Annotated in this window: 49 protein-coding genes; 23 read left to right on the top strand and 26 right to left on the bottom strand. The window is 54.5% G+C overall.

Going from position 1 to position 57671, the window contains the following annotated elements:
* The 3 genes from IV04_RS25115 to IV04_RS07540 form a co-directional block, all read left to right on the top strand.
* Positions 1-229, top strand: a 229-nt coding sequence (locus IV04_RS25115) for an integrase core domain-containing protein (RefSeq protein ID WP_152562837.1), incomplete at its 5' end; no start/stop codon positions are given.
* A 53-nt stretch (positions 230-282) separates the two neighbouring features.
* Positions 283-2637, top strand: coding sequence for a fimbria/pilus outer membrane usher protein (locus tag IV04_RS07535; RefSeq protein ID WP_051916727.1), 2355 nt, complete (start codon positions 283-285; stop codon positions 2635-2637).
* A gap of 40 nt (positions 2638-2677) precedes the next feature.
* Positions 2678-3694, top strand: a complete 1017-nt coding sequence (locus tag IV04_RS07540) for a fimbrial protein (protein ID WP_156106842.1) — start codon at positions 2678-2680, stop codon at positions 3692-3694.
* 60 nt (positions 3695-3754) lie between these two features.
* On the opposite strand, the gene IV04_RS07545 is transcribed toward IV04_RS07540, so the two are convergent.
* The 5 genes from IV04_RS07545 to malT form a co-directional block, all read right to left on the bottom strand.
* Positions 3755-4513 (bottom strand): DeoR/GlpR family transcriptional regulator, encoded by a 759-nt coding sequence (locus IV04_RS07545; RefSeq protein WP_037402883.1) that lies wholly within the window; start codon positions 4511-4513, stop codon positions 3755-3757.
* A 75-nt stretch (positions 4514-4588) separates the two neighbouring features.
* On the bottom strand, positions 4589-5425 hold the full coding sequence (gene glpG / locus IV04_RS07550) for a rhomboid family intramembrane serine protease GlpG (RefSeq protein ID WP_037402880.1): 837 nt from the start codon (positions 5423-5425) through the stop codon (positions 4589-4591).
* Between the two features lie 134 nt (positions 5426-5559).
* Complete coding sequence (gene glpE / locus IV04_RS07555; protein WP_037402877.1) at positions 5560-5886, bottom strand: thiosulfate sulfurtransferase GlpE; 327 nt, start codon at positions 5884-5886, stop codon at positions 5560-5562.
* Between the two features lie 98 nt (positions 5887-5984).
* Positions 5985-6965 (bottom strand): autotransporter outer membrane beta-barrel domain-containing protein, encoded by a 981-nt coding sequence (locus IV04_RS07560; protein ID WP_037402875.1) that lies wholly within the window; start codon positions 6963-6965, stop codon positions 5985-5987.
* Positions 6966-7099: 134 nt separating this feature from the next.
* Positions 7100-9814 carry an HTH-type transcriptional regulator MalT gene (malT, locus tag IV04_RS07565; RefSeq protein WP_037402873.1) on the bottom strand — a complete coding sequence of 905 codons (2715 nt, stop codon included), beginning with the start codon at positions 9812-9814 and terminating at the stop codon, positions 7100-7102.
* 542 nt (positions 9815-10356) lie between these two features.
* Here malT and malP point away from each other — a divergent pair.
* Together malP and malQ are read left to right on the top strand one after the other, a co-directional pair.
* Complete coding sequence (gene malP, locus IV04_RS07570) at positions 10357-12762, top strand: maltodextrin phosphorylase (RefSeq protein ID WP_037402871.1); 2406 nt, start codon at positions 10357-10359, stop codon at positions 12760-12762.
* Positions 12763-12771: 9 nt separating this feature from the next.
* The gene (malQ, locus tag IV04_RS07575; RefSeq protein WP_037402868.1) at positions 12772-14853 is read left to right on the top strand and encodes a 4-alpha-glucanotransferase; all 2082 of its coding nucleotides are present in this window, start codon (positions 12772-12774) and stop codon (positions 14851-14853) included.
* 39 nt (positions 14854-14892) lie between these two features.
* Here the strand turns inward: malQ and nfuA are convergent, their stop codons facing one another.
* Positions 14893-15468, bottom strand: a complete 576-nt coding sequence (gene nfuA / locus IV04_RS07580) for a Fe-S biogenesis protein NfuA (RefSeq protein ID WP_037402865.1) — start codon at positions 15466-15468, stop codon at positions 14893-14895.
* 58 nt (positions 15469-15526) lie between these two features.
* Positions 15527-16210: a DNA utilization protein GntX gene (gene gntX / locus IV04_RS07585; RefSeq protein ID WP_037402862.1), complete on the bottom strand. Its 684-nt coding sequence runs from the start codon at positions 16208-16210 to the stop codon at positions 15527-15529.
* Between the two features lie 43 nt (positions 16211-16253).
* On the opposite strand from gntX, the gene bioH reads away from it, so the two are divergent.
* Complete coding sequence (gene bioH, locus IV04_RS07590; RefSeq protein ID WP_037402859.1) at positions 16254-17024, top strand: pimeloyl-ACP methyl ester esterase BioH; 771 nt, start codon at positions 16254-16256, stop codon at positions 17022-17024.
* A 12-nt stretch (positions 17025-17036) separates the two neighbouring features.
* Here bioH and IV04_RS07595 read toward each other — a convergent pair whose 3' ends face one another.
* The 5 genes from IV04_RS07595 to greB form a co-directional block, all read right to left on the bottom strand.
* The gene (locus IV04_RS07595; protein ID WP_037402851.1) at positions 17037-17270 is read right to left on the bottom strand and encodes a FeoC-like transcriptional regulator; all 234 of its coding nucleotides are present in this window, start codon (positions 17268-17270) and stop codon (positions 17037-17039) included.
* Positions 17270-19585 carry a Fe(2+) transporter permease subunit FeoB gene (gene feoB, locus IV04_RS07600; protein ID WP_037402848.1) on the bottom strand — a complete coding sequence of 772 codons (2316 nt, stop codon included), beginning with the start codon at positions 19583-19585 and terminating at the stop codon, positions 17270-17272. The genes IV04_RS07595 and feoB overlap by 1 nt, the downstream gene beginning before the upstream one ends.
* An 82-nt stretch (positions 19586-19667) precedes the next feature.
* Entirely contained in the window at positions 19668-19889 is a 222-nt protein-coding gene (gene feoA, locus IV04_RS07605; RefSeq protein WP_037402845.1) for a ferrous iron transporter A, read from the bottom strand.
* 255 nt (positions 19890-20144) lie between these two features.
* Positions 20145-22487, bottom strand: coding sequence for a Tex family protein (locus tag IV04_RS07610; protein ID WP_037402843.1), 2343 nt, complete (start codon positions 22485-22487; stop codon positions 20145-20147).
* A gap of 110 nt (positions 22488-22597) precedes the next feature.
* Positions 22598-23074 carry a transcription elongation factor GreB gene (greB, locus tag IV04_RS07615; protein ID WP_037402841.1) on the bottom strand — a complete coding sequence of 159 codons (477 nt, stop codon included), beginning with the start codon at positions 23072-23074 and terminating at the stop codon, positions 22598-22600.
* Between the two features lie 351 nt (positions 23075-23425).
* Between greB and ompR the strand changes: the two genes are divergently transcribed.
* Both ompR and envZ read left to right on the top strand, forming a co-directional pair.
* On the top strand, positions 23426-24145 hold the full coding sequence (gene ompR, locus IV04_RS07620) for a two-component system response regulator OmpR (RefSeq protein WP_037402839.1): 720 nt from the start codon (positions 23426-23428) through the stop codon (positions 24143-24145).
* Positions 24142-25512 (top strand): two-component system sensor histidine kinase EnvZ, encoded by a 1371-nt coding sequence (gene envZ / locus IV04_RS07625; protein ID WP_037402837.1) that lies wholly within the window; start codon positions 24142-24144, stop codon positions 25510-25512. The genes ompR and envZ overlap by 4 nt, the downstream gene beginning before the upstream one ends.
* A gap of 24 nt (positions 25513-25536) precedes the next feature.
* Here the strand turns inward: envZ and IV04_RS07630 are convergent, their stop codons facing one another.
* The 7 genes from IV04_RS07630 to IV04_RS07660 form a co-directional block, all read right to left on the bottom strand.
* Positions 25537-26016, bottom strand: coding sequence for a type II toxin-antitoxin system VapC family toxin (locus IV04_RS07630; RefSeq protein ID WP_037402835.1), 480 nt, complete (start codon positions 26014-26016; stop codon positions 25537-25539).
* The gene (locus IV04_RS07635) at positions 26013-26276 is read right to left on the bottom strand and encodes a plasmid stabilization protein (RefSeq protein WP_037402833.1); all 264 of its coding nucleotides are present in this window, start codon (positions 26274-26276) and stop codon (positions 26013-26015) included. Before IV04_RS07635 ends, IV04_RS07630 begins: the two co-directional genes overlap by 4 nt.
* Positions 26277-26434: 158 nt before the next feature.
* On the bottom strand, positions 26435-28054 hold the full coding sequence (pckA, locus tag IV04_RS07640; RefSeq protein WP_037402830.1) for a phosphoenolpyruvate carboxykinase (ATP): 1620 nt from the start codon (positions 28052-28054) through the stop codon (positions 26435-26437).
* Positions 28055-28251: 197 nt separating this feature from the next.
* Positions 28252-29130: an Hsp33 family molecular chaperone HslO gene (hslO, locus tag IV04_RS07645; RefSeq protein ID WP_037402828.1), complete on the bottom strand. Its 879-nt coding sequence runs from the start codon at positions 29128-29130 to the stop codon at positions 28252-28254.
* A 60-nt stretch (positions 29131-29190) separates the two neighbouring features.
* Positions 29191-29589 (bottom strand): ribosome-associated heat shock protein Hsp15, encoded by a 399-nt coding sequence (gene hslR / locus IV04_RS07650; protein WP_037402827.1) that lies wholly within the window; start codon positions 29587-29589, stop codon positions 29191-29193.
* Entirely contained in the window at positions 29589-30266 is a 678-nt protein-coding gene (yrfG, locus tag IV04_RS07655) for a GMP/IMP nucleotidase (RefSeq protein ID WP_037402825.1), read from the bottom strand. The genes hslR and yrfG overlap by 1 nt, the downstream gene beginning before the upstream one ends.
* A 99-nt stretch (positions 30267-30365) precedes the next feature.
* The gene (locus IV04_RS07660; protein ID WP_037402822.1) at positions 30366-32504 is read right to left on the bottom strand and encodes an intracellular growth attenuator family protein; all 2139 of its coding nucleotides are present in this window, start codon (positions 32502-32504) and stop codon (positions 30366-30368) included.
* A gap of 476 nt (positions 32505-32980) precedes the next feature.
* On the opposite strand from IV04_RS07660, the gene nudE reads away from it, so the two are divergent.
* The gene (gene nudE, locus IV04_RS07665) at positions 32981-33535 is read left to right on the top strand and encodes an ADP compounds hydrolase NudE (protein WP_037402819.1); all 555 of its coding nucleotides are present in this window, start codon (positions 32981-32983) and stop codon (positions 33533-33535) included.
* A gap of 221 nt (positions 33536-33756) precedes the next feature.
* Here the strand turns inward: nudE and mrcA are convergent, their stop codons facing one another.
* On the bottom strand, positions 33757-36315 hold the full coding sequence (gene mrcA / locus IV04_RS07670; RefSeq protein WP_037402817.1) for a peptidoglycan glycosyltransferase/peptidoglycan DD-transpeptidase MrcA: 2559 nt from the start codon (positions 36313-36315) through the stop codon (positions 33757-33759).
* Positions 36316-36436: 121 nt separating this feature from the next.
* On the opposite strand from mrcA, the gene pilM reads away from it, so the two are divergent.
* From pilM to trpS, 12 genes are all read left to right on the top strand, one after another.
* On the top strand, positions 36437-37279 hold the full coding sequence (gene pilM, locus IV04_RS07675) for a type IV pilus biogenesis protein PilM (RefSeq protein ID WP_037402815.1): 843 nt from the start codon (positions 36437-36439) through the stop codon (positions 37277-37279).
* On the top strand, positions 37279-37815 hold the full coding sequence (locus IV04_RS07680; protein ID WP_037402812.1) for a PilN domain-containing protein: 537 nt from the start codon (positions 37279-37281) through the stop codon (positions 37813-37815). The genes pilM and IV04_RS07680 overlap by 1 nt, the downstream gene beginning before the upstream one ends.
* Positions 37808-38311 carry a hypothetical protein gene (locus IV04_RS07685; RefSeq protein WP_051916728.1) on the top strand — a complete coding sequence of 168 codons (504 nt, stop codon included), beginning with the start codon at positions 37808-37810 and terminating at the stop codon, positions 38309-38311. Before IV04_RS07680 ends, IV04_RS07685 begins: the two co-directional genes overlap by 8 nt.
* The gene (locus IV04_RS07690) at positions 38308-38652 is read left to right on the top strand and encodes a DNA utilization family protein (RefSeq protein ID WP_037402810.1); all 345 of its coding nucleotides are present in this window, start codon (positions 38308-38310) and stop codon (positions 38650-38652) included. Before IV04_RS07685 ends, IV04_RS07690 begins: the two co-directional genes overlap by 4 nt.
* Positions 38653-38716: 64 nt before the next feature.
* A complete protein-coding gene (gene hofQ / locus IV04_RS07695) occupies positions 38717-39946 on the top strand; it encodes a DNA uptake porin HofQ (RefSeq protein WP_051916729.1) in 1230 nt (409 codons plus the stop codon).
* A gap of 473 nt (positions 39947-40419) precedes the next feature.
* Positions 40420-40941, top strand: coding sequence for a shikimate kinase AroK (gene aroK, locus IV04_RS07700; RefSeq protein WP_004391482.1), 522 nt, complete (start codon positions 40420-40422; stop codon positions 40939-40941).
* A 214-nt stretch (positions 40942-41155) separates the two neighbouring features.
* Positions 41156-42250 carry a 3-dehydroquinate synthase gene (gene aroB, locus IV04_RS07705; protein ID WP_037402806.1) on the top strand — a complete coding sequence of 365 codons (1095 nt, stop codon included), beginning with the start codon at positions 41156-41158 and terminating at the stop codon, positions 42248-42250.
* 161 nt (positions 42251-42411) lie between these two features.
* The gene (locus IV04_RS07710; RefSeq protein WP_037402804.1) at positions 42412-43413 is read left to right on the top strand and encodes an SPOR domain-containing protein; all 1002 of its coding nucleotides are present in this window, start codon (positions 42412-42414) and stop codon (positions 43411-43413) included.
* A gap of 84 nt (positions 43414-43497) precedes the next feature.
* Entirely contained in the window at positions 43498-44310 is an 813-nt protein-coding gene (gene dam, locus IV04_RS07715) for an adenine-specific DNA-methyltransferase (RefSeq protein WP_037402802.1), read from the top strand.
* A gap of 54 nt (positions 44311-44364) precedes the next feature.
* Positions 44365-45042 carry a ribulose-phosphate 3-epimerase gene (gene rpe, locus IV04_RS07720; RefSeq protein ID WP_037402800.1) on the top strand — a complete coding sequence of 226 codons (678 nt, stop codon included), beginning with the start codon at positions 44365-44367 and terminating at the stop codon, positions 45040-45042.
* Positions 45035-45742 (top strand): phosphoglycolate phosphatase, encoded by a 708-nt coding sequence (locus IV04_RS07725; protein WP_037402797.1) that lies wholly within the window; start codon positions 45035-45037, stop codon positions 45740-45742. The genes rpe and IV04_RS07725 overlap by 8 nt, the downstream gene beginning before the upstream one ends.
* The gene (gene trpS, locus IV04_RS07730) at positions 45735-46739 is read left to right on the top strand and encodes a tryptophan--tRNA ligase (RefSeq protein WP_037402796.1); all 1005 of its coding nucleotides are present in this window, start codon (positions 45735-45737) and stop codon (positions 46737-46739) included. Before IV04_RS07725 ends, trpS begins: the two co-directional genes overlap by 8 nt.
* 496 nt (positions 46740-47235) lie before the next feature.
* Here trpS and cysG read toward each other — a convergent pair whose 3' ends face one another.
* Genes cysG through nirB form a run of 4 tightly spaced genes read right to left on the bottom strand, consistent with a single transcriptional unit; the run spans position 47236 to position 52412 of the window.
* The gene (cysG, locus tag IV04_RS07735) at positions 47236-48639 is read right to left on the bottom strand and encodes a siroheme synthase CysG (protein ID WP_037402793.1); all 1404 of its coding nucleotides are present in this window, start codon (positions 48637-48639) and stop codon (positions 47236-47238) included.
* A 52-nt stretch (positions 48640-48691) separates the two neighbouring features.
* Positions 48692-49492, bottom strand: coding sequence for a nitrite transporter NirC (gene nirC / locus IV04_RS07740; protein WP_037402791.1), 801 nt, complete (start codon positions 49490-49492; stop codon positions 48692-48694).
* 38 nt (positions 49493-49530) lie between these two features.
* Positions 49531-49866 carry a nitrite reductase small subunit NirD gene (gene nirD / locus IV04_RS07745; protein WP_037402789.1) on the bottom strand — a complete coding sequence of 112 codons (336 nt, stop codon included), beginning with the start codon at positions 49864-49866 and terminating at the stop codon, positions 49531-49533.
* Positions 49863-52412, bottom strand: coding sequence for a nitrite reductase large subunit NirB (gene nirB, locus IV04_RS07750; RefSeq protein ID WP_037402786.1), 2550 nt, complete (start codon positions 52410-52412; stop codon positions 49863-49865). Before nirB ends, nirD begins: the two co-directional genes overlap by 4 nt.
* A gap of 315 nt (positions 52413-52727) precedes the next feature.
* Between nirB and codB the strand changes: the two genes are divergently transcribed.
* Entirely contained in the window at positions 52728-53981 is a 1254-nt protein-coding gene (gene codB / locus IV04_RS07755; RefSeq protein ID WP_037402784.1) for a cytosine permease, read from the top strand.
* Positions 53974-55251, top strand: coding sequence for a cytosine deaminase (locus IV04_RS07760; protein ID WP_369794883.1), 1278 nt, complete (start codon positions 53974-53976; stop codon positions 55249-55251). The genes codB and IV04_RS07760 overlap by 8 nt, the downstream gene beginning before the upstream one ends.
* Before the next feature lie 54 nt (positions 55252-55305).
* Here IV04_RS07760 and tsgA read toward each other — a convergent pair whose 3' ends face one another.
* Both tsgA and IV04_RS07770 read right to left on the bottom strand, forming a co-directional pair.
* The gene (gene tsgA / locus IV04_RS07765; RefSeq protein WP_037402782.1) at positions 55306-56490 is read right to left on the bottom strand and encodes an MFS transporter TsgA; all 1185 of its coding nucleotides are present in this window, start codon (positions 56488-56490) and stop codon (positions 55306-55308) included.
* A 195-nt stretch (positions 56491-56685) separates the two neighbouring features.
* The gene (locus IV04_RS07770; protein WP_037402781.1) at positions 56686-57669 is read right to left on the bottom strand and encodes a LacI family DNA-binding transcriptional regulator; all 984 of its coding nucleotides are present in this window, start codon (positions 57667-57669) and stop codon (positions 56686-56688) included.
* Positions 57670-57671: the final 2 nt, after the last annotated feature.

Below are 57671 nucleotides of genomic sequence, written 5' to 3' on the forward strand. Positions count from 1 at the left end.
GAGCCGCCGGGGTAACTGCCTGGATAACTCACCAATGGAAAGAGTGTTCCGAAGCCTGAAAAGTGAATGGCTGCCTGTAGGGGGTTATATGGATATCCATCATGCGGTACGAGATATCGGTGAATGGATACAAAGTTATTACAACGCAGTACGCCCCCATCGGCACAATGGTGGATTACCGCTCTGTGAATACGAAGAGCAGTGGACAAAGGCTACGAAGGTGTACTGATTTTGTGATCCACTACAGAAGAGGGTGTTTCACAAGCTCCTGGTACTTACCGGGTGGATATCTATATCAACGATCAGCAGCAGGACACGCGCAGCGTTGAGTTTCAGATGGGTAAAAATGCGCAAGGCCAAGACAGCCTGCAGCCTTGCCTGACGGTCGCTCAGTTGAATGCAATGGGGGTAAAAACCGAGTTATTCCCGGATATCGGCAATGCAGAGGTGCAGTGTGCCAACCTGAGCGCGATCCCGCAGGCCAATGCTGAATTCCGCTTTGATGCCAAACAGTTGTTGCTGAGTATCCCGCAGGCGGCCATGTCGCAACAGGCAAGGGGTGCGGTGCCGGAAAGCCAGTGGGATCAGGGCATCCCCTCTTTGTTACTGAACTACAGCCTGAGTGGCGCCAATACTTTTGCCCGTAGCGGTAATAGTGAAAGCAGTAGCAGTCAGTTTGCCAACCTGCGCCCCGGCATCAACGTTGGCCCATGGCGGGTGCGCAACTACACGACTTTGAATCGCGACGACCAAGGGCTGAGCGAATGGAATACGGTGTACACCTACGCGGCTCGTGACATTGCTTTTCTCAAAAGCCAATTGGTATTGGGTGACAGCACCTCACCAAGCGATGTGTTCGATAGCGTACCGTTCCGTGGAGCACAACTGGCGTCGGACGATGACATGATCCCAGACAGCCTGAAAGGCTATGCGCCCGTGGTGCGTGGTATTGCGCGCACCCATGCGCAGGTGGTGATCCGCCAGAACGGCTATGTGATCTACCAGAGTTTTGTGGCCCCTGGGGCGTTTGAAATTACCGACATGTTCCCGACCGGCGGCAGTGGGAATCTGTTTGTGACCATCCGCGAGTCTGACGGCAGCGAACAGCATCTGGTTGTGCCTTATGCATCACTCCCGCTGTTACAGCGGGAAGGCCGTCTGAAATATGCCATTACTGGTGGGCAATATCGTTCTTACGACAGCAGCGTGGACGAAACTCCCTTCGGCCAGGCCACGGCAATTTATGGCCTGCCGTATGGGTTGACCGCTTACGGCGGCGGGCAATTTGCCAGCGGGAATTATCAGTCTGTGGCGCTGGGGATGGGGACAAACCTGGGTGATTTTGGTGCGTTATCAACCGACGTAACCCAGGCGTGGTCGACCCTGCAAGGCCAACCGCAAGACAGCGGTCAATCCTGGCGTATCCGCTACAGCAAGAACTTTGTACAGACCGGCACCAACTTCGCCATCGCGGGTTATCGCTACTCGACCGATGGTTACTATAGCCTGCAGGAAGTGCTGGATACCCACCGGGAGCAAGGTAGTCAGCCACGGGATGAACGCCGCCGCAATCGCTCTGAGCTGACCATGAACCAGAATTTGTGGGAGGGGGCGGGGGCATTGTCACTGAGCTGGATCAGTGAAGACTACTGGAACAACAATCGCACCCTGCGCTCAATCGGGGCTGGGTACAGCAACAGTTGGAATGGCATCAGTTACGGGCTGAATTACAACTATAACGAGAACTCGACCGCCAGCGGCAGTAATGATGGTGGGCGCGTATACGAAAGGGACCAGTTGTTCTCGCTTAACCTGAGCGTACCGCTGGATCGCTGGATGAGAAACACCTACGCCAGCTACACGGTCAATAGCAGCAAGCAAGCAGGAAGTACCCACTCGGCAGGGCTGGGTGGAACGGCGCTGGCGGACAACAACCTGAACTGGAGTGCGCAGCAGGGTTACGGCACCAAAGGGGTAGGCAACAGCGGCAGCCTGAACGCCGATTATCGCGGCACGTATGGGCAGGTGAATGCCGGTTATGGCTACGATGGCAACAACCAGCGTCTGAACTATGGGGTTCAAGGTGGGATTGTTGCTCATGGAGAAGGCATCACGTTAGGCCAACCGCTGGGTGAAACCGTAACGCTGGTGAAAGCGCCTGGGGCCAAAGGAGTGGGCATCACGGGGCAGACCGGGGTGAAGACCGACTGGCGGGGCTACGCGATTGTGCCGTACAGCAGCCCGTATCGTAAGAATCAGGTGCAGTTGAACACCGAAACGCTACCAGATGATGTGGACCTGACTATCTCGAACCAGAGCGTGGTGCCAACGCGCGGTGCCGTGGTACGTGCTGATTTTGAAACTAATGTGGGCCAGCGCGTATTGATGAATCTGTTCAGAGTAGGCGGTGCGCCAGTGCCATTTGGCGCAACGGTGAGCAACCCTGCGCAGAAGACGACTCAGGGTTTTATCGTGGGTGACAATGGTCAGGTGTACCTGACCGGATTGGCAGACAGCGGTTTACTGAACGTGAAGTGGGGCAGCGGGGCTGCTCAGCAGTGCCAGGTGAACTATCGTCTGACGAAACAGACCACAGAAAATATTGGTGTTCCCACCCTGAACGGGCAGTGCCTGTAATTAACGTGTGCAGACACTGGCTAAAATTATTGAAGAGATCATGATGAAGCAAAGAACACTACTGTTTATTTTATTGCTGGCCGGTAGCTGGCTGGGGACGATGCGGCAAGCTGCGGCTGATGCCTGCACGGCGGTGAATAACACCTTTACTATGCCCAGTGCGCTGGTAATCCCACGGGATTTACCGGTAGGTGCGCCGATTAGTGATGAAATAATTACCGGAACCTTCACGGTATTTAGAAATTGCACTAAGACAACGACTGGCAGCCAGAACGTGGGGAGCGGCACCAATGCCACTTTTGTGCAAACTATCCCCGGTGCTCGTTTGTATGCCACCGGGATCCCCGGTGTCAGCTATTCGTTAGCTGTTACTCAGCCTGGCGGTTGTAGCGCAACCACTATAGTTGGTGGCAATGCGGGTTATCAAGGCAACCCGAATATGCGCAATCACTGTATCAACACTGGTAATTGGACTACTGTGACCTTTCAATATAAGTTGCGTTTTTATAAAACCGCTGCTGTTACCGGTTCTGGTAATGTGGATTCTTTAGCTGCGGCCTATGCCTTTGTGAGGTACGACGGTTCGGGTTTTATTACTCCATATTCTAACCTGACGGTGACCGGGATAACGGCAAAGACCACGACCTGTTCAGTGACCAACAGTAATATTAATATCAAACTGGATACCGCCAAAGGCAGGGATTTTAACGGGATAGGCAGCACGGCAGGCAGCACGGCGTTCAACATTGGCCTGAGCAACTGTGATGCGGACCTGAATGTCAGTATGACTCTCAGCCCAGGCAGTGGTGGCAGCAGCAATAAAAGCCTCGGCCTGTTAACGACCGATGATACTTCCAGCGCCAGCGGTCTGGCTTTGCAACTGATGTACAACAACGCGCCTGTTCAACTGGATACCGCTTTTAGGGTGTTGGGTGCGGCGACCACCGATGGGGGCACTTACCAGATTCCACTGGCGGTACGTTACTACCAAACCGCTACTGAGATCGTTAGTGGGACGGTTAATTCCAGCGCCACTTTTACCATGACCTATAACTGATCGGGTCTTAATCTCAAAGGAGCCTGTGTGGCTCCTTTGAGTTATTAAGCAAGGAAAGCATCAGCACAACTCCAGTTGCACGTCGTACTGTTCAATAATCTTCATCACGCTGGGCGGCGGAGCCTGGTCGGTAAACAGATAATCAATCAGGTTCATATTGCCCAGATTGACCATCGCGTTACGGCCAAACTTGGAGTGGTCGGTCACCAGCATCACGCAGCGCGAGTTTTCGATGATGGCGCGTTTGGTGCGCACTTCGTGGTAGTCGAATTCAAGCAGCGAGCCATCCATATCAATACCGCTGATACCGAGAATGCCGTAATCCAGGCGGAATTGGGAAATAAAATCCAGCGTGGCTTCACCCATAATGCCACCGTCGCGGGTTCGCACTTCGCCACCGGCCAGGATCAGGCGGAAATCTTCTTTGGCAGTGAGCAGGGTGGCAACGTTCAGGTTGTTGGTTACCACGCGCAGGTTTTTATGATTCATCAGCGCATGGGCCACCGCTTCTGGGGTGGTGCCGATATCGATAAACAGCGTTGCACCGTCGGGGATCTGGCTGGCAACGCGCTGAGCGATGCGTGCTTTCTCTGCCGACCACATCACTTTGCGATCGTGATAGGCGGCATTGACCGAGCTGGACGGGAGCGCCGCGCCACCGTGATGGCGCTGTATCTTGTTCTGATCGGCCAGGTCATTCAAATCACGGCGAATGGTTTGCGGGCTGACAGCAAAATGCTCGACCAGCTCTTCCGTACTGACGTAACCCTGCTGACGCACTAATTCGATGATGGCGTCATGACGCTGTGTCTGCTTCACGATAATCCCCTAAAACGTCCGGTGTCTTTCAGGCCACCAGCCAGTTTGGCAGTAGCCCGAAATCCGCAGAGTAAATTATTTTTCGTTATGCGTGCGATGACGCGTATCCCAAAATGCCATCAATAACCCTAACACTAAACCGGCTACGTGTGCCGCATTGGCGGTCGACATTCCTAAAATATCGAAATAACCGGCCACCAGCCACAGAACAGAAAACACCATTAATCCGCGTGGCAGATTGAGGCCGCACTCTGGATCGCGTTCACCGCTCAACCAGACGTAGCCCATCAGCGCGTAGACCACGCCAGAAAGCCCACCGAACAACGCACCGCTGAACAGGGATTGCGCCCAACCGCTGAAAAAGGCTGAAACCACCGCGATGACAAACAGTTTGCCAGTGCCGAGGCGTTTTTCTACCGGGCCGCCAAGATACCACCACCAGAGCAGGTTGAAGGTAATGTGCAGCAGTGAGAAGTGCAGGAAAGCGTGACTGAACCAGCGCCACAGTTGGCTATATTGCGAACGGTTCTGCGGCCACGAGAGCCAGTACATCACCGTGTCGTTCCCCAGAATCTGCATCAGGATATACACCAGAATGCACAGAGACATGACTGTGAGCGTCAGCGGCCCGGCTTTGCTGCGGATGATCTGCAGATAAGAGAAGTGCTGATAATGCAAATCGGTGCTGGTGTTGCCCGCCTGCCAACTGGCGGCCTGATAGCGGCTATTCAGGGGATCGAGCAGAAACTGCTGCAGCTCGTGTTGCACCTGTTCCAAATGGCCTTCATCCGCCAGCCAGATTTCTGCAGCATCGTGGGTAGTGCGGATCTCAAGCTGGATATGGTGCGTTGCCATGTAATCAACAAAGGCTTGCGCCAGACGAGGGTTGGATACGGCGATCACTCGAACCATGGATTTTCTGCCCAATTAGATAATTTTGTCCGCGAGCGTCACACTCGGCGGCATAGATGGCTGATTATAACGTTGAAATGGCGAATGCAGGGATAAAAACAGCGAAGCCGCCACAAGGGGCGGCGAGTGAAGAATCAAGCGGAGGTGACGACATCCTGTGGGAACTGACGCGCCCAGGCTTCAAAGCCGCCGTCAACGCTGTAAACCTCATCGAACCCCTGATGCAGCAGATACTGCGCGGCGCTGCGGCTGCTGTTGCCGTGGTAACAGATCACCATGACTGGGCGATCAAACTCATTTTGCTGCATGAAAAGCGGCAGAGTGGCATTGGTAAGATGAAAAGCCTCTGGTGCGTGCCCGGCGGCAAAACTTTGCGGATCGCGGATATCGACCAGCGTTGCACTGCCTTCTTTCCAGCGGATATGGGCCTGTTCAACGCCGATTGCTTCAAACTGTTCCATGACTTCAGACTGCCTCGTAATTAGGGGGATTCCATCAGTGTAACCAAATCCCCTTCATTTATGACCAGAATAACCCTGTGGTTTTTCTGGCCGGCAGATTACCAGCGGTAGCTCAGACCCAATGAAGCACCGTAATCCTGATAGCTATTTTTGCCCATGGTGCTGCCCCCTTCAAACCAAAGCTGGAATTGGCTGGACGCTGGCGTTTTGAGGCCGACTTTCACTTCAAACAAATCACTCAAAGAACTCGCTGCTATCCGTGATTGATTAAAATAGACCGTATTACTGCCGTTATTGTGCCACCAGTTGGTGGCCAGATAGGCGGTAATGTTGTCGTCCTGATCGCTATACCAACGGATGCCCGCACGTGAAGTAAAGTCTGGCGCATCACCCTGCCGAATAAATGTGTCTGCTGCATCACGATAATCATCAGTACTGAAGTCGTTATAAATAAGCTGTAACTGAGGTTCGATAACTAATTCCCACGTTGGCAGCGGTTGAAAAGCATAACCGGTTTCTAAAGAGAGGCTAAAGTTATTACTGTTATAATCCTCTTGGCTGGCGCGATTATTAAACCAGGAATATTGCAGCCATGAATCAATATAAGCACCGTTATGGTTTTTACTGTCTTGATACCAGGTGCTATAAAGACCAACCGAATAACCGTTAACTCGGCCATCAGAGGTCATATTGGCCGTATGTGATTCGGTGTCCGCGCGGCCATAGCCCGTCATCAGGCCTAAAGTCCACTCTTGGTTCTCTTGCTGTAGCGCGAAAATATCCCCGCCCAACTGGAATACCTGGCGATTCATATCGATTGGCAGATTGTCATCGGCGGCGTTCAGGTTTTTGGTGCTATAACCGGAGGCACGCAGCCATAATTGATCGCTACCGGGCGAGGTTTTGCGTTGGTGTAAGGTATGGGAAAATAATGAACGCGCGGCGATCTGGTTACCCAGATAAGTTCCTACATCTGCGCGGTAGCTATAATCTGGAACTGTGGTATCTGCGCTGGCTATTGCCGGGGAAATCGTTAATGAAAGACCTAGTGTAATTAGAAATATCTTATTTATTGTCATTATTCCAACTCCTTATGGAAATTATTAAGCAATATTACTTAGAGGGAGAGTTATTGTCATTGGGAGATTAAAAATAAAACTACATCCGCCGCTTTTAAGCGGCAGATGTACAATTTACGCGACTTTATGCTCCATTAAGCCCCATATCCCATCATTTTCAGTAACTGCTGGGCCTGTTGCACCGCTTCCTGTCGATGAGCAACGCCCAGTTTCTGGTACAGATTACGGATATGGGTTTTGATGGTGGTTGCTGCCACGTCCAGCTCACTGGCGATTTGCTCATTACTGTAACCAGAATAAATCAGGCCCAGTACTTGCCATTCACGCTGGGTCAGCGGGCTGGTGCGGATCAGTTCCGGTACTTGCGGGTGAGTCAGCAGTTTATCAACGAAGTTTTCATCGAAATGGGCGAATTTATGGCGATGATGCTGGTTGATGTCGCGCAAAATACGCTGCGCGCGGTGCTGCTCCAGTTCCGGCAAGGTGTTGAGCTGGATTAACTGACGCAACTGCTGCGCCATGGTTTCCCCTTCAATCACAAAGTGGCTGATAAAGCCGGTACGGTTCGCCAACGCCAGGGCTTCGATTAATACCCGCAGCGCGTCGGCTTTACGGTCCATTTGCCAGTAAAGCTGATTGCTGAGCAGCAGGTTGCGATTAAGATCGCTTACCAGCCGCAACCGGCGGGCGTTTTCATTTAATTCATCCAACACCACTTCGGCTTCTTCGAACTGGCCGAGCATGATCTGCACGCGGGCGATATTGCGCCACTGGCCCTGCATAAAGTGGTTATTAGCCATGCCCGGTTTTTCGGTGTGGCGCAACCAGTTGGCGGCGGCGGCGATATCTCCGGTCATCTGCCAATGGATCACCCGTGGTTTGTCGGCGTTGGTCAGCCAGTCGCGGTGATATTGCGAACCGTGCAGCAACACTTCGCAACGCTGCAAATGGGCATTGGCGTTATCCAGATCGCCCCGCGCCAGTGAACATTTCGCCAGCATCGCCAGGCATTGCAACTGCTGTTGTGGCTGATAGTTGGCCAGCACTTTCAGCCCTTCACGCGCAGCCTCCTCGGCTTCATCCAGCCGTGACCAGGACCAGAGCACCTGCGAGCGGATACGCAACAGGAACTCGTGCATCGGCAACTGTTCCAGATGTTGCTCGCGCACCAGCTCAAAGGCTTTATCCTGCGTTTCATAAGCGGCCTGCAAGAACCCTTGCGCGATCAGGATTTCGCTTTGCTGTAACAGGGCCCACAGCGCGTAATGATAAGCCTGATGGCGGCGAGCCATCTGCTCGGTCTGTTGCATCATCGGCAGTGCACGCGCCAGTTCACCTTTGCAGTGATGCACTTCGCCAGTCACCGAGGTGGCGACAATCCGGCTGTAATAGCTGGAAAGTGGCAGGAATTTCAGCGCCTCGGTGGCTAAACGTTCGGCTTCTTCCGGTTTGCCCGCGTTGATCGCGACCTGGGCGCGCAATGCGTCAAACTCGGCATGCAGCGTTGCGTCGATGGTGATTTTCTGGTCGCGCATCGCCTGTTCGGCCCGCTCCAACTGAGTATTGACCTCGCGGTAGCGGTGCTGGCTTTGCGCCAGCCAGGCTTGCAGCAGCGCCAGTTTCGGGCTTTGGATCAGCCGTTCATACGGCAAGGCGTTCAGGCACTCTTCCAGCAGCGCCAACTCACTGTGGTGGAACAGCGACCAGGCGTGTTGCAGCAGGATATCGCGCAACATGCTGACGTCGCTGGCCGCCAGCGCATGGTGGATAGCTTCTGCCGGGTAACCCAGTGCCAGCCAGCCTTCGGCGGCGGCGCGATGCAGGCCCGGCAACTCCAGCGCCAATTCCCACTGGCAACGCTGGCGCAGGAACGAGGCGAATAACGGGTGGAAGCAGAACCACTCGCCGGTATCGTCCATGCGGTGGATAAACAGCCCTTGGCGTTCAAGTTCTTCGAGCCGCTGCTGACCATTATCTTCGCCAGTCAGGCGCACGATCAGCGCATCGTTCATTGAACGCAATACCGAGCAACGCAGCAGGAAGGCGCGCGCATCGGCATCAACGCGATCCAGCACCTCGTCCACCAGATAATCGGAAAGGTGGCTGGCGTTCAGCCCGGCCAGGCGTTTGGCCGATTGCTGAGCGGAAGAGGCGGACTGGCGGGCAGAAAGTGCGATCAACTGCAGCGCGGTGGCCCAGCCTTCTACTTCGTCGCACAGGCGGCTGCTGTCATGCTGTTCAAGCGGTGAACTCAAGCGGTAGTCAAAGAACTGTTTGGCTTCCTGATGAGTAAAAGCCAACTGCTGTGTGTTCAACTCTAACAGTTGGTCGCGCACCCGCAGATTCGCGATCCCAAGAGCGGGCAGCGTGCGTGACAGCAGGATGAGCGTCAGGTTTTCCGGCTGGTGGCGCAGGAAGAAGCGCATGGCTTCGTGGATCACGTCATTAGTGATCAGATGATAATCGTCAATCACCAGATACAGGGGATGATGCCAGTCAGACAGCTCGATAAACAGTTGTGCGAACAGCGCAGACAGGCTGGCGTATTGGTGTTTTTGGCTTAACGCCTCGCTTTTCACGCAGTGCCCGCCAGTGGCTTGCTGTACGGCGGCGATCAGGTAACTGGCAAAGCGCTCCGGTTGGTTGTCGCTTTCATCCAGTGAATACCAACCCAGATCTGACTTGCCAGCCGCCCATTGGGCAACCAGCGTAGTTTTTCCATATCCTGCCGGGCAATTGACCAATGTCAGGCGATAATTTGCAGCGCTGGCGAGCTTCACCAGCAGGCGATCGCGTATCACGGTATTTTGCAGCCGTACCGGGCGGCTCAGTTTTGATGGGATCAGCATAATATTCCAGATGTAAAGTGCGGTTCCCGCCGCCGAAGGACTGCCCGAAGGCGTCGTTCGTCTGTTTGGTCGCGAATTCTTTTCGGAACCGGGTAGCGTTAATTATTTTGTAGCTCGTAATTAATCCCCCTCAATAACTTCGAGCATCGCCAAAAGTATTGCAACAAGCTTCCGCTTTGGCTTGGAGTTAAGTTGCTGTCGATCACACTTTTTTCTGCCCATCAGCAGGCTGATTTTCATCGTGACGCGTAATTGACCTCACTAACTGTAGCGGCAATCTTGCCGTATGACGAGGTAAGTACAAAACTTCAGCCACTAAAGTCATCATGCTAACGCCACCTCACCAAACCCGGTCGTTATTTGGTCCCCGATAATCGCTCTGCAGGGCCCAGCAGCGGGGAAAAAGTGCCCGAGATCACAATTCCAACTACGCCCCAACTCTCCTCCCTCGCTAATCCCCAGGCGGGATGATGCCGTTGTGCGTTCTCCCCGGCACGATAGCGAAAAATTTGGCCCATTTATCCGGATAGAGAGTTTTCCCTATGTCACAGCCTATGCTCAAAAAGGACGTTTTTCTGGCTGCGCTGACTCGTCAGTGGCAGCGTTTTGGCCTCAATTCTGCACAGCAGATGACCCAACATCAGTGGTGGGAAGCCGTCAGTGCTGCGCTGGCCGAACAGTTGGCGGCACAACCTGCACCCAAGAAAAGCAGCAAGTCGCTGCGCCACGTGAATTACATCTCGATGGAATTCCTGATTGGCCGCCTGACGGCCAATAACCTGATCAACCTCGGCTGGTATGAGACGGTGGAAAAGGTGCTGGCTGAACAGGATGTCAAATTGGCAGACTTGCTTGAGCAGGAAACCGATCCGGCATTGGGCAACGGCGGCCTGGGGCGTTTGGCGGCCTGCTTCCTCGATTCGATGGCGACGGTGGAACAACCGGCCACCGGCTACGGGCTGAACTACCAGTACGGGCTGTTCCGCCAATCGTTTAAAGAGGGGCACCAGCAGGAAGCGCCAGACAACTGGCAGCGCGAGAGCTATCCGTGGTTCCGCCATAATGCCGCGCTGGCGGTGGATGTTGGCATTGGCGGTAAAGTGGAAAAACTGGCCGATGGCCGTGAGCTGTGGCACCCGGCGTTCACCTTGCGCGGGGAAGCCTGGGATCTGCCCGTGCTGGGCTTCCGCAACGGAGTGACCCAACCGCTGCGCTTGTGGCAAGCGACGCACGAGCACCCGTTCGATCTGAACGATTTCAACGACGGCAAATTCCTGCAGGCAGAAAAACAGGGCGTAGAAGCAGCTAAGCTGACCAAAGTGCTCTATCCAAATGACAACCATCAGGCTGGCAAACGCCTGCGCCTGATGCAGCAGTATTTCCAGTGTGCCTGTTCGGTAGCGGATATCCTGCGTAAACACCACCAAGCGGGCCGCAAGATTGCCGATCTGCCGAAGTACGAAGTGATTCAACTGAACGATACTCACCCGACTATCGCTATTCCAGAAATGTTGCGTATCCTGCTGGATGAACACCAGATGGAGTGGGATGCGGCCTGGGCAATCACCAGCAAAACCTTTGCCTATACCAACCATACGCTGATGCCGGAAGCCCTGGAATGTTGGGATGAGAAGCTGGTGCGCAGCCTGTTGCCACGCCATTTCTCGATCATCAAACAGATCAACGCCAACTTCAAAAAGCTGGTGGATCAACACTGGCCGAGCGATGAAGCCGTTTGGGCCAAACTGGCGGTGCATCACAACAAGCAGGTACGCATGGCGAACCTGTGCGTAGTGAGTGGTTTTGCGGTTAACGGCGTAGCGCAACTGCACTCGGATCTGGTGGTGAAGGATCTGTTCCCGGAATATCACCAACTGTGGCCGAGCAAATTCCACAACGTCACCAATGGCATTACGCCGCGCCGCTGGCTGAAGCAGTGTAACCCGGCGCTATCTGGCCTGATTGATCAAACGCTGAAGGTGGAATGGGCTAACGATCTGGATGCGCTGAAAGGCTTGGAAAAGTATGCCGATGACGCCGCGTTCCGCCAGCAGTATCAGCAGATTAAGCGTGACAACAAGGTGGCATTAGCCAATTACGTGCATAGCGTGATGGGCCTGACGCTGAACCCGGATGCGATCTTCGACGTACAGATTAAGCGCCTGCATGAGTACAAGCGTCAGCACCTGAACTTGTTGCACATTCTGTCGCTGTATCGCCAACTGCGCGATAACCCGGAAATGGATATGGTGCCGCGTGTATTCCTGTTCGGTGCCAAGGCGGCTCCGGGTTATTACCTGGCAAAAAACATCATTTATGCGATCAATCAGGCGGCGGAAAAGATCAACAACGATCCGATCGTGAAAGATCGACTGAAGGTGGTGTTTATTCCTGACTACCGCGTTTCGGTCGCGGAACTGATGATCCCGGCTGCCGATGTCTCTGAACAGATCTCAACCGCCGGTAAAGAGGCTTCCGGTACCGGCAATATGAAGCTGGCGCTGAACGGTGCCCTGACCGTTGGGACACTGGACGGTGCCAACGTCGAGATTGCCGAGCAGGTGGGTGAAGACAATATCTTTATTTTCGGCAACACCGTGGAGCAAGTGAAGGCGTTGTTGAAGAAGGGTTACGATCCGCTGAGTTACCGTAAAAAAGACAAACATCTGAAAGCGATTTTGGATGAACTGGCCAGCGGTGCTTTTAGCCATGGTGATAAGCATGCCTTCGATCTGATGCTGCACAGCTTGCTGGAAGGCGGCGATCCGTATCTGGTGTTGGCAGATTTTGCTTCCTATTGTGAAGCTCAACGTCAGGTAGACAAACTGTATCGTGATCGGGACGAATGGACGCGCCGAACCATCCTTAACACGGCACGCGTGGGTATGTTCAGTTCCGATCGTTCGATCCGTGACTACCAGCAGCGCATCTGGCAAGCCAAGCGTTAAGGAGTACGAATGAGTAAAGGTATCGATAAGGCAGCCTCTCAGGCAGGGATTGCGGCTGATTACATCAATGCCCATGGCAAACAGCAGGCGATTTCGCCGGAAACCAAGCAGAAGTTGCTGGATGCAATGAGTAGCGCCTCGCTCCATCGGGAAGAGCGCCCATTACCGGTGGTGAAAGTGTTTCATCACGGCAGCCCGGTGGCATTGCCATTGGGCGGCAGCGGTGAGTACCACTGGGTGTTGCAGTGTGAAGACGGCAGCCAGCAACAGGGCCGTGCCAGTGCGCATAAAACGCTGACTCTGGCCGGGAAACTGCCACTGGGCTATCACCAACTCCAACTGATGCAGGGCGAACAGCAATGGCAGTGCCGGTTGATTGTCGCGCCAAAACGCTGTTATGAACCGAAAGCCCTGCTGACCGGGAAAAAGCTGTGGGGTGCCTGCGTGCAGCTCTACACGTTGCGCTCTGAGCGCAACTGGGGCATTGGCGATTTCGGCGATCTGCGCGTGATGGTTAATGAAGTGGGTGAACGTGGCGGGGCCTTTGTCGGGCTCAATCCGATCCATGCGCTGTATCCTGCCAGCCCGGAAAGTGCCAGCCCTTACAGCCCCTCGTCGCGGCGCTGGCTGAACGTGGTGTATATCGACGTCAATGCGGTGGAGGATTTCCAACACAGCGCGGCGGCGCAGAAATGGTGGCAGAAAGCGGCGACACAAAAACTGTTGGCGAAAGCGCGCAGCAGCGAGCAAGTGGATTACACCACGGCCACCCAACTGAAGTTGACGGCATTGAAGCTGGCTTTCCCGCAGTTTCAGGCCCGCAAGGCCAGCGATGCGCTGAAGCAGGATTTTACCCGTTTCGTTGATGAAGGTGGCAGTAGCCTGTATCAGCAGGCAGCCTTTGATGCGCTGCATGCACATCTTTCTGCCAACGATAGCAGCATGTGGGGTTGGCCGGCCTGGCCGGAAGAATATCGGCAGGGTGAAGGTGCTGCCGTAGCGGCGTTCTGCCAGCAGCATGCGGACGACGTGAACTTTTATCTGTGGCTGCAATGGTTGGCAGCCAGCCAGTTTGCCGAGTGTTTCGACCAGAGCCAGGCGCGGCAAATGCCAATCGGCCTGTATCGCGATCTGGCGGTTGGTGTGGCGGAAGGTGGCGCGGAAACCTGGTGTGAGCGCGAGCTGTACTGCCTGGGGGCCTCCGTTGGGGCGCCGCCGGATATTCTCGGCCCGCTCGGGCAAAATTGGGGCCTGCCGCCGATGGATCCCCATGTGATGGCGGCGCGCGGCTATCAGCCATTTATCGATTTGTTACGCGCCAATATGACCAGTTGCGGCGCTTTGCGTATCGACCACGTCATGGCGCTGTTGCGTTTATGGTGGATCCCTTACGGCGAAACCGCCGATCAGGGAGCTTATGTCAAATACCCGGTTGACGATCTGCTGGCGTTGCTGGCGCTGGAGAGTCAACGCCATCGTTGTATGGTGATCGGTGAAGATCTCGGTACTGTGCCGGTGGAGATCGTCGGCAAGCTGCGTGACAGCGGGGTTTACTCGTACAAAGTGCTGTATTTCGAGCGTGACAGCGAGAATCAGTTCCGTGCACCGCAGTCTTATCCGGTGCAGGCGATGGCGACCATTACCACGCACGATCTGCCCACCTTGCGCGGTTATTGGCAAAGCGGTGATTTGACGCTGGGCAAAACGCTGGGGTTATACCCGGATGCCGAGGTATTGAAAACGCTGTTTGCCGACCGTGAACGCGCCAAACAAGGGTTGCTGGATGGGTTGCACCGCTACGGTTGTGTGCCACAGAAGGTGGGCAAAAAGGCTTCTTTGCTGGCAATGAGCCCGCTGTTGAACCGTGGGTTGCAGCGCTATGTCGCCGACAGTGCCAGTGCGTTGCTGGGCTTGCAGCCGGAAGATTGGCTGGATATGGCCGATCCGGTCAATATCCCCGGTACCAGCGATCAATATCCAAACTGGCGGCGCAAGCTGAGCCATACGCTGGAAGAGATGTTCGCCGATCGGCAGGTGAATCGTTTACTGAAAGATTTGGATAAGCGGCGCAAAAAGGTGTCGGCTGGATAATGCTCTCAGTCAGGGCGCCGTATTGGCGCCCTGAAGGTATCAGTAATAAGAGTGTTCCCCACGCTGATGCTCGGTAAGATCGCGCACCCCTTTCAGTTCTGGGAATTTCTGCAGCAACTCTTTCTCGATCCCTTCTTTCAATGTGACATCAACCATTGAGCAACCGTTGCAACCGCCGCCAAACTGCAGAATAGCCAGCCCGTCTTCGGTGATTTCCATCAGCGAGACGCGGCCACCGTGGCCTGCCAACTGCGGGTTGATCTGCGATTGCAGCACATATTCCACACGTTCCATTAGCGGTGCATCGTCATCCACTTTGCGCATTTTGGCATTGGGCGCTTTCAGCGTGAGCTGGGAGCCGAGCTGATCGGTGACGAAGTCGATTTCGGCATCTTCCAGATAGGGCTTACTCAGTTCATCGACGTAAGCCGATAATTTGTCGAACTTCAGTTCGGTATCGGTCGCTTCCACCGCATCGGGTGGGCAATAAGAGACACCGCATTCAGCCGTTGGTGTACCCGGATTAATCACGAATACGCGGATTTGGGTGCCTTCCTCTTGGTTTGCCAACAGCTTGGCAAAATGTTCCTGTGCAGCATCTGTTATACGGATCATGGCATTGACTCAATAGTTGACTTCTATAGTAGGTTATAATACGCCCATTGCGGTGGTACTACAATGTGCGGCAGACGCACCAGATCTGCAATGATGCGACGCCCTGTTTCTGCAATAATTTAGCGATTTCTGCCACTGTGCTACCGGTAGTCACCACATCATCCAGCAGGGCGACATGCCTGCCTGCCAGGTTTTCATCACAACGGAATGCACCGCGCAGATTACGCCGCCGCGCGCGAGCGACTAATTGCTGTTGTGGCGATGTTGTCCTGATCCGGCGCAGTGCGGCAGGGCGATATTCACATCCCAGCCAGTGTGCCAATGGTCGGGCCAGCAGATCGCTCTGGTTATAGCCACGGCGCCAGCAGCGTTTATTCTGTAAGGGTACCGCTAAAAGGATTTCCGGTCTGTTCAGATGTTGCTCTCGGTGAGCCTGCAGCCAGTGCAGCAGGAGTAACCGGGCCAGCGTCGGGGCCAGTTCCGGCGTGCGTTGGAATTTGAAGCGTTTGATCAGGCCACTGAGTGGCGGGCAATAGTCGCTGGCAAAAACCAGCGCCTGCCAGGGTGGTGGCTGTTGCAGGCAGCGGCCACAAGGTTGGTGCGAATCACCGGCAGGTAAACCGCAGCGCGGGCAACTGGTGGGTTTGGCGGGCAGTCCACGCAGGCAATAACTGCAAATACCCTGTTGCGCCAGCTTTAATGGCTGTCGGCATAGCCAGCAGCGGCTGTAGATTGATAGCATAGCCGTCCTCCGTGACGGAACGAGTGCAGAAGGACAATAACTGATGACGGCGTTGTATTGGCAAACAATAGGCGAAGGCGATCGCGATCTTGTGCTACTGCACGGATGGGGGCTGAACGCAGAAGTATGGAGTTGCACATTGGAGCGATTGGCCCCGCATTTTCGTGTGCACCTGGTCGATCTGCCGGGTTATGGCCGCAGCCAGGGCTATGGCGCGCTATCGTTGCAACAGATGGCGGATATCCTGCTGGCAGTGGCCCCTGCGCGGGCGTATTGGCTGGGGTGGTCATTGGGTGGGCTGGTGGCCGGGCAGATTGCCCTGACGCAGCCTGAACGGGTAACAGGATTGATTACCGTCGCTTCTTCACCTTGCTTTGCTGCACAGCAGGATTGGCCGGGAATTCGGCCAGAGGTGCTGAGTGGTTTTCAGCAGCAACTCAGCCAAGACTTCAATCGAACCGTAGAACGTTTTCTGGCGTTACAAACGTTGGGGACCGAAAGCGCTCGCCAGGATGCGCGTTTGTTAAAAACCGTGGTGCTCAATCAGCCGATGCCGGGCGTGGCGGTGCTTAACAGCGGGCTTGATATGCTACGCACGGTCGATCAGCGGCAACTGCTGGCTGAGCCTGCGATGCCGGTGCTGCGTATTTATGGTTATCTGGATGGTTTGGTGCCGCGCAAGGTGGCAACGTTGTTAGATGAGTGGTGGCCGCAGTCATCTTCGGTAGTGATGCCAAAAGCGGCCCATGCCCCTTTTGTCTCTCATCCGGAAGCATTCACCGGCATCATCAAGCAGTTTGCGGCCAGCCGCTAAACGTGGCCGCTGTCAGCTTTTCAACCGATACACCACCGTACTGCATCTTTCCGGGCAGCTTTTGCAGCTGCCGCTCAGGCATTCGCCGTTGTCCTGTTCAAGACGCTCCACTTTACCCAGCGCGGTCAATCGCTCCAGCATGGCCTCAACCAACGGCAATGGCATGAGCAGTTGTTGGCTCAACTGTTGTGCCTGTGCGCTGCCCCGCAGGGCGAGCGCATCACGGAGTTGCAACAGGCTGGCCATCAGTGGCAATCGCCCTGTGGTTTTTGGCAGCAGGTGGCAGGCGTGGCGCTGCGCAGGCGGATGGTTACGCGGCTACGTGCCTTACGCAAAGCCAGCAACAGCAAGGCGTTGAAGAGCAACACTGACAGGATCGCCACCAGGCTATATTGCGGGTGCTGGCTAAAGGTCACCGTCTGATAGAACAAGGTAGCCAGCGAGTAGGCCACGTTCAGCCCCCACAGGATCGAGAAGGTCATCCAGCCACGGCTGGATTCACGGGCGATAGCCCCCATGACCGAAACGCAGGGCACGTACAACAGTACAAAGATCAGGTAGCTGTAGGCAGAAATCGAGGTGCCGAACTTGCTGCTCATCACGCCCATTGAGCCTGCACCCATTTCGCCATCGCCTTTGCTGGCTTCGATAGGGTTGAAAAGCACGCTGAGGCTGAAGGTGTTTTTCAAACCTTGCCAGGTTTCATCCAGCGCGGCGCTCAACTCATCCAGCAGGTTGAAATTGGCCGCATCGAAAGGCTGATTGGTGATGTGCTCAGCGGTATACAGCGTGTTGAGCGTGCCGACAACCACCTCTTTGGCCATCGCTCCGGTAATCAGGCCGACGGTCGCCTGCCAGTTGTCGTTGTGTATCCCGATGGGCTGCAACAGCGGGGTGAGCACTTTAGACACTGATGCCAAAGCGGAATCATTGATGCTGTCTACCGGCTTGCCGCTGAAAGAGAAGCTGTTCAAACCACCGATCAGGATACTGGCGACCACAATGACTTTCCCGGCGCGCAGGACAAAGCCTTTCAGGCGTTGCCAGGTTTGCAACAACAGGCTTTTCAGGTGTGGCACGTGATAAACCGGCAGCTCCATCACAAACGGTGAGGCTTCACCGCGCATGATGGTGTATTTCAGCACCAGGCCAGTCAGAATCGCGACCACAATACCCAGCATATACAGCGAGAACACCACGCCTGCGCCATCTTGGCCGAAGAAAGCGGCGGCAAAGACGGCGAATATTGCCAGCCGCGCTCCGCAAGACATAAAAGGCGCCATCATGATGGTGATCAGGCGTTCACGCTGGGCGTCCAGCGTGCGTGAGCCCATGATCGACGGTACGTTACAACCGAAGCCGACGATCAGCGGCACGAAAGATTTACCCGGCAGGCCCAGTGCCTGCATCAGGCGATCCATCACGAACGCGGCACGCGCCATGTAACCGGAGTCTTCTAAAAAGGACAGGAACAGGTACATCATGCCGATCTGCGGCACCAGCGGCAGCACGGTGTTGATACCGCCGCCAACGCCCTGTGCCAGGAAGATAGTCAGCCATTCAGGCAAATGCAGGGTGTAACCCACCCATTGGATCCCCTGAATAAAGATCGCCGCAGACCCGAGATCGAAGATCGGTTGCAGTGCACCGCCAATGTTGATCGCCAGCAGGAACATCAGGTACATCACCAGCAGGAAAATAGGCACGCCGAGCCAGCGGTTGAGGATCACTTTGTCCAACGCTTCGGTCAGGCGGTTTGGCAACGCCTGCTGGGCATTGCTGACAGCATCGCAAATAGCGGCGATCGACTGGTAACGGGCATCAGCGATCACCAAGGCCGGATCTTCCTGTTGCTGTTGTTGCAGCGCTTGCCGGGCCTGGGGGAGCAGTGCTATGGCCTCACCGGCCAACTGGTGGCTATAGATATCCCCTTCCAGCATTTGCAATGCCAGCCAGCGGCGTTGTTCGGTAGGCAGATTCTGCGGCATGGCTGCGGTCAGTGTGTTGACTTCGTGCAGGAGCTGCGTTGGATAATTCACCAGCGCTTTGAGCTGATTGAAGCGGTGGCTGTCAATCATCTGTTTCAGGACGCCAATCCCGTCGGCTTTGGTGGAGACTAACGGCACGACCGGGCAACCCAAACGTTCAGATAAGGCGGCGATATCAATCTCGATATGCTGGCTTCTGGCGATATCCAGCATATTCAGTGCCACGATGCAGGGAATGCCCAGCTCCAGCAGTTGCAGCGTCAGGTAAAGGTTGCGTTCCAGGTTTGAAGCATCCACCACGTTGATCAGCAAATCAGCGTCGCCACCCAGAATGTAATGGCAGGCAATCTGCTCGTCGAGCGAGGTTTGCTCGGAAATGGTGGTGAGCGAGTAGGTGCCGGGCAAATCCACCAGCGTGACCTGCGATTGCGCGGTGGCAAACTGGCCTTCCTTACGTTCAACCGTAACCCCGGCCCAGTTACCCACCCGCTGGCGTGCCCCGGTAAGCTGGTTGAACAGGGTGGTTTTCCCTGAATTCGGATTACCTATCAAGCCAATGGTGATTTTTTTCATAATCCAACGTGATATCAGTAAATTAAGTACCGGCCATGCACAACAGCATGGCAAAAGCCTGAGGCGGGGGAGCGGCGCGTGATTACTGGCCGTCGAGCAGGATCAGGTCTAAATCTTTTTTCCGCAGCACCAGGCTGACGCGACGGGTTTTTATTTCTATCGGATCGCCGAGCGGTGCAACACGTACCACTTCAAATAATGAGCCAGGCAGCATGCCGAGTGACAGCAGTTTTTGCCGATAGGCGGGGCTGATTGCGTTAGAGAAACCGGCAATTTTATAAGTCTGTTTTGGAAGAAGATGCATATTACCTTCTTGGTGTTCAAAGCGTTTCCGCCGGAATGTCGTTTGCAGAACCGTTCTGCCCAAGCTCCCTTGAACGGAAATGGGGCTGCAATGGCATACTAGACATGCGACATAATAATAGTGAGAACGATTATCGTAATCAATGCCAAAGGTGGCGGGCTGGTCGCTAATTATACTATTTCTTGCGATACATCAAAAAGAAGTGCAAATAAGGCACGGCTGGGAGCGGCGCGAACCCGCTCCCAGCCGCAATGCTTAGCGTTTTTTACCGAACGCGGCAGCCAGTGCATCACCCATGGCGCTGTTACCTGCCGGGGTGCTGCTGCGTGGCTTTGCAGCTTTGTTGGCAGGCGCGCGTGAAGGGTTATCACGTGCCGGAGTGCTATTGTTGTTGCCACCACCACCACGGCGTGCTGAACCTTCGCCCGGCTGCTCATCCAGGCGCATACTGAGCGCGATACGTTTGCGCTGCAGATCGACTTCCATCACCTTCACTTTGACGATATCACCGGCTTTCACCACGGTGTGCGGGTCTTCTACAAACTTGTCCGCCAACGAGGAGATATGCACCAGACCATCCTGATGGACGCCGATATCCACAAACGCGCCAAAGTTGGTGACGTTGGTGACCGAACCTTCCAGAATCATCCCCACTTGCAGGTCATTCAGCGTTTCTACGCCTTCGGCAAAAGTGGCGGTTTTGAATTCTGGGCGCGGATCGCGGCCTGGTTTTTCCAGCTCTTTCAGGATGTCGGTAACCGTAGGCACGCCGAATTTCTCATCGGTGAAGTCGCTGGCTTTCAGGTTGCGGATAGCGCTGGGGTTGCCCATCAGCTCCTGCAACGCTTGTTGGGTGGCGGCCAGAATACGTTCTACTACCGGATAGGTTTCCGGGTGCACGGTTGAGGCATCCAGCGGGTTATCACCGTGGTTGATACGCAGGAAGCCCGCGCACTGCTCAAAAGCTTTTGGCCCCAGGCGGCTGACTTTCAGCAGTTGTTCGCGGTTGCTGAAACGGCCATTCTCATCGCGCCAGGCGACGATGTTCTGCGCCATCATGCGCGTCAGACCGGCCACGCGGGTCAGCAGAGGGACGGAGGCGGTATTGAGATCAACACCCACGGCGTTTACGCAGTCTTCCACCACCGAATCCAGTTTCTTCGCCAATTGGCTTTGGCTGACGTCGTGCTGATATTGGCCGACGCCGATGGATTTAGGGTCGATCTTCACCAGTTCGGCCAGCGGATCCTGTAGGCGACGGGCGATGGAAACCGCACCGCGCAGCGAAACATCGAGGTTCGGGAACTCCAGCGCGGCCAGTTCGGAAGCGGAATACACCGAGGCACCGGCTTCGCTGACGATCACTTTCTGTGCTTTGACCTCTGGGTACTGCTGTTGCAGCTCGGCAAAGAAGCGCTCGGTCTCGCGGGAAGCGGTACCGTTACCGATCGCCACCAGCTCAACTTTATGCTTGAGGCACAACGCTGCAACCACCGCAGCGGCTTTGGCGGCCTGGCCGGTGTGCGGATAGACGGTGTCGGTCGCGACCAGTTTGCCGGTGGCATCCACCACCGCCACTTTGACCCCGGTACGCAGGCCCGGATCCAGCCCCATGGTGGCGCGCATACCGGCTGGAGCGGCCATCAGCAGATCGTGCATATTGCGGGCGAAAACGTTGATCGCTTCGTCTTCGGCACGTTCACGCAGGGTGCCCATCAGTTCGGTTTCCAGGTGCAACAGCACCTTGATGCGCCAGGTCCAGTTAACCACCGCTTTGCGCCAGGCATCGGCGGGCGCGTTGTTCAGGCGCAGGTTCAGGTGGTTGATGATGATCAGCTCGCCCTGGCTTTCGCGCGGCGCTTCTTCAAACTGCGGATCGGCATTCAGCGCCAGTTGCAGCACCCCTTCGTTACGGCCACGGAACATCGCCAGCGCACGGTGGGAAGGCACTTGTGAAATCGGTTCATGGTGATCGAAGTAGTCACGGAATTTCGCGCCTTCCTCTTCTTTGCCTTCGACGACCTTGGACACCAGATGGGCGTTTTTCCACAGGTAGTCACGCACTTTAGCCAGCAAGGTGGCATCTTCGGCGAAGCGTTCCATCAGGATGTAGCGCGCGCCGTCCAGCGCCGCTTTCACATCGGCAACGCCTTTGTCGGCATCAAGATAACGTTCGGCCACCTGTTCTGGCTGCTGCTGCGGATCTTGCCACAGTAAATCGGCCAGCGGTTCCAGACCCGCTTCAATGGCAATCTGCCCACGGGTGCGGCGCTTGGGTTTGTACGGCAGGTAGAGGTCTTCGAGTTCGGTTTTGCTCAGGGTGGCGTTAATCGCACCAGCCAGCTGTTCGGTCAGCTTACCTTGCTCGTCGATGGATTTGAGGATGGTCTGGCGGCGATCTTCCAGTTCACGCAGGTAACCCAGGCGGGTTTCCAACTGACGTAGTTGGGTGTCATCCAGGCCTCCGGTGACTTCCTTACGATAGCGTGCGATGAACGGCACGGTGTTACCTTCATCCAGCAGGCGGATGGCAGAGTCAACTTGCTCAGGCCGGGCCTGCAGTTCTGTTGCAATAATGCGGCTCAGTGGGTCATTCATAAGATCGGATATCTGCTCAGCACGATAATCAATAGGGGCATAGTTATACGGTTTGCAGGGATAAAATGCCAGCGTAGCGGGCGGTAGCGGTTTGCTGCTGGCTGAAATCCTCAGTCTGTCACATAGGTGATTTCATTGACTGACCAAAACGCTTCACCAGACGGTGTTTGCACTGTGGCGCTATCGCCCACTTCTTTTTTCAGCAATGCGCGGGCCATCGGCGAGTCGATGGAGATGTAATCTTTGCGGCCAAAAATCTCATCGTAACCGACGATGCGAAAGCGTTTGATATCACCATCATCGTTTTCGATCTCCACCCAGGCACCAAAGAACACGCGGCCTTCCTGCTGCGGTGAGTAATCGACAATTTTCAACTGCTCAAGGCATTTGGTGAGATAGCGCACCCGGCGATCGATTTCACGCAGCCGCTTTTTATTGTACTGGTAGTCGGCATTTTCACTTCTGTCGCCCAGGCTGGCAGCCCAGGTGACTTTCTTGGTGACTTCCGGGCGCTCTTCACGCCAAAGAAAGTCCAGCTCTTGCTTCAGCTTGTTGTAACCCTCGCGGGTAATCAGCAATGTTTTCATCGTTATCCACTTTGCAGGTAGCCGTTAATCTGAGGATTCTCGCATAAACGGGTCATCGAGTGCGTTTTTTATGGTTATCGCTGAGGTACACTGCCAACACCGCTTTTGTTGTCAACGTCAGCCACCGCAAGCCGGTTTTTTTGACCAGCGGTGGTGCTATCCTGCGTGAAAACAATTGATATTTGAGCAAAAGAATAAGCTTTGTAACAATTTCGGCTAGAATGTATACCATTAAATGCTGTCAGTAATGGTGGCGTTTTTTAACAATACGAGGCCGTTGCCAACGAGTTGCCAAGTATGGGTACGGGCCACAGCCTAGAATCAGGCAATACAGCCTTTGGGAGTAACACAATGCAAGAAAATCATAAGATCCTGGTCGTCGATGACGATATGCGTCTGCGTGCGCTTTTAGAACGTTATTTAACGGAACAGGGTTTTCAGGTGCGTAGCGTGGCTAACGCTGAGCAAATGGATCGCTTGCTGACGCGTGAATCTTTCCACCTGATGGTGCTGGATCTGATGCTGCCGGGCGAAGATGGGCTTTCTATCTGCCGCCGTTTGCGCAGCCAGAGCAACCCGATGCCGATCATCATGGTGACCGCCAAGGGCGAAGAGGTGGATCGCATCGTCGGGCTGGAAATCGGGGCCGATGACTATATCCCTAAACCATTCAACCCGCGTGAACTGTTAGCCCGTATCCGTGCGGTGTTACGCCGTCAGGCCAATGAGCTGCCTGGCGCGCCTTCACAGGAAGAAGCGGTTATCGCCTTCGGTAAATTCAAACTGAACCTGGGTACGCGCGAGATGTTCCGCGAAGATGAGCCGATGCCACTGACCAGCGGCGAGTTTGCCGTGTTGAAAGCGCTGGTCAGCCATCCGCGTGAACCGCTGTCACGCGATAAACTGATGAACCTGGCTCGTGGCCGCGAATACAGTGCGATGGAGCGCTCCATCGATGTGCAGATTTCTCGCCTGCGCCGTATGGTTGAGGAAGATCCGGCGCACCCTCGTTATATTCAGACCGTTTGGGGCCTGGGCTACGTTTTCGTACCGGACGGCACTAAGGCATGAAGCGATTGCGCTTTTCACCGCGTAGCTCGTTTGCCAGAACTCTGCTGTTGATTGTCACCTTGCTGTTCGTCAGCCTGGTGACAACCTATCTGGTGGTGCTCAATTTCGCCATCCTGCCCAGCTTGCAGCAGTTCAACAAGGTTCTGGCATACGAAGTCCGTATGCTGATGACCGATCGGCTGCAACTGGAGGATGGCACGCTGCTTGAAGTGCCACCGGCGTTCCGCCGAGAAATCTACCGTGAACTGGGCATTTCCCTGTATACCAACGCGGCGGCGGAGGAGAGCGGTTTGCGCTGGGCGCAGCACTACCAATTCCTTAGCCAGCAGATGGCGCAGCAACTGGGTGGGCCAACCGACGTTCGCGTCGAGGTGAACAAAAACTCGCCGGTAGTTTGGCTGAAAACCTGGTTGCAGCCAGACATCTGGGTGCGTGTGCCTCTGACCGAAATTCACCAGGGTGATTTCTCACCGCTGTTCCGTTACACCTTGGCGATCATGCTGTTGGCGATAGGCGGTGCCTGGTTGTTTATCCGCGTCCAGAATCGCCCACTGGTTGAGTTGGAACACGCGGCTTTGCAGGTGGGTAAAGGCATTATTCCCCCGCCGCTGCGCGAATATGGCGCTTCAGAGGTGCGTTCTGTAACCCGGGCTTTTAACCAGATGGCGGCTGGGGTGAAGCAACTGGCCGACGATCGCACGCTGCTGATGGCCGGTGTGAGCCATGACTTGCGTACGCCGCTGACGCGCATCCGGCTGGCGACGGAAATGATGAGCACCGAAGATGGCTATCTGGCGGAGTCGATCAATAAGGATATCGAAGAGTGTAACGCCATCATCGAGCAGTTTATTGATTATCTGCGTACCGGCCAGGAAATGCAGACCGAGATGAGCGATCTGAACGCCATTCTGGGGGAAGTGGTGGCGGCAGAAAGCGGCTACGAGCGGGTGATAGAAACCGACATGTTGCCGGGCGAATTGATGATGAATGTCCATCCGTTATCGATCAAACGCGCAGCAGTTAACATGGTGGTGAATGCGGCCCGTTACGGCAATGGCTGGATTAAGGTCAGCAGCGGGCGCGAGTTGCAACGCGGCTGGTTCCAGGTGGAGGACGATGGCCCCGGTATCAAACCGCATGAGCTTAAACACCTGCTCCAACCTTTTGTGCGGGGGGACAGCGCACGCAGCACCAGCGGTACGGGTCTGGGGTTGGCGATTGTGCAACGGATTATTGATGCTCATGCTGGGGCGCTGGAAATTGGCACCAGCGAACGCGGAGGGTTGCGTATTCGCGCCTATATTCCGCTACCGATAGAAAGACGGGAATTAGCCAACGGCCAGCAAGCGGCTAAAGACACTGCATAGTTTCCTGACCGGGCAGTGGCTCGGTCAGGGTTTTCTGCTCATCACGTAATATTCCGCTGCTTCTTCATGCAAACGCCTGCCGGTTATGGCCTGCCAAGGGTCGATTAACTCAATCCCGCAATGGAGAAAGTCTTTGGTATTACGTGTTGCCAGTGTTGCGCCATATTGCAGACAGGTGGCGGCAATTTGTGTGTCGGGAATACTCATTAACCTACCTTGCCGCTGATTTCTTCCCATTAACTGAGCGTATTGCAAAGCGCAAAGTGTATCAAATGGCAGAATCTGCTCATCGAATCTTATCTGTACTGCCTCGGACAGTTTATTCCTGAGCTCAAGCTGACGTTTGCCGTCAGGCATACAGGCAACCCCGCTAAACAACTCTGCAAGTACAATGACGCTCAGATAAAGTTCGTCGTTATCTTTTTCATTCAGCCAACTAATGACGTTGTAATGTGGATGAGGGCGCAAGGTTTCTGAAATGACATTGGTGTCGAGAATAATCATGCTGGGTCATCATCATCGTCAAAGGTGACAATACGCGGTGGCACGGCATCGCGGGGAGGGATCTCCAGCTCTACACCACCGAATTCGGCAAAATGCTGGTGCATCCAGGTGCCTAAACCGTAGCGCGGCGGTTTTTTCATCAGTGCCTGTTTCAAAATCATACGTGCTTCCTCCTCCATGGAATGGCCATTTTTAGCCGCTGAGATACGCAGCAATTCTTTTACTTCATCATCCAGATTCCTGACGGTGATAGTAGCCATTGAACCCCCTTTGCTAGCAATGATTGCATTGCATGATTATCCTATCGGGGTGATTAAAAAACAAGCAGATGAAACGAAAAAAGGCGCGGTGCGCGCCTTGGGGAGAAGTATAGGGGGCTGGGTGATAAAGACCGTTACAACGCCCCCTACAGAGGGTATTACAGCTTCGGCCCTACACTGACCAGCGCTGCACCAGCCGGTGTGTCGGTATATTTGTCAAAGTTGGTGATAAAGCGCTTCGCCAGATCCTGCGCTTTTTCTTCCCATTGCTCTACCTTGGCGTAGGTGGCGCGAGGATCGAGGATCGCCGGATCAACGCCTGGCAAGGTGGTTGGCATCGCCAGATCGAAGATCGGCAGCGTGATGGTTTCTGCTTTATCGATCTCACCGCTGAGGATGGCGTCGATAATGCCACGGGTATCTTTGATCGAAATACGTTTACCAGTGCCGTTCCAACCGGTATTCACCAGGTAAGCCTGTGCACCGGCAGCCTGCATACGCTTAACCAATACTTCGGCGTATTGGGTTGGGTGCAGTGACAGGAAAGCAGCACCGAAGCAGGCGGAGAAGGTTGGGGTTGGTTCGGTGACACCGCGCTCGGTACCGGCCAGCTTGGCAGTGAAACCAGACAGGAAGTGGTACTGGGTCTGGTTAGCCGTCAGGCGCGATACCGGCGGCAGTACGCCAAAGGCATCGGCGGTCAGGAAGATCACCTTGGTGGCATGGCCTGCTTTCGAAACCGGCTTAACAATGTTGTGGATGTGGTAGATCGGATAGGAAACGCGGGTGTTCTCGGTTTTCGAACCATCATTGAAATCCACGGTACCATCGGCCAAGACGGTCACGTTTTCCAGCAGCGCATCGCGCTTGATGGCGTGATAAATATCCGGTTCAGCTTCTTCGGAAAGTTTGATGGTTTTAGCGTAGCAACCACCTTCGAAGTTGAAGACACCGTCGTCATCCCAACCGTGCTCGTCGTCACCGATCAGTTGGCGTTTCGGATCGGTAGAAAGCGTGGTTTTACCGGTGCCGGACAGGCCAAAGAACACTGCCACATCGCCTTTCTCGCCCACGTTGGCCGAGCAGTGCATAGAGGCAATGCCTTTTAGCGGCAGCAGGTAGTTCATCATTGAGAACATCCCTTTCTTCATTTCGCCGCCGTACCAGGTTCCGCCGATCAACTGCATGCGTTCGGTCAGGTTGAACGCCACGAAGTTTTCCGAGTTCAGACCCTGTTGCTGCCAGTTCGGGTTGGTGCATTTAGCCCCGTTCATTACCACGAAGTCAGGTTCGAAGTCCTGCAGTTCTTCTTCGCTTGGGCGGATAAACATGTTTTTCACAAAGTGTGCCTGCCAGGCCACTTCGGTGATGAAGCGGACTTTCAGGCGCGAATCTGCGTTGGCACCGCAGAAAGTATCAACCACAAACAGACGTTTGCCAGAGAGTTGTTCGGTAACTAGCTGTTTCAGATCTGCCCAGACTGCCGGGCTGAGAGGTTTATTATCGTTTTTGCCTTTACCCTGATCGGCCCACCAGACGGTGTCCCGGGTGATATCGTCGCGAACGATGTATTTATCTTTTGGAGAACGACCAGTAAAGATACCGGTATCAACGGCAACGGCTCCCAAGCTGGTTACGACGCCACGCTCAAACCCTTTCAGTGAAGGATCGGTCTCTTCCTTAAACAGTAATTCATAACTCGGATTGTGAACGATTTCACCAACGTTATGAATACCATAAGCGGCAAGATCCTGGTGGGTTATACCTTTAACACGCATGTCACTGCTCCTTGATCACAGAATTTCTGGCAACAATTGTAGGGATTCAGCAGAGAGTAACCGCGATAGCTATCAAATATTTAACGTTTTAAACGTTTTTTAGCTACGTTATGAGATATAGCACACGGAAAAAAGCAAGTGTGCAAATGGAGGGGGTTGGCGAGCGACAAAGTGCGCTCGCCAGAGTGTGGTGCAACTTAGTGTAACTGTGGGTTGCTGTCGGTATTACCACTGTAAAGTGCGGCAATATCCACGGCATCGAAGACATAATGATTGCCACAATAGTCGCAATTCATGTCGATGTTGCCATCCTGTTCCAGCATATTGGTGACTTCTTCTACCGGCAGTGTCAGGAGCGCATCGGCGCAGCGCTGGCGTGAACAGGTGCAGCGGAACGTCACGTCCTGCGGTTCATAGAGCGTCACTTCTTCCTGATGGTACAAGCGGTAGAGCACCTCGTTGGCCGGTAAGCTGAACAGCTCTTCACTCTTGATGGTGGCAGTCAGTTGCACCAGATGGTCGAAATCATCAGCATTGCCGTCCTGTGCCGGTAAAACCTGCAGCAACATACCGCTCGCGGCGGGTTTCCCGGCAGATTCGCCGGTACGGATGAACAAGCGGGTCGGCAACTGTTCGGACTGGCGGAAATAGCCTTCCAGGCAGGCGGCCAGCGTGTCACCTTCCAACCCGACAACGCCCTGATAGCGCTCACCTTCTGTCGGGCTGATGGTAATAACCATAATACCGTTGCCGAGCATCTGGTGCAGCGTGTTGCCTTCGGTAATCGGGCCTTCCACACGGGCCACGCCGCGCATTTCCTGGCGGTTGTTACCGTTGATCACTGCCAGTTTAAGCGGGCCATCACCTTGTAACTGCACGGTGATATCACCGTCAAATTTCAGCGTGGCGGTCAGCAGGCTGGTGGCAACCAGTAATTCACCGAGCAGCTTTTGTACCGGTGCCGGGTAGTCATGATTGGTCAGAATCTGCTGATAGGTTTCATTGACGGTAACCAGTTCACCGCGCACCGCGTAGTTTTCGAACAGGTAACGGTGTAATTGGTCATGATTGGACATAGTTTTCTCTCATTGAGGTGAGGGAGGATTCCGGCTCACCAAGCTATCTTATGTGCGGGCCTACTGGCTCTTGAATTTAATCAAATCGCGCCGCTCTTTTTTGTCTGGACGGCGATCCGGGTGTGGCATCGTCAGCGCGTTCATCTTGCGGGCCAGCGCCATTTTCTCACGGTTGGCGATGCTGGCCTCCGTTTCCTGATAGATCTGCTGGGCCTCGCTGGCTCCACGCCGTTGGCCAGTTACCGCCAGTACCACCACGGTACGTTCTTCATTGCCCTGGCGCAGTTTGATCTCGGCATTAATCTCAACGGTTTTGCTCGGCTTGCTGCGTTGCCCGTTGTAATGCACTTTGCCGCCGTCGATCATTTCACGTGCCAGCGCCCGGGTTTTATAAAAACGTGCGGCCCACAGCCATTTGTCCAGACGGACGGCGCTATCCTGTGTTTCCTTGGTTTTCATTATTCCCCCTGTTGCAGCGCTGGTATCAACTGGCGGTAGTCGCTCATTGATGGGTAGTGCTGAAAAGTTTTACTCACCGTGCTGGAGTCCGGGTTTTGCACCCCTAGGCAGTGGCGGATACCAAAGGTTTGGGCGGCGTCCAGAATAGGCTCGCTGTCATCAACAAACAGCGTGCGCTGTGGATCAAAGCCGGTTTGCTGCTGTACCGCCTGCCACAGACGCTGATCTTCTTTTGGATAACCAAATGTGTGGGTGGAAAGTAATAAATCAAGGTGTTGATCCAGCCCGGTGTGCTCAATTTTTACCGCCAGGCTATGCGGATGGGCATTGGTCAGCAGAATAGTCCGGCGGCCAGCCTGGCGCAAAGCCTGCAGAAACGGCGCAGTATCTGCGCGCAGCCGCGCGCGGTTACCCACTTCGCTGGTCATACGGTAGATATCCAGCCCCAGCCGATGGCTCCAATAATCAAAGCAATACCAGTTCATGGTGTGCTGCACTGCGAGATATTCGGCATGAATGATTTTACGGGCATCATCAAAAGGGATAGCCCGCAGTTCACTCAGCGCTCGTGGCACCAGCGTCAGCCAGAAATGGCTATCGAACTCCAGATCGAGCAGCGTGCCGTCCATATCCAGCAGCACGGTATCAATATCGCGCCAGTCGAACTCGGGAACCATGAAAAAACTCCGTAAGCAGGCCAACAAGGGTCAATAGTGTTAGCGTAGCATAAGCCGAGTCAGGGGAGTGCACGCGAGATGCCTGGGATAGGAAACGCCCTAAATGACCGGGCGTATGACGACTGGCGTGAGCTGGGGGTTGAAACAGCTTTCATAGTAGCGCTGGATGTCGGCAAGGCGATGTTGGTTCTTGCGCCAGCGTTGTACCAGCCGCCAGGCACTATAGCCAAGAGTGCCCACCAGGGCCAGCAGCAGCAGGCTGGTGCCGAGGTAACGCCACAGGGTGATGATATCCGGTTCGCTGTGCAAGGCGATATGGCGGGTGCCATTGGCATCAACGGAGATATTGGTAATGACGCCCTGAGCGCGGAACGGTGTGTTCAGCAGCAGTCTGGAGAGACGTTGCAGTTCGTTCCACTGTTCGAGAGCGCTATATTCGCTCAGCGATTGGGTTGGCAATGGATGATCAACCAACTGTTTGCCTTCGTCGCTGGAGATCAGGAAACCGCCCGGCGGTGGGCTATTGAGTGCGGACGCCGACTGGCGGATCTCGTTGGTGACAAACGACGAGGTAGCGGCGCTGCTCAGGCTGTCGAGGGATTCGGCACTGACTGGCCGTAAAAGGACGTTAACCCCCTTCAGGGTGCCGGATTTAGCGCGTTTTACCAAGCCAGCCCAGTTTTTGGCATTGCCCAGATTGACCAAGGCATTTTTCAGCCGGACACAGTCGTTTTCTGCATCGCAGAGATCTTGGGTTTTGAGCACAATATCCGAGAAATCATCCAGCAGGATCATACCGGATTTTTCAATCGCGCTTGCCAACTGGGGGTTAAGTTTCTGCTCAGCCCCGCTTGGATGCAGTTGCCGCTTAATCGTGGCCAACAGGGCGGAGGCTTTATCGATCACTTCTGATTCTGGTTGTGGCAAGGGTTCGGCATTGTTCCAGTAGATCTTGGAGCAATCGAAAGGCATAAAGTTGGGCTGCGTAATGGTGACGTTGCCTGATGGCACATAGCACATGCCATAGCCTTGAATTCTTAAGGTATCACCAATACGCAGTGGTGCAGCCTCCAGTGCTTGCACGCTGGTGACATCGGATTTCTGCGCCCCCTGTAGCCAGGCGCTGCTGAGTTTGAACGGCAGGCTGAGCGGGACATAGGTCAGCAACAAAAGCATAATCACCAGGGAGCTGGCGGTCAGTACGGCGTGCTTTACCCATGGCTGCAGAGGGAAATTTTTGACCTCGTCGTGCAGGGAGAGGTACTGCCCTTGGCGCACCACCTGGCGGTTGAGATAGATATCCACATTGGTGACTTTACCCAGATCCGCCGCGAGGTAAGGTTGCCAGTGTGCAGGGTAGGTCAAATCGATCGCTCCGAGAGAAATATTGCTGAGCTGCCCCTGATCGGATTCGCCGAATAATCCCCAGCGTTTTGGGGTGCCACGCAGGCAGTGGACTTCTTTCAGCTCGCTTTCCGTTGGGTGGCGGAGCAGGTTCCAGCAACCCCAGATAATCATCAGCACGGCAACACATATCATCCAGGGGATGATGATTACCGGGCTGATCAGGCTAAAGAATAACAGCAAGAGTGCGGCGGAAATGGTCGCCGCTTCTTTGATACCGTTCGGTCGATTGAGCGCGTGTTCCTGGGGCGTTTCTTTACGAATGTTTACCAGTTCAACATGTTCACTCTCTTCCTGACGGATCGACGCATTCTTTGCTGGCATTGCAGTAACCATTGGTGGTTGTGGGCGTTCGTGTATGTAGTCAAGCAACGAATAGCCATTAAGAGAGATAACCAGTGGCAGTGTCTGGGTTTTGATCACCTCAACATGATTATCGGCGCTAATGTATTGTTCCCAAAACGGTGGCAGATGTATTTCTTCAGAATCAAGATAATAGCGCCAGTTATTGGGCTCATCACTGGCCAGACCATAGCGGGTAATAGCATGAGTGATGGGGTAAACGTTATCGCTCTGTGGTGTGAGAGCTAACCTGACGGAGGGCAGTGCCGTCGAGGTGGGCAAAAATTTGTTATTGAGCTTATTTTGTTGGTTAAGATAATGCTCAACCGCCGCACGCTCATCCAGAGTCAGCTTGCGGTGCGTTGGTTTAATAAACGACAGGGCACTTAAGCCTACCAACGTTGGCCGTTTGTATAATTTGAACCAGAAGTAGAGGCCAGCAACGATCAGGCCAGCCAGCACCAAGGCCAATATTAACGCTATTGTGCTCATGCTGCCCTCATCGCGAACCCGAAAGACTTGCCAACCACACGCATAATTTTCTGCCTAATTATAGGGGGTTAGCTTCCAAGGGATACATACCCTTCCTGCCTGAAGCCGCTGGCAAGCGGCAACTTGGATATCGGGTAGAATCACCCATAATCAACGTTTACTGGTTTCACTAAGTTATCCCTTAGTGAGAGCCTACAGAATCCATGAATAACATGATGATAGCAATCCCTTCGTAAGCTCGATATCGGCTTTATCCTATTTTATTATTCAGTTTTTAGTGAGTTCTTTGGGAAAATAGCTCTGTACTGGCTACGCTTGTTAAAAAAAAGTAAATTAATGCTTGAGCTCGTTGCGACTGAGGCTCTCATTAACGCACAATGTGATCAAGATCGAGTTGTGTGCCCCAGTTTGGTGCAGCACGCCCATCATTATCCTGGTTATCCGCTTTCTGAGGGGATCACCCATTTGAGGCAATCATGCATAAACACCTGCAAAAACCTAGAATTCTGAAAGTAGAAACGGTCGCGCGTTCGCGTTTATTCAACGTTGAGTCGGTCGATCTGGAGTTCAGTAACGGTGTACGGCGGGTGTATGAGCGTATGCGGCCCTCAGAACGTGAAGCTGTGATGATTGTGCCGGTGATCGGTGACGATCTGCTGTTGATCCACGAGTATGCAGTGGGCACTGAATCTTATGAACTGGGGTTTCCGAAGGGGTTGATCGATCTTGGTGAAGGGGTGCTGGAAGCGGCAAACCGTGAATTGATGGAGGAAGTGGGCTTTGGTGCCAGACGCTTCGATTTCCTTGGCAAACTGACGATGGCCCCTTCTTATTTCTCCAGCCAGATGAACATCGTGTTAGCGCACGATCTTTATGCGCAAAGCCTGGAAGGGGACGAGCCGGAACCCTTGCCGCAGGTGCGCTGGCCGATTGCCAATATGATGGCATTATTGGAAGAGCCTGATTTCCGTGAGGCCCGTAACGTCAGCGCGCTGTTCCTGACAGAGGCTTTTCTGCGTAACTCGCGTTAACACTTCCAATCATGTTCAGTTAAAAAAATGGCCAGAGCGCTCTGGCCATTGGAGGTTGATGACCAAGTGGTCTTCTAGCCCGAGATATCCGGGTCTAGCGCACCGAGGGGCACTCCGACGGCTTACGCCGTTACGACCCCTTCGGCACGCTCCCCCTAATAACCGGCTTTGTCAGCCGTCCGAAATGGCCAGATCGCTCTGGCCATTGTCGTTTTTAGCATTTAGAACAGTTCATGGCTTTCACCGCCAGGATCCGTCAAGGTTGTGCCTGCGTCATGCACCGAGAATCCTGTCGGCTGGGTGCCATCGATAAAGAACTCAGGGCGGCTGCCGCTCCCTCCGTTGGAGAGCTTACCGGTGCTCTTATCAATAGTAACGCTGACAATGCCCGGCGGTGGCGTCACTTTCTGCTCAGGAATGCCTTCCAGAGCCACTTTCATAAAATCATCCCACGCTGGTTGCGCACTTTTCGCCCCCCCTTCACCACCGGAAATCTGATCCTCAATCGCGCCTGAAGCCGTTGCACGCCCCAGATCGCGGCGATGATCGTCGAAACCGATCCACACCGACGTTACGGTATCCGGGCCATAGCCAGAGAACCAGGCATCTTTTGAACTGTTGGTGGTGCCGGTTTTGCCGCCGATATCACGGCGTTTCAGGTCGCGCCCGGCGCGCCAGCCGGTCCCCATCCAGCCCGGTTCACCAAAGACATTACTATTCAGCGCATCCCGCATCAGGAACGCCAACGGTGAACTGATGACGTGTGGTGCATATTGCTGCTCGTTATCCTGCTGCACCTGAGTCGGCGTGACCTGCTCCAACTGCGGCATTGGCACACTGGCATTGCTGCTTTCCTGTGACACCGCGACGTTCTCAACGTTATCGTCAGACAGCATAGCGGCCCGCTGAGTATCACCGTAGATAACGGGCAGACTACAGCTGTCACACACCACTTTCGGCTTGGCTTCAAACAGGGCCTTGCCACTGTCATCTTCAATCTTGGTGATGAAGTACGGGTCAACCAGATAACCGCCATTGGACAGTACCGCATAGCCACGCACCACTTGCAGCGGTGTGAATGAGGCGGAACCTAACGCCAGCGATTCCGAATGGACGATGTTCTGTGCCGGGAAACCGAAACGCTGCAGATATTCTGCTGCGTAATCAACGCCCATCGCACGCATCGCACGCACCATGACGACGTTTTTCGATTGCCCCAGGCCCTGACGCAAACGGATGGGGCCATCATAAGTAGGCGGAGAGTTTTTGGGCCGCCAGTCGGTACCGGCACCGGCATCCCAACGCGCAATCGGCAGATCGTTGAGGATGGTGGCTAACGTCAGGCCTTTATCCATCGCAGCCGTGTACAGGAACGGTTTGATGTTGGAGCCAACCTGACGCAGAGCCTGAGTAACGCGATTGAACTTGCTCTGGTTGAAATCGAAACCGCCGACCAGCGCTTTAATGGCACCGTTGTTGGGATCGATAGAAACCAGCGCCGAGTTGACGTCCGGCACCTGAGACAGCCACCAGTTATCATTCACTTTGCGTACCCATACCTGTTGGCCAGCCTGAACCACGTCGGTAACGCGCTTCGGTATCGGGCCCTGTTGGGTATCTGTTTTGAACGGACGAGCCCAGCGCATACCGGACATCGGCAACGCAATGCTGCTGCCATCGGCCAAGAGCGCTGCGGCCTGATTGGCATCGGCCTGGGTGATGACCGCAGGAGCCAGCGGGCCATAACTCGGCAGGCTTTTCAGCGAATCAACAATCTGCTTCTGATCCCAGGCTGCTTCACCCACTTTCCACAGCACGTTCGACGGGCCGCGGTAACCGTGGCGCATGTCATAGTCCAGAACGTTGTTGCGCACAGCTTCCTGTGCCGCCTGTTGCAGCTTTTTGGTGATGGTGGTGTACACCTTGTAACCATCGGTATAGGCATTCTCGCCATAACGCGTGATCATCTCCTGGCGCACCATTTCAGCAAGATAAGGTGCAGAGAAGCTGATTTCTGGCGCATGGTAGTGGGCAACCAGTTCTTCACTGCGCGCCTGTTCGTATTGTGCCTGCGTAATGTAATGCTCATCCAACATACGCGACAACACCACGTTACGGCGCGCTACGGCACGATCGTGCGAGTACAGCGGGTTGAAGGTTGACGGTGCTTTCGGCAAGCCAGCGATGGTGGCCATTTCGCTGAGGCTGAGCTGGCTGACGTCTTTGCCAAAATAAACCTGCGCGGCTGCTCCGACGCCATAAGCACGGTAGCCCAGGTAGATTTTGTTCAGATACAGTTCAAGGATTTCGTCTTTGGACAGCATCTGTTCAATGCGTATCGCCAGGAAAACTTCCTTGATCTTGCGCATCAGGGTGCGTTCCGGGCTCAAGAAGAAGTTTCTTGCCAACTGTTGGGTGATGGTACTGGCACCCTGTGAGGCGCGACCAGAAACCATGGCCACAGAAGCGGCACGGAAGATACCGATCGGATCAACACCGTGGTGTTCATAGAAACGGCTGTCCTCGGTGGCGATGAAGGCGTGCGTCATCACCGGTGGAATTTGTTCCAGCTTAAGAGGAATACGACGTTTCTCACCGAATTGAGCGATCAGTTCGCCATCGGCGCTGTAAACCTGCATCGGGATTTGTAACCGCACATCTTTCAGTGTTGCGACGTCGGGCAGCTGTGGCTCGACATATTTGTACAAGCCAAAAATCGAGGCTGCTCCCAGCAAGATGCAACACACTGCAAGGATTAGAAAATACTTTACGAACTTCACCTGAGATTTCCCATTTCATGTCATTTGGGCAGTTTATAAACAACCGCGCGGTAGTATAAAGGCAAGCCTGCAACATGGATATGTTCTTTTATCATCAGACGAAACGGAAACGGGGTGAAATATGTTCTCTCAGACGTGGCAGGTAGGCCTGGATATTCAGAGCAACTGTGTACGTGCCTTGGCGGCACAGCCGCGCCGCAGTGGTTGGCAACTGCGGCATTGGTGGCAACAGGCACTGCCCATGCCGGTATTGCGCGACGGTTATCTTGAGAGCTCTGAAACGTTGATCACCCTGCTAAAGCAGTGGCGTATTCGGTTACCAAGACATATTTCCTTACGCATTGCTTTACCGGCGCAGCGGGTTTTACAGCATACCTTGCCGTTACCGGATGTTCGTTTACGTGAGCCGGTTCGCCATGACTACATCACTATGCAGGGGCTGAAACAATTCCCGCTCGATAGCCAAACCCTGGCGATGGATTACCGTATCGCTCCGTCAAATACCCACCAACTGCTGCTCACCGCCGCGCGCCAGCAAGAGCTGCAGCAGTGGTTAAACTGCCTGCAGGCAGCCGATCTTCAACCGCAGGTCATTGATATCAGCCCCAGCGTGTTATGTGCGATGGCCGCTTTTGCTGGGTTGAATCGCGATATGGGTTTGCTGCATCGTCTGGAACAAGAGTGGTTGTGGGTTGCACCGCGCAGTATGCCATTTGCCTACGGCGTATTGCCTGCTGGTGAGTTCGAGAGCGTACAACAGGCGTTGAGCGCCATGCGCATTGCTTGCCCGGCGCTGGGCGACCAGGAGATCTATTACAGCAGCGTGTTGGACGAACCCTTGCCTACTGGGGGTAGATCCTGGTCGCCTTTCACTGCCTTTAGCTATTTACAGCCGCCGTTGCCAGCTCAACCTATGGCTTTTGTGCTGGCTGGTGGGTTGGCACTGCGCCGCGAGGATCGCTGATGTATCAGGTCAATCTTTTGCCTTGGCGTCTCAGGGCGTTGCGGCAGCGTTATGGGTTTTGGCGGCGAATGTTTGGGGTTCAACTGGTGTTTGCTCTGGCATTGCCGGTTACGGTTTTCTTTCTGCTGAGCTATCAGCAGGAACAACAGCAGAGAACTGTGCAGAGATTGACGCAGCAAAGTCAGGTGCTGGCGGAGCGGCTCCAGCAAACACAGCAGGTAATGGCCACGCTGGCTCGCTTAACCGCAGAAGAGACTCGTCGCCAGCAGAACGCCAGGCATAACCTGCGTTACCTGGCTTTACTGCAACAACTTGCGGCAGTGATACCCGACGAGCTATGGCTGACGGCGTTAGAAGAGAATGCGCAGGGGATCTCTTTACGGGGTTTTAGCGGGCAGTACGCAGCAATTGCCCTGTTTGAACAGCGCTTGGCCGCCTTGCCTCTGTTGCAAGGTAACCGTTTAGCGGAAGTGACACAGCATAAAGATGGCGTCTTGGCTTTCACCCTGATGGCGCGCTGGGGGAAAGATGGATAAACCGCTTCCAGATTGGATAAGGTCTTGGCTCAATCGGCCTGGCTGGCAGTTGCTGGTGGCTCAATGGCTGCTTTTGGCGGGTCTGGTTGTGCTGAGTGGTGCATTCCTGGTGTATGGAGAATGGCAACAGCGCGAACATTTGCGTATGCAGCAACAGCGTTTGGAGCAGTTACTTGCCGAACATCGGCTGCAGTTGTCTCGCTTACCCGCACTGGAAGAGTTGCAACTGCGCTTGCAGCACCAGACATCGGTATTGCCCGTAGAGACCGAGAGCTTTGGCAGCAAACTCTATCGGGCCGGGGGCGTGCTGCTGCGCTGGCAACAACAACCCGCACAACAAGTCGTAAAATTGCAGTTGGATTACCCCGGGCTTTTGCATTTGCTGGAAGGGTTGTCACCCACGTCACGTGTTGGCCAAATGGCGGTCGAAAAGCAAGCGGGAGGGCTGATCACTCAGTTGACTCTGCTCACACCGGAAGAGGAGCGGAGCGAATGAAGTGGCAATATTGGCTGTGGCTGATGTTTGCCACCCCGGTTTTGGCGGTTCAAGACCGCGACCCATTCCAACCGCCTCTCGTCGTCCCTTGTGTGTCATCTGCCACTTCCCCTGCTGCTTGGCAACTGAAAGGCACTATCGGTGAACCTGGTTTACGGCATGGTTGGTTGCTGACGCCACAGGGGCAATGGTTGAGGCTGCAACCGCAGCAGACGCTGTTAGATGGGCTCTGGCAGGTGGCGCGTATCCAGGCGCGGCAGCTTGAGTTCAATGAGGTTGGTGTTGAGCGTCTTTGTCTGCCCGCCACCGCTCATATTGTTCTGACGTTGGGCAAACCATAAGGAAATGGAAATGAAAAGAGGTCATTGGCTGGTGGCGCTGTGGCTGGCGTTCCCTTGCCTAGCGATGGGCGTAGTACAGCAAGAAGTGCAACAAGAAGCACAGCAAGAAGTGCAGCAAGAAAAGCCAATCTCACTGGAGTTTCACGATACACCAGTAAGCCTGGTCTTACAGGCATTGGCGGAATACCAGCAACTGAATCTGGTTGCCGCCGAGGGTGTGGAGGGCAATCTGACATTGCGTTTGGATAATGTCCCGTGGCAGCAGGCGCTGGCGGTGGTGTTGCGTATGGGGAAACTGACGATGACTCTCGACGGCAATGTGATGCTGGTTTTCCCCGAGCCGGACGAACAGGAGCAACAGCGTCGACAGCAGGCGTTGGCGCAACAGTTACCTTTGGCGAACCTGACGATTTCGCTGCAACATGCCGACGCCGGAGAGATCGCCCAGAGTCTGGATAGCCAACGTGGCAAGTTGATGACCGAGCGCGGTAGCGTCGTCGTGGACAAGCGCACCAATGCCTTGTTACTCCGAGATACCGCCGCCGCACTGGCTCAGATGAAGGCCTGGATTGCCGATATGGACACCTCACTGGAACAGGTTCAACTGGCGGCACACATTGTCACGATCAGCAGTGAAAACCTGCGCGAACTCGGTGTGCGCTGGGGGCTGTTATCCGATGAAAAACCACCGCAGCCTTTACGGATAGATAACTTCAGCGTGGGGTTGCCGGTGGAAAACAGTGCGGTAACGGCGGGGTTTCATCTGGCGCGCATCAGCGGGCGTATTCTGGATCTGGAACTGTCGGCGCTGGAACAGGAAAATGAGGTGGAGATCATCGCCAGCCCGCGCCTGCTGACGGCGCATCAGCAGACGGCCAGTATTAAACAAGGCACAGAAATCCCTTACGAAGTTTCGAATGGTACCAGTGGCGTGACCTCCGTGGAGTTTAAAGAGGCGGTATTGGGGATGGAAGTGACGCCTAAAATCCTGCCCAATGGCCGTATTACGCTAACGCTGCAAATCAGCCAGAACACGCCTGGCCGATCGATAAAGCAGGGGGCAGGTGAGGCTTTGGCTATCGACAAGCAGGAAATCAAAACTCAAGTGACGGTAAAAAACGGTGAAACCATTGTATTAGGTGGTATATTTCAGCAGCAGAAGACGAGTGGCGCTAACAAAGTTCCGGGCGTGGCGGACGTGCCATGGCTGGGATCGTTGTTCAAGCACGACAGCAAACAGCATAAAAGGCGTGAGTTGGTGATATTTATTACTCCTACGCTGATTAAGGTCTGAGTTGCTGGGGTTGTCGTTAACGGAAAAGACAAAAGTTAATGGTCAGAGAGACTTTTTTCTTGCCATAGGGGCATCTGAGTTTGACGCTGCGACCGATTTAGCTTACAAGGGTTACCGAATTAGGCTCCGAGGCTGTTTTATTAATGCTATATCCGGCGTCTTTCAAGCTGCAGTGTTGCTGGCTGCACGAAGTCGCTCAGTCACTTGCTTTAGTAAGTTTCTGAAAGGGCTACGTTTGTGGCTTGGCTGTAATTTGAACTCCATAGGATATATAAGACGCCGTTAAAAACGTATGGTTTCCCTCCTGCGGCGTGGATAGCGATTTATTCGGTTGCCAAACTACCAAGAGTGTTGAGATAATTTCCCGTCTGATCTCGCACTATCGCTCATGAGGTTTCAGTTTAGGTCCCGCCGCTAATTTGATTGGCGGGGCGGGTTATCATTAACGAATTGTCTTAGTAATACCGAAAAACATGGCAGAGAAACGCAATATCTTTCTGGTTGGGCCTATGGGTGCCGGCAAAAGCACTATTGGCCGTCAGTTAGCTCAGCAACTCAATATGGAGTTTTTCGACTCCGATCAAGAAATTGAGCGACGTACCGGAGCTGACGTGGGCTGGGTATTCGACGTGGAAGGGGAAGAAGGCTTCCGCGATCGTGAAGAAAAAGTCATTAATGAACTGACAGAAAAGCAGGGGATTGTGCTGGCTACCGGCGGAGGCTCGGTTAAGTCGCGTGAAACGCGCAACCGCCTGTCGGCGCGTGGTGTTGTGGTCTATTTAGAAACCACTATCGAGAAGCAATTGGCCCGTACCCAGCGCGACAAAAAGCGTCCGCTGTTGCAGGTTGATTCTCCTCCGCGTGAAGTGCTGGAAGCGCTGGCGAAAGAGCGCAATCCGTTATACGAAGAAATCGCAGATGTCACTATCCGCACAGACGATCAAAGCGCTAAAGTGGTTGCCAACCAGATAATCAATATGCTGGAAAGCAACTGATAGACTCGTCATGCTTCAAGTCGCATGTGCGTTGGCTGTGTTTACTCGCCCCAGTCACATAGTTATCTATGCACCTGGGGGCTCAAGAGCCTGCTGCCTGCAACTCGAATGATTTAGAGTACAGCGGTTTCCGTGTTGGCTACGGGCAAATGCGGAAATTCTGATTGTGTTCCCCGCACTGCGGGGATAAACCACACCGAGAACTGAGCGCGACATGGAGAGAATTACCGTAACGCTTGGGGAGCGTAGCTACCCGATTACCATCGCTGCCGGATTGTTTAACGATCCGGCTTCTTTTATGCCGTTAAAGGCAGGTGAACAGGTCATGCTGGTCACTAATCAGACCCTGGCCCCGCTTTATCTGGAGCCGGTTCGCAAGGTTCTGGAGCAAAGCGGCGTTGTGGTGGATCAGGTGATACTGCCTGATGGTGAACAGTACAAATCTCTTACCGTACTCGAGCAAGTGTTCTCGGCGTTGCTGGAAAAGCCGCATGGTCGTGATACCACGCTTATTGCCCTCGGCGGTGGTGTGGTTGGCGATCTAACGGGTTTTGCTGCAGCGTGCTATCAACGCGGTGTGCGTTTTATTCAGGTGCCTACCACGCTGCTCTCGCAGGTGGATTCTTCTGTTGGTGGCAAAACTGCCGTCAATCACCCGCTCGGTAAAAACATGATCGGTGCCTTCTACCAACCAGCTGCGGTGGTGGTGGATCTCGACTGTTTGCGCACGTTACCGGCGCGTGAACTTTCTTCTGGTTTGGCGGAAGTGATCAAATACGGGATTATTCTCGATGGTGATTTCTTCGTCTGGCTGGAAAACAATATTGATGCGTTAGTAGCGTTGGATATGGATGCGCTGGCGTACTGCATCCGCCGCTGCTGCGAATTGAAGGCTGAAGTGGTGGCCGCCGATGAGCGCGAAAGCGGCCTGCGCGCACTGCTTAATCTTGGCCATACTTATGGTCATGCCATTGAAGCCGAGATGGGCTACGGTGTCTGGCTGCACGGCGAAGCCGTGGCGGCAGGTATGATGATGGCCGCGCATACGGCACAACGCTTGGGCCAATTATCTATCGCCGATATTGAACGTATCAAAGCCCTGTTGCTGCGTGCCGGATTGCCGGTGTGCGGGCCGCAGGAGATGGCACCTGACGCCTATCTGCCGCATATGATGCGCGACAAAAAAGTGTTGGCAGGGGAGCTGCGCCTGGTGTTACCGAAGGCAATCGGTGAGGCGGAAGTTCGTGGCGGTGTAGCACGTGATACAGTGCTGGCTGCGATTACGGATTGCCTGCCGTTGTCACAGTGAGTCAGTCGGAATAGCAGCCAGTGATTAGCTGCTGTTCGTCTCTGTGGATAATACGTGCGTAAAGCAATATGAGTATTGCTTTGCTATCATCGGGTTAATAGTCTCGAACCATGCTGGGTTCAGGGTGGTGGTTTTTTTTGCCTCTAGTTGGAGGGTTTCAGATGGACGAATTTAAACCAGAAGATGATCTTCTTAGACCTGATGTTAGCGATCGTCGTCCGACACGTTCGCGGCGGTCAGCAACGGGGCCGAGTTTTGCCCTATCGCGTCAGCATTTGATGATTGGTGTCGGTATTCTAGTTCTGTTGGTGTTGATTCTGGGTATCGGTTCTGCGTTAAAAGCACCAACCCAGCATGAAGCGGCGCAGCAAGGAGCCACCCGCGATATCAACCTGTCGGGCTCTTCATCGCTAGCCAACAGTAACGGCGGTGTCCCCGGTGGCACCACCGATAGCGGCGATAACAATGGTGTCGGGCAGGCTCAACCGCAGCAACCGCAAAATATCAGCGTTCCGCCCATTTCCAGCACGCCGACCGAAGCAGTACCACAACTTCTACAAGGTGGGGCACAGCAGCGTGTTGAATTGCCAGGTAATATGGCAGATGCGTTGTCATCTCAGCAGAATCAGGTTGATGCCGCTGCGCAGACGCTGAACTCCCCGGTTGCAGGATTACCCACTGCGCCAGCCACCGTGATGAACGGTGCAGGTGCACGGGAGTCCACCCGCCCGGTGAATAACCATGCTATTTCAGCGCCACAGCAGCATAAAACCCCGGCAAAAACGGCAGCGAAACCCGTGACAGCAGTGAAGCCTGCTTCAACGACAACGACGGTTTATACGCCGCCAGCACAGGTAAAAAGCGGTGTGGTGAGCGGTAGTACAGGTTCCATTGCTGCGGCACCGGGCAGCCATTACACGCTGCAATTAAGCAGTGCTTCTCGCCCCGATACGTTGAAAGCTTTTGCCAAACAACATAGTCTGCAGAACTTTACCGTGTATGAAACCAAGCGTGACGGTAAGCCGTGGTTTGTGTTGGTGAGTGGTAACTATGCTTCTTCAGCGGATGCGAAGCGGGCTGTTGCTACGTTACCGGCAGAGGTTCAGGCGAAAAAACCATGGGTCCGGCCTGTGCACCAGGTACAGCAAGACCTTAAAAAATAAACCATTTAATTTTGTGCGCTGATGTGCTGTCTGGAACAGAGTACAATCCGCCGCTCTGAATTGTATAAGTAGCTAACTGACGGCATGAAGAAAAACCGCGCTTTTTTAAAATGGGCTGGTGGAAAATACCCGCTGGTTGACGAGATCCGTCGTTATCTGCCAGCGGGTGACTGCTTAATTGAGCCCTTCGTAGGTGCGGGTTCGGTCTTTTTGAACACGGAATACGACGCCTACATTCTCGCCGACATCAACAGCGATCTTATTAATCTGTATAACATCGTTAAGCTGCGCACGGATGACTTCGTGCGCGATGCCCGCGTTCTTTTCGCTGACGAATACAATATCTCGGAGCAGTTTTACCGGCTGCGTGAAGAGTTCAATACGAGTGCTGATGCTTACTGGCGGGCGCAGCTGTTTCTCTATCTGAATCGCCACTGTTATAACGGTCTGTGCCGTTATAACCTGCGTGGTGAATTTAACGTCCCATTTGGCCGTTATAAGAAACCGTATTTTCCAGAAGAGGAACTGTACTGGTTTGCTGAAAAATCCCGCAATGCTACTTTCGTCTGCGAGCATTACCGCGATACCATGACCAAGGCAACGCGCGGCGCAGTGGTTTATTGCGATCCGCCTTATGCGCCGCTTTCGGCAACGGCGAACTTTACCGCCTATCATACCAACAGTTTCAGCCTGGCCGATCAGCAAGGGCTGGCACAGTTGGCGCATCAGCTATCGGTAGAAAGTCAGGTGCCAGTGTTGATTTCCAATCATGATACCGAACTGACACGCGACTGGTATCAACATGCTGAATTCTTTGAGGTATCGGCACGTCGGACGATCAGCCGTAATATCCTTGGCCGCAGTAAAGTAAACGAACTTCTGGCGCTATATCGCTAAGTCGGGGTTGCGCCCCGGCGTGTAAGAACTCAAACCCTACGTTTGGAGAAGCGGATGAAAAAGTTTTTGATTGCCCCGTCCATTCTGTCGGCAGATTTTGCCCGGTTAGGTGAAGATACTGCCAAGGTGTTGGCCGCCGGTAGTGACGTGGTGCACTTTGACGTGATGGACAACCACTATGTCCCCAACCTGACGATTGGGCCGATGGTGTGTGAAGCGCTGCGCAATTACGGTATCACCGCCCCCATCGACGTTCATCTGATGGTTAAGCCGGTCGATCGCATCGTACCGGACTTCGCCAAAGCTGGTGCGACATACATCTCTTTCCATCCCGAAGCCTCCGAACACGTTGACCGCACCATCCAACTGATCAAGGAACACGGCTGTAAAGCCGGCCTGGTCTTTAACCCGGCGACGCCACTGAGCTATCTTGATTATGTGATGGATAAACTGGATGTGATCCTGCTGATGTCGGTTAACCCCGGTTTTGGTGGGCAATCCTTTATCCCCGGTACGTTGGATAAGCTGCGTCAGGTGCGTAAACTGATCGACGACAGCGGGTTCGACATCCGTCTGGAAGTCGACGGTGGAGTGAAGGTGGACAATATTGCTGAGATCGCCGCTGCGGGGGCCGACATGTTCGTCGCTGGTTCCGCTATTTTTGGCAAACCGGATTACCGCGCAGTGATTGACGAAATGCGTCGTGAACTGGCGAAGGTGAACCATGGCTGATTTCAGCGCCGTTCGCGGCCTGGCTTTTGATCTGGATGGCACTTTGGTTGACAGTGCTCCGGGGCTGGCGGCAGCTATCGATTTGGCACTGGCAGCAATGGGCTTACCGCAGGCGGGTGAGGCGCGTGTCAGTACCTGGATCGGTAATGGTGCGGATGTCCTGGTGCAGCGTGCGCTGCGCTGGGCGGAAGTTGACGTCACGCCGGAACATTGCCTGCAGATGCGTGAGCGTTTCGATCATTTCTACGCACAAACCGTCAGTAGCGGTAGCCGTCTGTTCCCACAGGTGAAAGAAACGCTTAATTGCTTGGTTAAAGGTGGTTACCCGATGGCGCTGGTGACCAACAAACCGACGCCCTTTGTGGCTCCGTTGCTGAAAGAGCTCGGCATTCTTGACACTTTTTCGCTGATTATCGGCGGTGATGATGTGGTGATAAAAAAACCGCATCCAGCCCCCCTGTATCTGGTTTTCGGCAAGCTTGGCCTGCGAGCCAGCGAAGTGCTGTTTGTCGGGGATTCCCGCAATGACATCCAGGCAGCGCAGGCGGCAGGTTGCCCCAGCGTTGGTCTGACTTATGGATATAACTACGGTGAAGCGATCGCCTTGAGCCATCCCGATCGCGTGTTGGAGCGCTTTGCCGATTTGTTGCCCGCTCTCGGGCTATCATCTTCAGAGAATCAGGAAGTGAATCATGAGTAAGCCCATTGTATTTAGCGGCGCACAGCCGTCTGGCGAACTGACCATTGGCAACTACATGGGTGCACTGCGTCAGTGGGTTCAAATGCAGGATGACTATGACTGCATTTACTGCATTGTTGACCTGCATGCGATTACCGCGCGTCAGGACGCCGAAAAACTGCGTAAAGCTACGCTGGATACGCTGGCTTTGTACCTTGCCTGCGGTATTGATCCGGCAAAAAGCACTATTTTTGTGCAATCTCATGTGCCGGAGCATTCGCAATTGAGCTGGGTGCTCAACTGTTACACCTATTTCGGTGAACTGAGCCGTATGACCCAGTTTAAAGACAAATCGGCACGCTATGCAGAAAACATCAATGCAGGCTTGTTCAGCTACCCGGTGCTGATGGCGGCAGATATCTTGCTGTATCAGACTAACCAGGTGCCGGTGGGTGAAGATCAGAAACAGCATCTGGAACTGAGCCGTGATGTCGGTCAGCGTTTCAATGCCCTGTATGGCGACGTGTTCAAAGTACCAGAACCTTTTATTCCGAAATCGGGTGCGCGCGTGATGTCACTGCAGGAACCGACCAAAAAGATGTCCAAGTCGGATGATAACCGTAATAACGTGATTGGCTTGCTGGAAGATCCGAGTGCGGTGACCAAAAAAATCAAGCGCGCAATGACCGACTCGGAAGAGCCACCGGTCATCCGTTACGACGTGGCGAACAAAGCGGGCGTTTCCAACCTGCTGGATATCTTATCGGGTGTTACCGGCAAGAGTATTGCACAGTTGGAAGCTGAGTTCGCCGGCCAGATGTATGGTCACCTGAAGGGTGCCGTGGCAGAAGCGGTTTCCGGCATGCTGAGTGAACTCCAAGAGCGTTATCACCGTTTCCGCAATGATGAGGCATTTTTGCAGCAGGTGATGCGTGATGGGGCGACCAAAGCGCGTGCTCGTGCGCAGGAAACGCTGGCGAAAGTGTATGAAGCGGTGGGTTTTGTGCCACACCCGTAGTCGCTGACCAATACTTCCATCTCCATTCGGGGAGTTGTCTCTTGTTCACATCTTGAGGTTTGTTATGGGATGTGTGTTTATTTCGGTCGCTACACCTCTTGTGTTTATTCATTAACGCGGGTGAACACGACCGAGTTGGGGGCTCAAGAGCCAGCCCCCAACACCCCGGCCCTTGCCATATCAGGCGGTGGGCTTCGCCCACTACCCTCACTCCGCCACCGCACATTAAGGCCAGCTACGACAGTCGTCCCTGACTGTCTCGCCTGAACGCGCCGTCCGTGGCGCGTTCGCCTATGCGCCGTGTCTCCGTTCGGCGCCTTCAATGGCCTCAACCCCCGTGCTCATCTCACCGACCGCAATGTCTAATCGGTTGTTATCAATCCCCCTGGAAAGGTTGCCCGGTGGTTACAGATTCGGGTGTTGACGTTGCGCGCATCATGGCCTGCTGAGTAAGACCCCGTTGCCAGGGGTAACCGGCCATGAACAGCTGCTTTTCTTACGCCGTTTTGCTAAGGTTTTCCGGCGCTTCCCGGCTGGAGAACCAGTTCAGCTTGCTGCGCAGGCTGACCACACTGCCAACGATAATCAGGCTTGGGCTGGCGGCCTGTTTTGCCAGTTCCCCCAATCGAGCTAATTCCCCTTCAATTACCCGCTGGCGGGTGGATGTCCCGTTTTCCACCAGCGCAATCGGCGTGGTGGCAGGCATACCCTGTGCCGTCAGTTGCCGTTGAATCTCTGCCGCCTGCGCCAGGCCCATATAAAACACCAGCGTTTGTTGCCCAGCAGCCAGCGTCGCCCAGTCGAGTTCACCATCGGCCTTGGCGTGGCCGGTCACCAGCCGCACGCTCTGGGCGTGATCGCGATGGGTGAGGGGGATGCCGCTGTAGGCAGAACAGCCGGACGCAGCGGTAATGCCGGGCACGATTGAGAACGGAATATCCGCTTCGGCTAAAGTTTCTAACTCTTCACCGCCACGGCCAAAGATAAACGGATCGCCGCCTTTCAGCCGGACCACGCGCTTGCCCTGTTGAGCCTGTTCCAGCAGGATTTGATTGATATGTTCTTGCGGTACGCAATGATATCCGGCGCGTTTGCCCACGAAGATCTGCTCGGCATCGCGGCGCACCAGCGCCATCACCTCTTCAGAAACCAAGCGATCGTAAACCACTACGTCGGCCTGCTGGATTTGCTGCAGGCCTTTCAGCGTCAGCAACCCGGCATCGCCTGGCCCAGCGCCCACCAAAACCACTTCACCTTGTTCTTCCGGTTGCTGTGTAAACAGTTGTTCTATCTGCTGGTTAGCCAAGGCCGTATCGTGATTAGCCAGCGATTGTGCCAGCCGATCGTGGGCGAACAGCTTTTCCCAGAAATGGCGGCGTGCGCCGATGTTACCAAATTGCTGTTTTACCCGCTGGCGCAGCGAACCACCCAGTTGGGCCAGTTTGCCAAGATGTAGCGGCAGTATTGCTTCCAGCTTTTCTCGCAGCAGGCGTGCCAGCACCGGAGCTTTGCCGCCGGAAGAGACGGCCACCATCAGCGGAGAGCGATCGATAATTGAAGGCATGATAAAGCTGGCGCGTTTTGGATCGTCCACCACGTTGCAGAATACCCGTTGCTGATTGGCACATTGATACACCAAGGCGTTCACTTCAACCCGATCGGTGGCGGCAATCACCAGCCATTTCTTTGCCAGCAATCCGGCATGAAACTCGCCTTCGGCCAGTGTCACTTGCCCTTGTGCAGCCCAGGCCAGAAATTGCTCATTAAACTGGCAGGCATTCACTGTCAGTTGTGCCCCGGCATCCAGCAGCAGGCGAGCCTTGCGTTCTGCCACTTCCCCACCGCCGACCAGCAGGCAGGCTTTATGTTGCAGTTGGCAGAAAATCGGTAAGTAATCCATCGGCAATCCTCGGGGACGTGGTGAACGGGGGCGATAACTCACCCCTGATGGGTTATGCGGTTTGACGAACCGTGGCGCTTGCAGCCTGCGGGCGCTGTGCACGTGGTGTGGCATACCAGTAACCCAGCCCCATTAACACGGCACCAGACAGCGTATTGCCGAGCGTCACCCACAGCAGGTTATGGCCGATACCGCTCAGGGTGTAGGCTTCGCTGTGATGGCCGAACCAGGAGAGCGCAAACAGCGTCATGTTGGCGATGGAGTGCTCGTAGCCGGAAGCGATAAACGCCAGTAAACACCACCAGATGGCGATGAACTTGGCTGATCCTTCCACGCGTAGCGCCATCCAGATCGCCAGGCAAACCAGCCAGTTACACAATACTCCTTTGAAGAACAGCACTTCTGCCGGAGCGGTGGTTTTCGCCAGCGCCACGGTATGCACCAGGTTGGTATCAACCGGCAACAGGCTGCCGCCACCGTAGTAATACATCAACGCCACCAGCACCGAACCGAGCAGGTTGCCCAGCCAGGTTTGCGGTAACACGGCCCACATCTGGCTTTGTTTGATGGTGCCCGCTTTTACGCCGAGCGTCAGGAACATGGTGTGGCCGGTGAACAGTTCGGAACCGGCGATAATCACCAGCGTCAGCGCGATGCCGAAGGTGGCCCCCATCACCAATGGGCGGATTGAAGGATCCACCAGATTACCCAAGGTGAAGATCAGGATGATGCCCAGACCGACATAGGCTCCGGCCATGGCTGAACTGATCCAGAAGCCGAGCGGGCTCTCTTGCGCCAATTTAACGATGCGCGCCGCGTTGGCGGCAGATTTGTTGATGGTATCGGTAAACATAGATTTCCCTGGGAATTAAAAAACAAAAAGTTTGAAAGTTATATCCGGTAATTAGCTACCTGGACTATACCGTCGACGACCCGGCTGGTGAAACTGGCCACGGAGCGGCTTTCGTCCTCCATACACCGGCCATCATGCAGGCGGAAATGCTGTTTCTTCAGTGGGCTGGCCACCCACAATGCACCCTGATGCTCGGCGATCAGGCCGCGCGATAGCACGCTGGCTTGGGCGAATGGATCGATATTGCTGATGGCATACAGTTGTTCATCAGCGCGAGGGCGGAAGATCGCCACCTGTTGCTCGCCAATCAAGGCGCATACACCCGTGCCAGGCAGGATCTCGGCGAGTGGGCAAACGGAAATCCACTGGCTCATACGTTGTTCTCCTCGGTTTCCAGAACCCTAACGGGGATGCGCTCATCCGGGCGCGCCGGGCGGTGTTGTTCGCGTTCAGGCACCACTTGCACGTTGGGATCGCGCTGGCTGCTGTTGATGAAGTGGGCGAAACGTACCTGAGCAGCGGGATTTTCGACGGTTTCTTTCCATTCGCAGATGACTGCGCTGCGCAGGCGGGCGATTTCGCTTTCCAACTGCTCATTGATCCCCAGTTTGTCGTCGATGATCACCTTGCGCAGATAATCGATACCGCCTTCCAGGCTTTCCAGCCAGACCGAGGTACGCTGCAACTTATCGCCAGTGCGGATATAGAACATCATAAAGCGGTCGAGATAGCGGAGGAGCGTATCGCTGTCGAGATCCGCTGCCAGCAGATCGGCATGGCGCGGTTTCATCCCACCGTTGCCGCAGACATACAGGTTCCAGCCGTTTTCGGTGGCAATGATACCCACGTCTTTCCCCTGTGCTTCGGCACATTCACGGGTACAGCCAGAAACGCCGAACTTCATTTTGTGCGGAGTACGGATGCCTTTGTAGCGGTGTTCAAGCTGTACACCAAAACCCACGCTGTCGCCGACGCCATAACGGCACCAGGTGCTGCCAACGCAGGTTTTCGCCATGCGCAGCGCTTTGGCATAAGCGTGACCGGTTTCGAACCCGGCGGCGATCAGCTTGCTCCAGATGGCGGGTAAGTCGTCTTTCTGCGCGCCGAACATGCCGATGCGCTGTGAGCCGGTTATTTTGGTATACAGATTATATTCTTTGGCGATCTGGCCGATGGCCAGCAGGCCTTCTGGAGTGATTTCCCCCCCGGCAGAGCGTGGGATCACCGAATAGGTGCCATCCTTCTGGATATTGCCGAGGAAGTTGTCGTTGGTGTCTTGCAGCGGCGTATGTTGTGGCTTGAGCACGTACTCATTCCAGCAGGAGGCCAACAGTGAACCCACCGTGGGTTTACACACTTCGCAGCCGTAGCCTTTGCCGTATTTCGCCAGCAACTCCTCAAAGGTTTTAATGCCTTCGACGCGGATCAGGTGGTACAGCTCCTGGCGGGAATACGCAAAGTGCTCGCACAGGTGGTTATTCACCTCAATCCCCTGTTTGCTCAGTTCGGCATTCAGCACTTGGGTGATTAACGGCACACAGCCGCCGCAGCCGGTTCCCGCTTTGGTTTCAGACTTGATGGCCGCGACGGTGTGGCAACCCAGGTTCACCGCTTTGATGATGTCGCCTTTGCTGACGTCGAAGCAGGAACAAATCTGGGCAGTGTCTGGCAGCGAATCGACACCGATCGCCGGTTTGCTGCCTGCATGGGCTGGCAGGATCAGGCTGTCTGGGTTTTCCGGCAGTTCAATATTATTCAGGGCTAACTGCAACAGGTTGCCGTAGTCGCTGGTATCTCCCACCAAAACTGCGCCGAGCAGGGTTTTATTGTCTGCGCTGACCACCAGACGTTTATAGACTTCTTTGCTTTCATCCAGATAGACGTAGCTGCGTGCTCCGGCAGTGCGGGCATGGGCATCGCCGATACCGCCGACGTCAACGCCCAGCAGCTTCAGCTTGGCGCTCATATCCGCGCCCTGGAAGGAGCTGTCACGATTCAGTAAATGGTCAGCAGTCACCTGCGCCATTTTGTATCCTGGTGCAACCAGGCCGAAGGTACGTTCGCGCCATGAGGCACATTCACCGATGGCGTAGACATCCGGATCGGAAGTCTGGCAAGCGTCGTTAATCGCAATACCACCGCGCGGTGCCGTTGCCAGCCCGCACTGATGGGCCAGTTTGTCCTGCGGGCGGATGCCGGTGGAGAAGACGATGAAATCAACTTGCAGCTCACTGCCGTCGGCAAAGTGCATGGTTTTACGTGCGTTTTGCCCACCGTTGACAATTTCGGTGGTGTTTTTGCCGGTGTGGACTTTAACGCCCATCCGCTCGATCTTGCGGCGCAATTGATCGCCGCCCATCGCGTCGAGCTGTTCGGCCATCAGCATTGGGGCGAATTCAATAACGTGAGTTTCAATCCCTAAGCTTTTCAGTGCCCCGGCGGCTTCCAAGCCGAGCAGGCCACCGCCAACTACCGCACCGCGCTTGCTGCGGCGTGCACAGGATTCGATAGCGTTCAGATCTTCAATGGTGCGGTAAACGAAGCAATCCTGGCTTTCGGAGCCTTTGATCGGTGGGATCCACGGATAGGAACCGGTAGCCATGACGAGCTTGTCGTAATACACCGTGCGGCCGGTGTTGGAGTGGATCACCTTTTCCGCCCGGTTAATGGTGATGGCACGTTCGCCTACCAGCACTTTCACGCCCTGTTTTTCGTAAAAGCCTTCACGTACCAGCGAAAGTTCTTCGGCAGTGTGGTGAGAAAAATAGGAGGAGAGATGCACACGATCGTAGGCGATACGGGGTTCTTCACAAAAGATGGTTATTTCAAACTGATCTTTGTCTGCCTTATCCAGCAGATCTTCGATAAATCGGTGGCCGACCATGCCGTTGCCGATGACAGCGAGTTTCACTCTACTCATTATTGCCTCAAAATTCTGATTTCCTAGGTGTACCTTATTCCTCCCTGACAGCGATTTATTGATACAAATCAATTTGGCTGCCATATACCTCTAATGTGGTATATGCATGATTTTTATCAATATTTGTTAAGTTGCGGTTTTTATTCAACTTTAGCTGAATCGAGCCAGTTAAGACGCAAGCTCTTTATTTTGTCGTTGTGATAGAGAATTGAACCCAGTAAGAGAGGAACGGTGTTTGGCGAAACCGATTGCTTTCAGCGTGCCGCATTATAAACTGCGGCGGTTTTTTAACTGCATGGGGAAGGATGAAACGATATGGCTCAGGATAATAATTTCAGCCAGGGAGTGGTGCCGCAGCACGCCAAAAAAGGGGCATTGGCATTAACGTTTGTGATGTTGGGGCTCACTTTTTTCTCCGCCAGTATGTGGACCGGGGGAGCGTTAGGAACCGGGCTGGGCTATCGCGACTTCTTCCTGGCGGTGTTGATAGGTAATCTGCTGTTGGGGATTTATACCGCTTGCCTGGGGTACATCGGTGCCCAAACCGGGTTGACCACGCACTTGCTGGCACGTTTTTCTTTCGGTACGCGCGGCTCGTGGTTGCCTTCGCTACTGCTCGGCGGTACGCAGGTGGGGTGGTTTGGCGTCGGAGTGGCGATGTTCGCTATTCCTGTAGGCAAGGCGACCGGTTGGGACATCAACGCTCTCATCGCTATTTCCGGTGTCTTGATGACCATAACGGTGTTCTTCGGCATCTCGGCGTTGACCATACTCTCGGCGATTGCGGTCCCGGCTATTGCGGTGCTGGGGAGTTATTCTGTCTGGCTGGCGGTGCAACATGCGGGCGGTATGGCGGTGGTACGTGCGATTACACCCGCAGAACCTCTGGCTTTTAACCACGCTTTGGCGATGGTGATCGGTTCCTTCATCAGTGCGGGTACTCTAACGGCTGACTTTGTGCGTTTTGGTCGCAGTGCCAAAATGGCGGTCATGGTCGCCTTGGTTGCTTTCTTCCTGGGTAACTCGCTGATGTTTATTTTTGGTGCCGCAGGCGCAGCAACGCTGGGGATGGCCGATATTTCTGACGTGATGTTTGCTCAAGGTTTGTTGCTGCCAGCCATCGTCGTGCTGGGGCTGAACATCTGGACGACCAACGATAATGCGCTATACGCTTCTGGCCTGGGTTTTGCCAATATCACCGGCTGGTCAAGCAAGGGATTGTCGCTGCTCAATGGGGCCATCGGTACGTTGAGCGCGTTGTGGCTGTATAATAATTTTGTCGGTTGGCTGACCTTCCTTTCCTCAGCCATTCCGCCTATCGGTGGGATTATTATCGTTGACTATCTGCTGAACCGGCGGCGTTACCTCACGTTTGCTCAGGCAAGGATGATGGATATCAACTGGGTGGCGATCCTGGCCGTTGCGGTGGGGGTTGCTGCTGGGCACTGGCTGCCGGGGATTGTTCCGGTTAATGCCGTTCTGGGTGCCGCGTTGAGTTACGCAATATTGAACCCGCTGGTTAATCGCCAGTTTATTCAACAGACCAAGGAATCGTGTGCCAGTGAATAATATAAAATATATCAATAACCTGCGCCTCAATGACCATGAAGGGCTATGGCAACTGGCGTTTGAGCAGGGGCGCATTGCCCATATTATCCCGCAGCCTGCAGGGTTGGGAGCAGGTAGTGATGCCCTCGATGCTGAGGGTGGTCTGGCCGTGCCCGCGTTTGTCGAACCGCATATTCATCTGGATACCACTCAGACTGCCGGGGAGCCCGCCTGGAATCAGTCAGGCACGTTGTTTGAAGGCATTGAGCGCTGGGCTGAGCGCAAGGCGCTGCTGACCCATGAAGACGTGAAGCAGCGCGCCTGGCAAACGCTGAAATGGCAGATCGCCAACGGCGTGCAGTATGTGCGTACTCATGTCGATGTTTCCGATCCTACGTTGACCGCACTGCGCGCCATGCTGGAAGTGAAGCAGGAGGTGGCTCCTTGGGTCACGCTGCAAATTGTGGCTTTCCCGCAGGAAGGGATCTTGTCTTATCCCAATGGCGAGGCGCTGTTGGAAGAGGCATTGCGTCTGGGGGCCGACGTGGTGGGAGCGATCCCGCATTTTGAATTCACCCGTGAATATGGCGTGGAGTCACTGCATAAAGCATTCGCTTTGGCGCAGAAGTACGATCGGCTGGTGGATGTGCACTGCGACGAGATCGACGATGAGCAATCACGCTTTGTCGAAACCGTGGCGGCGTTGGCGTTGAAACTGGAAATGGGCAGCAAGGTGACTGCCAGCCATACCACGGCGATGCATTCCTATAATGGCGCGTACGCTTCACGGTTGTTCCGCCTGCTGAAGATGTCTGGGATTAACTTTGTTGCCAATCCGTTGGTGAATATTCATTTGCAGGGGCGCTTCGATACTTACCCTAAGCGGCGTGGGATTACGCGGGTGAAAGAGATGCTGGAAGCAGACATTAACGTCTGTTTTGGTCATGACGACGTGTTCGATCCCTGGTATCCGCTCGGCACCGCTAATATGTTGCAAGTGTTGCACATGGGGCTGCATGTCTGCCAACTGATGGGTTACAGCCAGATCAACGATGGCCTGAACCTGATCACCACCCACAGCGCGCGGACGATGCATTTGCAGGATTATGGCTTGGAGGTGGGTAATAGCGCCAATCTGGTGATCCTGCCAGCAGAAAACGGTTTTGACGCGGTGCGCCGCCAAACGCCAGTGCGTTATTCCATCCGCCATGGCGCGGTCATTGCTGAAACCCAACCGGCGACCACTAGGCTGTATCTGCAAGATGAGGAGAGAGTGGATTTCCGGCGTTAGGTACCATGAAAAGGGTTCTGCGGTAGCAGAACCCTTATGTATAATCATCAAAACTTAGTGAGTTACATGCCCATGACTGCGATGCTTGGTGACAAAACCGAGCAGCAGACACATCACAAACACCGCCAGATACAGGCCGTTCGCGGCGGTCAGCGCTGCGTGTGCGCCGCCTTTAGCCACCAGCGGGCCAGTCACCACAAAGGTCAACATGGTGCCGATGGTGCCGCAGGTCAGGATAAAGTTGACCAGCTTTGGTGAAGAAACCTTGGTCTGCAGCGAACCGAGGGTAATCAGCGTGGTGTAGATGGCGCTGGAAACGAAGCCCAAAGCCATAATGTAGTAACCCAGGTATTGTGGGTTATCGCTGCTGACAAACAGGTACATCGCACCCGTTGCCAACGCCGCCAGCACGGTCACGATACGTTGCAGATCAAAGAAGCGCAGGATAAAGCTGAACACCCACATACCGACCATATAGGATGTCCAGAAATCGCTCACCAGCTTACCTGCCTGGCCGATATCCATATTGAAGGACTTGGTGGCGTATTCCGGTACCCACTGGATAAAACCCAACTGGCCGAGGATGTAGCACAGCGCGGCGATCGACAGGAACAGCACGCCGATCCCCCATTTCTCTTTGACCACTGGCTCAGCATTTTCCGGCCCTTGGTTACCGAGCACCGGGAACTCGGAGCACAGAGTTAACAAGAAGATCGCCACGTACAGCAGGCCAATACAGGCATAAACCCAGTACCAACCGATGCTGCGAGCCAGCAGCATGGCGGCGACGATCGGGAAAATCATCCCGGCCATGCTGAAGAACGAATCGGTGAACAGCAGGCGCGAACCGCGCTGGCGGCCAGCGTACATATGGGTAATCAGGAAGGTGCCGATCGACATGGTAATGCCGCTGACGACGCCAAGCACAAACATGCACAGTGAGAACAGGGTCAGGCTTTTACTGACCATCAGCCCGGCCACCGCCAGCAGCATCAGGACAAAGCCAAACAGCAACTGGCGTTTCAATGGGATGATTTCCATCAGCCAGGCATTGAGGAAGATCGAAATCAGAATACCGGCATTAAGAAAGGTAAAGGTGTTACTCATGCTGGAAACCGGCAGATTGAAATATTCTGCGATGTTGCCCATCACCATCCCTGTGACGATCACTAAAGCGCCGGTCAGCGCGTAAGAAAAGAAGCTGATCCATGTTAGCCGGATGCGGTTGCTGTCATTCATTGTATAGGCCTGATTGATGACTGTTGCGGTTGAGGTTCAAAACTGGCGCAAGGCCACTGGTTTTTGCTGGAAAGACAGAGAGAATCCCGTTCAGGTCACCAGAATGTGGATCCTAGCAATAGCTTACGGGATTTTTTGTGATGGAAATCTTCTTTACGATGCAAAAAAGTGAAATTAAAAAAATATCCTTGTGATCTATATTGCAATCGTCGCGATCGAGTCGCGGCGCACCACAATGGGTTCAAACGCCACCGCAGGCGTGAGTGGATTGATTAACCGGCGGGTAGCATATTGCGCCATCTCAGTGATGGGGAAATGCACGCTGGTGAGAGCCGGGCGTACAAAAGGCGCACGCTCACCGCTGTCATAGCAGATCAGTGCTATATCCTGCGGTACGCGCAGGTGGTGCTCGTTAATCGCCAGCAGGGCACCAATGGCCATTTCTTCATTACAGCAATAAATAGCGCTTGGCAGCGTTGCGCGGCGCAACAGTTGGTCGGCACAGTCGTAGCCGCTTTGCAGATCGTAAACTCCCGCCAGGCAATCCACCGGTTGCAGATCGGCGGCCTGCATCGCGTTGAGGAAACCCTGCAGCCGCAATTGGCTAGAGGCGCGCTGCATCGGGCCGCTGATGCAGGCAATGCGCTGGTGGCCAGCATCGATCAGCGCTTGTGTCGCCATCTGGCTGGCGCGCACGTGATCAAACGTCACGCAACGTTCCTCTAGGCCCGGCACCAGGCGATCCAGCAACACAAAAGGGCGCTGCTGCTCTGTGGCTAACTGGCGGAGTTGATCGTCAGAAAGAAAACGCACGTGCAGGATCACGCCGTCGCAACGCAGGCTGAACAGGCGTTGAATGGCCAACAGTTCGTTCTCAGCGCTGTTGCGCCCTTGGGTGACCAGCAGTTGTTTGCCGTGTGATTCTGCCTCGGTTTGTACAAAATCCATCAGCGCACCAAAAAATCCACCACGGTAAGACGTGGTGACTAGGCCGAGCGTATTGCTGTGGCTGGAGGCCAGCGCTCTGGCTGCCGGGTTGGGGGTATAACCCAGTTCTGCCACCGCTTTGGCAACTTTTTCACGCGTAAGGAGTTTTACGTTGCTGTCACCATTGACCACGCGCGAGACGGTGGCTCGAGATACTCCGGCTAACGCTGCAACATCTTCCAGTGTCACCATTA

Source organism: Serratia sp. Ag1 (genome assembly GCF_000743355.1).
Lineage (GTDB): Bacteria > Pseudomonadota > Gammaproteobacteria > Enterobacterales > Enterobacteriaceae > Chania.

Coding starts and splice junctions, on each gene's coding strand:
- IV04_RS07540 (WP_156106842.1), top strand. CDS start 2,678: ATGATGAAGCAAAGAACACTACTGTTTATTTTATTGCTGGCCGGTAGC.
- glpG (WP_037402880.1), bottom strand. CDS start 5,425: ATGGTTCGAGTGATCGCCGTATCCAACCCTCGTCTGGCGCAAGCCTTT.
- glpE (WP_037402877.1), bottom strand. CDS start 5,886: ATGGAACAGTTTGAAGCAATCGGCGTTGAACAGGCCCATATCCGCTGG.
- IV04_RS07560 (WP_037402875.1), bottom strand. CDS start 6,965: ATGACAATAAATAAGATATTTCTAATTACACTAGGTCTTTCATTAACG.
- malT (WP_037402873.1), bottom strand. CDS start 9,814: ATGCTGATCCCATCAAAACTGAGCCGCCCGGTACGGCTGCAAAATACC.
- malP (WP_037402871.1), top strand. CDS start 10,357: ATGTCACAGCCTATGCTCAAAAAGGACGTTTTTCTGGCTGCGCTGACT.
- malQ (WP_037402868.1), top strand. CDS start 12,772: ATGAGTAAAGGTATCGATAAGGCAGCCTCTCAGGCAGGGATTGCGGCT.
- nfuA (WP_037402865.1), bottom strand. CDS start 15,468: ATGATCCGTATAACAGATGCTGCACAGGAACATTTTGCCAAGCTGTTG.
- gntX (WP_037402862.1), bottom strand. CDS start 16,210: ATGCTATCAATCTACAGCCGCTGCTGGCTATGCCGACAGCCATTAAAG.
- bioH (WP_037402859.1), top strand. CDS start 16,254: ATGACGGCGTTGTATTGGCAAACAATAGGCGAAGGCGATCGCGATCTT.
- IV04_RS07595 (WP_037402851.1), bottom strand. CDS start 17,270: ATGGCCAGCCTGTTGCAACTCCGTGATGCGCTCGCCCTGCGGGGCAGC.
- feoB (WP_037402848.1), bottom strand. CDS start 19,585: ATGAAAAAAATCACCATTGGCTTGATAGGTAATCCGAATTCAGGGAAA.
- feoA (WP_037402845.1), bottom strand. CDS start 19,889: ATGCATCTTCTTCCAAAACAGACTTATAAAATTGCCGGTTTCTCTAAC.
- IV04_RS07610 (WP_037402843.1), bottom strand. CDS start 22,487: ATGAATGACCCACTGAGCCGCATTATTGCAACAGAACTGCAGGCCCGG.
- greB (WP_037402841.1), bottom strand. CDS start 23,074: ATGAAAACATTGCTGATTACCCGCGAGGGTTACAACAAGCTGAAGCAA.
- ompR (WP_037402839.1), top strand. CDS start 23,426: ATGCAAGAAAATCATAAGATCCTGGTCGTCGATGACGATATGCGTCTG.
- envZ (WP_037402837.1), top strand. CDS start 24,142: ATGAAGCGATTGCGCTTTTCACCGCGTAGCTCGTTTGCCAGAACTCTG.
- IV04_RS07630 (WP_037402835.1), bottom strand. CDS start 26,016: ATGATTATTCTCGACACCAATGTCATTTCAGAAACCTTGCGCCCTCAT.
- IV04_RS07635 (WP_037402833.1), bottom strand. CDS start 26,276: ATGGCTACTATCACCGTCAGGAATCTGGATGATGAAGTAAAAGAATTG.
- pckA (WP_037402830.1), bottom strand. CDS start 28,054: ATGCGTGTTAAAGGTATAACCCACCAGGATCTTGCCGCTTATGGTATT.
- hslO (WP_037402828.1), bottom strand. CDS start 29,130: ATGTCCAATCATGACCAATTACACCGTTACCTGTTCGAAAACTACGCG.
- hslR (WP_037402827.1), bottom strand. CDS start 29,589: ATGAAAACCAAGGAAACACAGGATAGCGCCGTCCGTCTGGACAAATGG.
- yrfG (WP_037402825.1), bottom strand. CDS start 30,266: ATGGTTCCCGAGTTCGACTGGCGCGATATTGATACCGTGCTGCTGGAT.
- IV04_RS07660 (WP_037402822.1), bottom strand. CDS start 32,504: ATGAGCACAATAGCGTTAATATTGGCCTTGGTGCTGGCTGGCCTGATC.
- nudE (WP_037402819.1), top strand. CDS start 32,981: ATGCATAAACACCTGCAAAAACCTAGAATTCTGAAAGTAGAAACGGTC.
- pilM (WP_037402815.1), top strand. CDS start 36,437: ATGTTCTCTCAGACGTGGCAGGTAGGCCTGGATATTCAGAGCAACTGT.
- IV04_RS07680 (WP_037402812.1), top strand. CDS start 37,279: ATGTATCAGGTCAATCTTTTGCCTTGGCGTCTCAGGGCGTTGCGGCAG.
- IV04_RS07685 (WP_051916728.1), top strand. CDS start 37,808: ATGGATAAACCGCTTCCAGATTGGATAAGGTCTTGGCTCAATCGGCCT.
- IV04_RS07690 (WP_037402810.1), top strand. CDS start 38,308: ATGAAGTGGCAATATTGGCTGTGGCTGATGTTTGCCACCCCGGTTTTG.
- hofQ (WP_051916729.1), top strand. CDS start 38,717: ATGGGCGTAGTACAGCAAGAAGTGCAACAAGAAGCACAGCAAGAAGTG.
- aroK (WP_004391482.1), top strand. CDS start 40,420: ATGGCAGAGAAACGCAATATCTTTCTGGTTGGGCCTATGGGTGCCGGC.
- aroB (WP_037402806.1), top strand. CDS start 41,156: ATGGAGAGAATTACCGTAACGCTTGGGGAGCGTAGCTACCCGATTACC.
- IV04_RS07710 (WP_037402804.1), top strand. CDS start 42,412: ATGGACGAATTTAAACCAGAAGATGATCTTCTTAGACCTGATGTTAGC.
- dam (WP_037402802.1), top strand. CDS start 43,498: ATGAAGAAAAACCGCGCTTTTTTAAAATGGGCTGGTGGAAAATACCCG.
- rpe (WP_037402800.1), top strand. CDS start 44,365: ATGAAAAAGTTTTTGATTGCCCCGTCCATTCTGTCGGCAGATTTTGCC.
- IV04_RS07725 (WP_037402797.1), top strand. CDS start 45,035: ATGGCTGATTTCAGCGCCGTTCGCGGCCTGGCTTTTGATCTGGATGGC.
- trpS (WP_037402796.1), top strand. CDS start 45,735: ATGAGTAAGCCCATTGTATTTAGCGGCGCACAGCCGTCTGGCGAACTG.
- cysG (WP_037402793.1), bottom strand. CDS start 48,639: ATGGATTACTTACCGATTTTCTGCCAACTGCAACATAAAGCCTGCCTG.
- nirC (WP_037402791.1), bottom strand. CDS start 49,492: ATGTTTACCGATACCATCAACAAATCTGCCGCCAACGCGGCGCGCATC.
- nirD (WP_037402789.1), bottom strand. CDS start 49,866: ATGAGCCAGTGGATTTCCGTTTGCCCACTCGCCGAGATCCTGCCTGGC.
- nirB (WP_037402786.1), bottom strand. CDS start 52,412: ATGAGTAGAGTGAAACTCGCTGTCATCGGCAACGGCATGGTCGGCCAC.
- codB (WP_037402784.1), top strand. CDS start 52,728: ATGGCTCAGGATAATAATTTCAGCCAGGGAGTGGTGCCGCAGCACGCC.
- tsgA (WP_037402782.1), bottom strand. CDS start 56,490: ATGAATGACAGCAACCGCATCCGGCTAACATGGATCAGCTTCTTTTCT.
- IV04_RS07770 (WP_037402781.1), bottom strand. CDS start 57,669: ATGGTGACACTGGAAGATGTTGCAGCGTTAGCCGGAGTATCTCGAGCC.